The sequence below is a fragment of the Oryzomicrobium sp. genome, assembly GCF_021287045.1.
Classification (GTDB): domain Bacteria; phylum Pseudomonadota; class Gammaproteobacteria; order Burkholderiales; family Rhodocyclaceae; genus Oryzomicrobium.
The window spans coordinates 1-57,671 of record NZ_JAJTBG010000013.1; the positions used below are offsets into that span (position 1 = coordinate 1).

46 protein-coding genes and 1 pseudogene (1 of these 47 running past the window's edge) are annotated in these 57,671 nt (G+C 63.8%); 29 read left to right on the forward strand and 18 right to left on the reverse strand.

Annotated elements, in window-relative coordinates:
• Positions 1 to 17: 17 nt before the first annotated feature.
• From LWW89_RS14075 to LWW89_RS14115, 9 genes and pseudogenes are all read left to right on the forward strand, one after another.
• Complete coding sequence (locus tag LWW89_RS14075; RefSeq protein ID WP_293265211.1) at positions 18 to 3,455, forward strand: hemagglutinin repeat-containing protein; 3,438 nt, start codon at positions 18 to 20, stop codon at positions 3,453 to 3,455.
• Positions 3,452 to 4,309, forward strand: a complete 858-nt coding sequence (locus tag LWW89_RS14080; protein WP_293265212.1) for a hypothetical protein — start codon at positions 3,452 to 3,454, stop codon at positions 4,307 to 4,309. Before LWW89_RS14075 ends, LWW89_RS14080 begins: the two co-directional genes overlap by 4 nt.
• A gap of 142 nt (positions 4,310 to 4,451) precedes the next feature.
• A pseudogene (locus tag LWW89_RS14085) lies at positions 4,452 to 5,391 on the forward strand (IS481 family transposase).
• Positions 5,392 to 5,486: 95 nt separating this feature from the next.
• Entirely contained in the window at positions 5,487 to 5,942 is a 456-nt protein-coding gene (locus LWW89_RS14090) for a hypothetical protein (RefSeq protein ID WP_293265213.1), read from the forward strand.
• On the forward strand, positions 5,939 to 6,397 hold the full coding sequence (locus LWW89_RS14095; RefSeq protein ID WP_293265214.1) for a hypothetical protein: 459 nt from the start codon (positions 5,939 to 5,941) through the stop codon (positions 6,395 to 6,397). Before LWW89_RS14090 ends, LWW89_RS14095 begins: the two co-directional genes overlap by 4 nt.
• Before the next feature lie 18 nt (positions 6,398 to 6,415).
• Complete coding sequence (locus LWW89_RS14100) at positions 6,416 to 8,161, forward strand: hemagglutinin repeat-containing protein (RefSeq protein WP_293265388.1); 1,746 nt, start codon at positions 6,416 to 6,418, stop codon at positions 8,159 to 8,161.
• Between the two features lie 402 nt (positions 8,162 to 8,563).
• A complete protein-coding gene (locus LWW89_RS14105) occupies positions 8,564 to 13,075 on the forward strand; it encodes a hemagglutinin repeat-containing protein (protein WP_293265215.1) in 4,512 nt (1,503 codons plus the stop codon).
• Positions 13,072 to 13,419: a hypothetical protein gene (locus tag LWW89_RS14110; RefSeq protein WP_293265217.1), complete on the forward strand. Its 348-nt coding sequence runs from the start codon at positions 13,072 to 13,074 to the stop codon at positions 13,417 to 13,419. The genes LWW89_RS14105 and LWW89_RS14110 overlap by 4 nt, the downstream gene beginning before the upstream one ends.
• Before the next feature lie 284 nt (positions 13,420 to 13,703).
• Entirely contained in the window at positions 13,704 to 14,027 is a 324-nt protein-coding gene (locus LWW89_RS14115; protein ID WP_293265219.1) for a hemagglutinin repeat-containing protein, read from the forward strand.
• A 76-nt stretch (positions 14,028 to 14,103) separates the two neighbouring features.
• Here the strand turns inward: LWW89_RS14115 and LWW89_RS14120 are convergent, their stop codons facing one another.
• Together LWW89_RS14120 and LWW89_RS14125 are read right to left on the reverse strand one after the other, a co-directional pair.
• Positions 14,104 to 15,282 carry a DUF2863 family protein gene (locus LWW89_RS14120; RefSeq protein ID WP_293265221.1) on the reverse strand — a complete coding sequence of 393 codons (1,179 nt, stop codon included), beginning with the start codon at positions 15,280 to 15,282 and terminating at the stop codon, positions 14,104 to 14,106.
• A 172-nt stretch (positions 15,283 to 15,454) separates the two neighbouring features.
• Complete coding sequence (locus LWW89_RS14125; RefSeq protein WP_293265223.1) at positions 15,455 to 17,575, reverse strand: site-specific recombinase; 2,121 nt, start codon at positions 17,573 to 17,575, stop codon at positions 15,455 to 15,457.
• A gap of 91 nt (positions 17,576 to 17,666) precedes the next feature.
• Between LWW89_RS14125 and yaaA the strand changes: the two genes are divergently transcribed.
• From yaaA to LWW89_RS14140, 3 genes are all read left to right on the forward strand, one after another.
• Positions 17,667 to 18,449: a peroxide stress protein YaaA gene (yaaA, locus tag LWW89_RS14130; RefSeq protein ID WP_293265225.1), complete on the forward strand. Its 783-nt coding sequence runs from the start codon at positions 17,667 to 17,669 to the stop codon at positions 18,447 to 18,449.
• A 124-nt stretch (positions 18,450 to 18,573) separates the two neighbouring features.
• Positions 18,574 to 18,960: a VOC family protein gene (locus LWW89_RS14135; protein WP_293265227.1), complete on the forward strand. Its 387-nt coding sequence runs from the start codon at positions 18,574 to 18,576 to the stop codon at positions 18,958 to 18,960.
• A 60-nt stretch (positions 18,961 to 19,020) separates the two neighbouring features.
• On the forward strand, positions 19,021 to 19,398 hold the full coding sequence (locus LWW89_RS14140) for a VOC family protein (protein ID WP_293265229.1): 378 nt from the start codon (positions 19,021 to 19,023) through the stop codon (positions 19,396 to 19,398).
• A gap of 15 nt (positions 19,399 to 19,413) precedes the next feature.
• On the opposite strand, the gene LWW89_RS14145 is transcribed toward LWW89_RS14140, so the two are convergent.
• On the reverse strand, positions 19,414 to 20,433 hold the full coding sequence (locus LWW89_RS14145; protein ID WP_293265231.1) for a LysR family transcriptional regulator: 1,020 nt from the start codon (positions 20,431 to 20,433) through the stop codon (positions 19,414 to 19,416).
• 203 nt (positions 20,434 to 20,636) lie between these two features.
• On the opposite strand from LWW89_RS14145, the gene LWW89_RS14150 reads away from it, so the two are divergent.
• From LWW89_RS14150 to LWW89_RS14165, 4 genes are all read left to right on the forward strand, one after another.
• Positions 20,637 to 21,563 carry an alpha/beta hydrolase gene (locus LWW89_RS14150; protein WP_293265232.1) on the forward strand — a complete coding sequence of 309 codons (927 nt, stop codon included), beginning with the start codon at positions 20,637 to 20,639 and terminating at the stop codon, positions 21,561 to 21,563.
• 149 nt (positions 21,564 to 21,712) lie between these two features.
• Positions 21,713 to 22,957, forward strand: a complete 1,245-nt coding sequence (locus LWW89_RS14155) for an efflux RND transporter periplasmic adaptor subunit (protein ID WP_293265233.1) — start codon at positions 21,713 to 21,715, stop codon at positions 22,955 to 22,957.
• Between the two features lie 20 nt (positions 22,958 to 22,977).
• Positions 22,978 to 26,193: a multidrug efflux RND transporter permease subunit gene (locus LWW89_RS14160; RefSeq protein WP_293265234.1), complete on the forward strand. Its 3,216-nt coding sequence runs from the start codon at positions 22,978 to 22,980 to the stop codon at positions 26,191 to 26,193.
• 20 nt (positions 26,194 to 26,213) lie between these two features.
• Positions 26,214 to 27,797 (forward strand): efflux transporter outer membrane subunit, encoded by a 1,584-nt coding sequence (locus LWW89_RS14165; RefSeq protein WP_293265236.1) that lies wholly within the window; start codon positions 26,214 to 26,216, stop codon positions 27,795 to 27,797.
• A gap of 348 nt (positions 27,798 to 28,145) precedes the next feature.
• Here the strand turns inward: LWW89_RS14165 and LWW89_RS14170 are convergent, their stop codons facing one another.
• The 6 genes from LWW89_RS14170 to LWW89_RS14195 all read right to left on the reverse strand — a co-directional run bounded on the left by LWW89_RS14170 (position 28,146) and on the right by LWW89_RS14195 (position 33,017).
• On the reverse strand, positions 28,146 to 28,790 hold the full coding sequence (locus tag LWW89_RS14170; RefSeq protein ID WP_293265238.1) for a MarC family protein: 645 nt from the start codon (positions 28,788 to 28,790) through the stop codon (positions 28,146 to 28,148).
• 33 nt (positions 28,791 to 28,823) lie between these two features.
• A complete protein-coding gene (locus LWW89_RS14175) occupies positions 28,824 to 29,774 on the reverse strand; it encodes an SIR2 family protein (RefSeq protein ID WP_293265240.1) in 951 nt (316 codons plus the stop codon).
• Between the two features lie 63 nt (positions 29,775 to 29,837).
• Positions 29,838 to 30,287, reverse strand: a complete 450-nt coding sequence (locus tag LWW89_RS14180; protein ID WP_293265242.1) for a YchJ family metal-binding protein — start codon at positions 30,285 to 30,287, stop codon at positions 29,838 to 29,840.
• Between the two features lie 56 nt (positions 30,288 to 30,343).
• Entirely contained in the window at positions 30,344 to 30,922 is a 579-nt protein-coding gene (locus LWW89_RS14185) for a PIN domain-containing protein (protein ID WP_293265244.1), read from the reverse strand.
• Positions 30,919 to 32,088: an NAD(P)/FAD-dependent oxidoreductase gene (locus tag LWW89_RS14190; protein ID WP_293265246.1), complete on the reverse strand. Its 1,170-nt coding sequence runs from the start codon at positions 32,086 to 32,088 to the stop codon at positions 30,919 to 30,921. Before LWW89_RS14190 ends, LWW89_RS14185 begins: the two co-directional genes overlap by 4 nt.
• Before the next feature lie 107 nt (positions 32,089 to 32,195).
• Positions 32,196 to 33,017: a mechanosensitive ion channel family protein gene (locus LWW89_RS14195; protein WP_293265248.1), complete on the reverse strand. Its 822-nt coding sequence runs from the start codon at positions 33,015 to 33,017 to the stop codon at positions 32,196 to 32,198.
• A gap of 216 nt (positions 33,018 to 33,233) precedes the next feature.
• On the opposite strand from LWW89_RS14195, the gene LWW89_RS14200 reads away from it, so the two are divergent.
• The 5 genes from LWW89_RS14200 to LWW89_RS14220 all read left to right on the forward strand — a co-directional run bounded on the left by LWW89_RS14200 (position 33,234) and on the right by LWW89_RS14220 (position 37,592).
• Entirely contained in the window at positions 33,234 to 34,082 is an 849-nt protein-coding gene (locus tag LWW89_RS14200; protein WP_293265280.1) for a 3-hydroxybutyryl-CoA dehydrogenase, read from the forward strand.
• A 186-nt stretch (positions 34,083 to 34,268) separates the two neighbouring features.
• On the forward strand, positions 34,269 to 35,666 hold the full coding sequence (locus LWW89_RS14205; protein ID WP_293265282.1) for a saccharopine dehydrogenase NADP-binding domain-containing protein: 1,398 nt from the start codon (positions 34,269 to 34,271) through the stop codon (positions 35,664 to 35,666).
• Between the two features lie 9 nt (positions 35,667 to 35,675).
• Entirely contained in the window at positions 35,676 to 36,065 is a 390-nt protein-coding gene (locus LWW89_RS14210) for a hypothetical protein (RefSeq protein ID WP_293265284.1), read from the forward strand.
• A gap of 1 nt (position 36,066) precedes the next feature.
• On the forward strand, positions 36,067 to 37,206 hold the full coding sequence (locus LWW89_RS14215) for a glutathionylspermidine synthase family protein (RefSeq protein WP_293265286.1): 1,140 nt from the start codon (positions 36,067 to 36,069) through the stop codon (positions 37,204 to 37,206).
• An 8-nt stretch (positions 37,207 to 37,214) separates the two neighbouring features.
• Positions 37,215 to 37,592: a DUF350 domain-containing protein gene (locus LWW89_RS14220; protein WP_293265288.1), complete on the forward strand. Its 378-nt coding sequence runs from the start codon at positions 37,215 to 37,217 to the stop codon at positions 37,590 to 37,592.
• Positions 37,593 to 37,669: 77 nt separating this feature from the next.
• Here the strand turns inward: LWW89_RS14220 and thpR are convergent, their stop codons facing one another.
• Entirely contained in the window at positions 37,670 to 38,176 is a 507-nt protein-coding gene (gene thpR / locus LWW89_RS14225; RefSeq protein WP_293265290.1) for an RNA 2',3'-cyclic phosphodiesterase, read from the reverse strand.
• A 179-nt stretch (positions 38,177 to 38,355) separates the two neighbouring features.
• On the opposite strand from thpR, the gene LWW89_RS14230 reads away from it, so the two are divergent.
• Together LWW89_RS14230 and LWW89_RS14235 are read left to right on the forward strand one after the other, a co-directional pair.
• The gene (locus LWW89_RS14230; protein ID WP_293265292.1) at positions 38,356 to 39,138 is read left to right on the forward strand and encodes a slipin family protein; all 783 of its coding nucleotides are present in this window, start codon (positions 38,356 to 38,358) and stop codon (positions 39,136 to 39,138) included.
• Positions 39,139 to 39,151: 13 nt separating this feature from the next.
• Complete coding sequence (locus LWW89_RS14235; RefSeq protein ID WP_293265294.1) at positions 39,152 to 39,424, forward strand: type II toxin-antitoxin system HicA family toxin; 273 nt, start codon at positions 39,152 to 39,154, stop codon at positions 39,422 to 39,424.
• A gap of 24 nt (positions 39,425 to 39,448) precedes the next feature.
• Here LWW89_RS14235 and dinB read toward each other — a convergent pair whose 3' ends face one another.
• The 8 genes from dinB to LWW89_RS14275 all read right to left on the reverse strand — a co-directional run bounded on the left by dinB (position 39,449) and on the right by LWW89_RS14275 (position 50,079).
• On the reverse strand, positions 39,449 to 40,648 hold the full coding sequence (dinB, locus tag LWW89_RS14240; protein ID WP_293265296.1) for a DNA polymerase IV: 1,200 nt from the start codon (positions 40,646 to 40,648) through the stop codon (positions 39,449 to 39,451).
• A gap of 70 nt (positions 40,649 to 40,718) precedes the next feature.
• Positions 40,719 to 41,792, reverse strand: a complete 1,074-nt coding sequence (locus LWW89_RS14245; RefSeq protein ID WP_293265298.1) for an exonuclease domain-containing protein — start codon at positions 41,790 to 41,792, stop codon at positions 40,719 to 40,721.
• Between the two features lie 235 nt (positions 41,793 to 42,027).
• Positions 42,028 to 43,293 (reverse strand): uracil-xanthine permease family protein, encoded by a 1,266-nt coding sequence (locus LWW89_RS14250; protein WP_293265300.1) that lies wholly within the window; start codon positions 43,291 to 43,293, stop codon positions 42,028 to 42,030.
• Between the two features lie 510 nt (positions 43,294 to 43,803).
• The gene (locus LWW89_RS14255) at positions 43,804 to 45,114 is read right to left on the reverse strand and encodes a Dyp-type peroxidase (protein WP_293265302.1); all 1,311 of its coding nucleotides are present in this window, start codon (positions 45,112 to 45,114) and stop codon (positions 43,804 to 43,806) included.
• Positions 45,111 to 46,289 carry a hypothetical protein gene (locus tag LWW89_RS14260; RefSeq protein WP_293265304.1) on the reverse strand — a complete coding sequence of 393 codons (1,179 nt, stop codon included), beginning with the start codon at positions 46,287 to 46,289 and terminating at the stop codon, positions 45,111 to 45,113. The genes LWW89_RS14255 and LWW89_RS14260 overlap by 4 nt, the downstream gene beginning before the upstream one ends.
• Before the next feature lie 11 nt (positions 46,290 to 46,300).
• On the reverse strand, positions 46,301 to 47,605 hold the full coding sequence (locus tag LWW89_RS14265; protein ID WP_293265306.1) for a carbohydrate porin: 1,305 nt from the start codon (positions 47,603 to 47,605) through the stop codon (positions 46,301 to 46,303).
• Between the two features lie 714 nt (positions 47,606 to 48,319).
• The gene (ypfH, locus tag LWW89_RS14270) at positions 48,320 to 49,066 is read right to left on the reverse strand and encodes an esterase (RefSeq protein WP_293265308.1); all 747 of its coding nucleotides are present in this window, start codon (positions 49,064 to 49,066) and stop codon (positions 48,320 to 48,322) included.
• Positions 49,067 to 49,263: 197 nt separating this feature from the next.
• Positions 49,264 to 50,079, reverse strand: coding sequence for a class III extradiol ring-cleavage dioxygenase (locus LWW89_RS14275; RefSeq protein WP_293265310.1), 816 nt, complete (start codon positions 50,077 to 50,079; stop codon positions 49,264 to 49,266).
• Between the two features lie 158 nt (positions 50,080 to 50,237).
• On the opposite strand from LWW89_RS14275, the gene LWW89_RS14280 reads away from it, so the two are divergent.
• The 6 genes from LWW89_RS14280 to smc form a co-directional block, all read left to right on the forward strand.
• A complete protein-coding gene (locus tag LWW89_RS14280; protein WP_293265312.1) occupies positions 50,238 to 51,134 on the forward strand; it encodes a LysR family transcriptional regulator in 897 nt (298 codons plus the stop codon).
• 49 nt (positions 51,135 to 51,183) lie between these two features.
• Positions 51,184 to 52,647 (forward strand): methyltransferase domain-containing protein, encoded by a 1,464-nt coding sequence (locus LWW89_RS14285; RefSeq protein WP_293265314.1) that lies wholly within the window; start codon positions 51,184 to 51,186, stop codon positions 52,645 to 52,647.
• 44 nt (positions 52,648 to 52,691) lie between these two features.
• Complete coding sequence (locus tag LWW89_RS14290; protein WP_293265390.1) at positions 52,692 to 53,684, forward strand: tRNA-dihydrouridine synthase; 993 nt, start codon at positions 52,692 to 52,694, stop codon at positions 53,682 to 53,684.
• Positions 53,685 to 53,832: 148 nt separating this feature from the next.
• The gene (locus LWW89_RS14295) at positions 53,833 to 54,750 is read left to right on the forward strand and encodes a transporter (RefSeq protein ID WP_293265316.1); all 918 of its coding nucleotides are present in this window, start codon (positions 53,833 to 53,835) and stop codon (positions 54,748 to 54,750) included.
• 118 nt (positions 54,751 to 54,868) lie between these two features.
• Positions 54,869 to 55,411: a hydrolase gene (locus LWW89_RS14300; protein ID WP_293265317.1), complete on the forward strand. Its 543-nt coding sequence runs from the start codon at positions 54,869 to 54,871 to the stop codon at positions 55,409 to 55,411.
• A gap of 286 nt (positions 55,412 to 55,697) precedes the next feature.
• Positions 55,698 to 57,671, forward strand: the 5' portion of a protein-coding gene (gene smc / locus LWW89_RS14305; protein WP_293265319.1) for a chromosome segregation protein SMC. The gene runs 1,569 nt beyond the window's last position; 1,974 of the gene's 3,543 nt are visible here — the first part of the coding sequence; the start codon lies at positions 55,698 to 55,700; its stop codon lies beyond the right edge, outside the window.

The following is a 57,671-nucleotide window of genomic DNA, read 5'->3' on the forward strand; positions in this document are numbered from 1 at the left end:
GGGGGTCGAAGAAGACGGTGACCACCCGCGACAGCGTCAAGGACACCACGGCCATCGCCAGCACCTTTAGCGGCGACACCGTTCAACTCCAAAGCGGCCATGATCTGACAGTTACCGGCAGCAACGTGGTATCGACCAAGGGAACGGTGCTGCAAGCGGGCAACAATCTCACCATCGAAGCTGCCCGCGAAACCCACGAAGAAACCCACTTCCGCGAGGAAAAGCGCTCTGGATTCCTGACGGGCGGGGGCAGCATCACCATCGGTACCCAGCAAAAGAGCAGTGACGGGCGGATGCGGGAGAACACCAGTGCGGCGAGCACCGTTGGCTCGACGGAAGGCAGCGTGATCCTCAAGGCAGGCAGCGCTTATACCCAGGTGGGCAGCCACGTGCTTGCCCCGCAAGGCAACATTGCGATTTCTGCCGAGAAGGTAGACATCCTGGCGGCCGAGAACACCCTGTCGACGCGGCAGGAAGACAAGTTCAAGCAAGGGGGGCTGACGCTGGGCTTCACTACCCCAATCATTTCGGCGCTGGATACGGCGCAGCAGATGAAGAAGTCGAGTGGTCAGACAGGCGACAGCCGCATGAAAATTCTGGCAGGAGCCACCACGGCGCTTGCAGCCAAGAATGCGGTGGATGCCGTTGCGCAAGACCCGGCGGCCGGTGGCGGGGTTGGCATCTCGATCATGATCGGCGGCAGCCAGAACCAGTCGGTCGTCACTCGGGAAGTGAGCACGGCGGCCGGCTCCACGGTCACGGCGGGCGGCGACATCAGCATCGAAGCCAAGGGCGGCGGCAAGCAAAGCGACGTCACCATCGGCGGCAGCCAAGTCAAGGCCGGTGGCGATCTGAGCGTGACGGCGGACAACGACATCAACCTCCTGGCGGCACAGAACACCGACGACCTGCAGCGCAAGAGCAGCGGCCAAAGCGGTGGAGTCGGCGTCTCGATCACCTATGGTTCCAACGGTTTTGCCTTCGGCATCACCCTGAGCGCCAGCGGCAGCAAGGGCAAGGGCAAGGGCGAAGGCAAGGACGTCAGCTGGACCGAGACCCAACTCCAGGCCGGGCAAAAGCTCGCCCTCAACTCTGGGGCCGATACCAATCTCAAGGGAGCTATCGCCGAAGGTAAGCAGATCACCGCCCAGGTTGGCGGCGATCTGAACATCGAAAGCCTGCAAGACAGCAGCGAATTCCACAGCAAAGACCAATCGATCGGTGGCAGCGTCACCATCGGCTACGGCTTCTCGGCCTCGGTCAGCGCCTCGCAGCAAAAGCTCGACAGCACCTACAAGAGCGTGCAGGAACAAAGCGGGCTCAAGGCTGGCGATGACGGCTTCCAGGTCACGGTCAAAGGCAATACCGACCTCAAGGGCGCGGTCATCAGCAGTACCGACAAAGCGGTCGACGACGGCAAGAACAGCCTCACCACCGGCACCCTCACCAGTAGCGAACTGCAAAACAAGGCCGAGTACAAAGGCAGCAGTGTCGGCATCGGCCTGGGCTACACCAGCACCGACTACAGCATGGTCAAGGCTGACGGTAGCCGTGCCACCCCGGCCCCCAGCAGTGGCGTTGGCACCGACGCCAAGGGCCAAGCCCAGACCGGCAGCGCCCAGACCCCAGGCAGCAGCCTACCCAGCCTAAACGGCATGTCGGCCACCCCGCCGATCGCCCTCTCTGCCAAGGGCAGCGACAGCAGCACCACGCAAAGTGGCATCAGCGGCGGCGCCATCACGATCACGGACGACGCGGGGCAACAAGCCAAGACGGGCAAGAGCGGCGAAGAAACCATAGCCAGCCTGAACCGGGACGTTGCCACGGGCAAGGACACCGCCAACGCCCTCAAGCCCATCTTCAACGAACAGGAAATCCAGGCCGGCTTCCAGATCACGCAAAGCTTCATCCAGCAAATGGGCACCTTCCTCAACAACCGTGCCCGGGAAGCAGACGCTGCCAAAGCCGAACTCAAGAAAGAACAAGGCAAGCCTGCCGACCAGCAAGACCCGACCAAACTCGCCCAACTGCAAAAAGCCATCGACGACGCCGCTCAATGGGGGCCCGGTGGTACCTACCGGCAACTGGCCACCGCCCTGATGGCGGCGGCGGGTGGCAACGTCACGGGCAGCAGTGGACAATTTCTCCAGTCAGCGGCGGTGAACTACCTGCAAAGCCTAGGCGTCGAGCAAGTTAAGCGGATAGCCGACAGCCTGATGAAGGACGGCAAGCCTACGGCGGAAAGTGAAGCTACCCGAACGGCCCTGCAAGCCTTGGTCGGCTGCGCCGGTGCTGCGGCACAAAGCCAAAGCTGCGGCGCCGGGGCCAGTGGTGCGGCGGCTAGTGTCGTGCTTAACAACATGCTCGACGTGCTGACCGGCAAGGGGGCGGATACCCTCAGTGCCCAGGAGAAGGAAGCACGGAAGAATTTGGTGACGAGCGTGGTGGCGGGGATTGCGGCTGCAGCGGGAAGCGATAATGTGGCAACGGCTACCAATGCGGCGACAATTGAAGCTGAAAATAACGCACTCGTTAAAAAGGCGGACATTAAGGTCGCATTGTCAGCCCTGAAAGCGTGCCAGGGTAAAACTTCATGCATCAAAGAAAGCCTACAAGATTTTGATAAGAAAAACCGCCAGCAGTTGGCTGATTGCAAAATTCAAGGCAATTGCGACCGCCTGGTTCAGCAGTATAAAGATGGCATCGATGGGCTAATTGCGAATCGAAATATCATTGGCGAAAAAGAGTTCAAGGCAAGCCTTCAAGATAACTTGAAGGGCATGGCCGAGGCTGTTGCCAATGGGGTGGCTTTTGAGGCGAATCAGAAGCAATTTACCCAAGCTCTTATTGATCTTGCTCCATTGACAGGAACGGCTTCATCTTTCTATGAGCTAATCACCGGAAAGACCGTTGTTACAGAAGAGGATGCAAGCCGCTCTTTGGCGGCACTAGGGATTGTTTTAGGAGTTGCGCCTGGCGGCAAGGCTGCTTTGCATACCCTGGAAGGGGTTTTCGATGCCGGAAAAGTTGCGACTCAGTCTGCCAAAATGCTGGCAGAGAATCAGCTAAAAGGCGGAATATTCGAAAAATCTGTTCTAGATTATATTTCAACCACAAAAAACACCACTGGTTATACCGCAAATATTGCGGGGCGGGCTGTTACGGTAATACCTGATGCAGGCGGGGTTAGTGGTCGCATTCTTGAGATTAAAGATGTTGCATATCTTTCCAACAGCAATCAATTTAGAGCCTATGCTAAACTTGTAGGAGAGGGTGGAGAAGCTGCCACAGGCTCTCTAAAAGGTACGGCAATTCAATTTGAGGCGATAGATCTTGTTGTTTCTCCTGGGACAAAAATATCAAAGCCTTTGCAAATATTAATTGATAAGTCAGGGGGCTCTATACGGGAATTTGATCCTCTTGCTAAAACAATGAAAGTCTGGGAGGCAATGTGAAAAGCAGAATTCTAGAGTGCAGAGTTAATTCCTTGCTTGGTGTGATGTTAGATGATGCCGAATCTTTTACCAATGCATTTAAATGCATTTTGACAAACTTTCCAGAGGCCGCCCCGGAAAGATGGAATATTGTTGAGCCAATCAACAAACCGTTTGATATTCACGAAATTGAGAAGAAAGCGAGTTCTAGTAATTTTGATATGCTATGGAAAAGAATTTCTTACCCCAAAGGTTGGGGCAGTATTCAAAAAATAACTTACCCCAAAAAAGGAGCTCAACATGCTAGATTTGACTTTGAGCTAAAAATAAGGCGCGACCTAGAGAGTAAGCTTTGTTGTTTCTTGAAAAAAATAGCATCTAAATTTTCGACTGACTACATATCCATTAATTTTTCTCACCCTGAATATTGTAGATTTCAAAGACTAAGTGATGGAGAGTTTGTGCCAACATGGGTACTAAGAAAATGGCTGCCTGACATATTCTGGGGGCAAATATTTGGTCGGCCTTACATTGATCTTTTTGGAATGGAAAAACTACTCTCATGCCCAGCCTACAAAGTTGAGATGATTTCCGATGACTTGGTTTATATGCAGATAACAGAGTCAATTTTTGATGCTGCGGAAGATTATTCTTATTTTGATGCCAAGAGAAATGAAGCCAAGATGTTTTTGGATGACAATATATTTTTCGATCCTGAAAAATCCGTGGAATACGTGAGAAGACTTCAATCGCAAGGGCCAGAAATTTTTGAAGCCAACAAGATTTTTCCTGAGGATCATATATATAAAACCCCGGAATTCAAAATTGATAAACTCTCTCCAATTAATTGGTTTGGCGGAAAAATGTCGCAATAAAATGTTTTTTGAAACCAGAATAAAATTGTGATGTGAAACCAGCGATTATGGGTGGCGATAAATTTTGTGTCCTGGATGATTCCCTTATTTTCCGCTGGCGTGGTTTACTGCTGGCGCGGGACATTCTCCAGGAACTGAAGCAATGCAAGTGAGACTGCACAAGAACGCCACGACGACCCCGAAGACGCCAGAGCAGCGACCTGCCCATGACAGTCCTGGCCGAGCGCCTGGGCGTCGCGGTCGAGACCATTTGCCCGCTGGAAGCACCGGGATTCGGTCGAGGACCGCTCCCACACCCCCCATCGCCTGCAAACCACTCTCAGCACCGAGCAGGAAGCCCTCGTCCTCATCTTGAGGAAGAGCCTCGATCTGTCCCTGGACGACCTTCTTGCCGTCGTCCATGAGTTCATTCACCCCACGATCACCCGCTCCGCCTTGCATCGCATGCTCAAGCGGCATGGCGTCTCGAAGCGCGAGTCGGTCGAAACAGACAAGCCCAAGCCCTTCAAGGCCTACGTACTCGGCTTCGTTCATATCGATGTGAAGTACCTGCCGCAGATGGCGAACGAAGACCGGCGGCGCTACCTGTTCGTCGCCATCGACCGCGCCACCCGCTGGGTCTTCATCACCGTGTATGCCACCAAGACGGCGATCAACGCCAAGCGCTTTCTAGCGGCGCTGGCTAAGGCGGCGCCGTTCTACATCCGTACTCTCCTGACCGACAATGGCAAGGAATTCACCGACCGCTTCATCACCTCGGGCGAACGTATCCCGACGGGGAAACACGCCTTCGATCAACTCTGCGCTGAACTGGGCATTGAGCATCAACTGACCAAACCGAAGCACCCGCAAACCAACGGCATGGTCGAGCGCTTCATCGGTCGCATCGCTGACTTGCTGCGCACTCACCATTTCCGTTTGGGTGAGGAGCTGGAGACCACGCTCGCGCGCTATGCCAGCCTCTACTGCCGCAGAAAGCTTTGGGCCATATCAGTCCCGTCCAGGCCATGAAGAAATGGCAGCTCTCAAACCCGGACCTCTTTTATAAACAGGTCGTTAATCTTCCGGGACATGACAGCTAATCACCGGAAAGACCGTTATTACAGAAGAGGACGCAAGCCGCTCTTTGGCGGCACTAGGGATCGTTTTAGGAGTAGCGCCTGGCGGCAAGGCTGCTTTGCATACCCTGGAAGGGGTTTTTGACGCAGGGAAGGTCGCAGAAAGCATTTCTCCTGTAAAAGAATTAAAAGTGGCCTCTGATAAGGAGCTAAAATTAAGAGAGGTTGTTGGTGATGGCTTAGAGCATGACCATATTCCTTCTTTTGCTGCACTCCTCGCAGCAAAAGAGATGGAATTAGGCAGGCCTCTTACAAAAGCTGAGGAAAAGACTTTATATAAAAATGCGACCGCTATCGAGGTTCCTAAGGGTATTCATATAGAAAGCCCAATATATGGTGGAAAAAACAACATTAGCCAAGCTAGAATGGATGCTTTCGACTTATGTGGTGCTGTTTGTAGAGACACTACGGCGCTTCGAATCGATTTATTAAATCGAGGCTATGACGAAAAAATCGTCAACCAGGCTATTAAAGAAGTAATCGATAGAAACAAATTGATTGGAGTTATTAAATGAGCTTGGCGCTTTTTGATTTCATCCCAACCCTTGGGCACTATGAGGAGTCGAAGGAAGTTGCCACTATTTTCAATAAAATCGAGGGCGAGCCAATAGTTTCTCATGGCTCTGAAAATCTTCCTGCCGAACTTCGGACAAAATATTATCAATTCCTTTCTTCTGGAATTGAATTTGGGTTTCGCTCGAACAAACTAAATCATATTCATTTTTACCCAAGAGATCACGAAGGATATTGTTGTTACGATGGGTTGGTCGGTGGGTTTAAAGCCTGTGACATAGATGAAAAAAATTCAGACTTAATTTTTTCTGGAGAAAAAACCTCAGGCGGAGGATATGATGACAGTCTTTTAGGGTATATTTTTCGCTGGGTAAAATATAATTTTTATAATTACTCAATCAGAATTGAATTTGATAAGAATGGGCATGCGCGGCTAATTTCAATATTGAATAAATAAAACAATCTTCATTTCACCATCGGTGGCAGCCAAGTCAAGGCCGGTGGCGATCTGAGCGTGACGGCGGACAACGACATCAACCTCCTGGCGGCACAGAACACCGACGACCTGCAGCGCAAGAGCAGCGGCCAAAGCGGTGGAGTCGGCGTCTCGATCACCTATGGTTCCAACGGTTTTGCCTTCGGCATCACCCTGAGCGCCAGCGGCAGCAAGGGCAAGGGCAAGGGCGAAGGCAAGGACGTCAGCTGGACCGAGACCCAACTCCAGGCCGGGCAAAAGCTCGCCCTCAACTCTGGGGCCGATACCAATCTCAAGGGAGCTATCGCCGAAGGTAAGCAGATCACCGCCCAGGTTGGCGGCGATCTGAACATCGAAAGCCTGCAAGACAGCAGCGAATTCCACAGCAAAGACCAATCGATCGGTGGCAGCGTCACCATCGGCTACGGCTTCTCGGCCTCGGTCAGCGCCTCGCAGCAAAAGCTCGACAGCACCTACAAGAGCGTGCAGGAACAAAGCGGGCTCAAGGCTGGCGATGACGGCTTCCAGGTCACGGTCAAAGGCAATACCGACCTCAAGGGCGCGGTCATCAGCAGTACCGACAAAGCGGTCGACGACGGCAAGAACAGCTTCAGTACGGAAGGAACACTCACACTGTCGAATCTGGAAAACAGAGCCGATTACGATGGCAAGGCTACTGGCGTCAATTTGGGCGCTGGTATGAAGCTCGATGGATCGCAAGCAGCAATGGGAAGTGGTGCTGGTGTGGGCAAAGAAAGTGGGAGCGCAGCCAGTACAACAGAGTCGGGTATCAGTGGCCTTGCTGGCAACACGACAATCAGAACTGGAGACAGTGCTAACGGCATCACCAAGATTTTTGACGCACAAAAAGTGCAGGAAAGCTTGGATGCCCAGGTCAAGATTACCCAGGCATTTGGGGAAAAAGCAGGGAAAGTTGTTGCTGACTATGCCAAAGAGCAGCGGTCAGCGTTGTATGCACAGCTTAAAAATGCCACTAGTGATGAAGATATTTCCTCTATCAAAGGAAAAATTCAGGAAATTAATAATGAAGAGCGTGTTTTAAACGTGCTCATTGGAGCAGTTAGCGGTATGGGTGGAAATATTCTGCTCAAAGAGAGTCTGTCCTTAGGGGCGGAGAAGATGAGAGAAATTACTATTGAAAATTCAAGTCTATTCAAAGGTGTTTCTGATGGGAAAACGGTGCTGAATAATGTGTCCGGAGTGAGCGAAGGTGTTCGTGGAGATGGAACAAAGGGCGGTGGAACGCGAGTTGATCTAGATAATATATGTGGTGTGGATAATTTTAGGTGTGTAACAACTATTGATAGTAATGGAAATCGAATTCTTGATCTAAAAGATGGGATGGTTCAGTGGGATTCAGATGCTGCAAAAGGTATGACACTAGCTGAGTTTTTAAACTCTCAGGAGGGACAAAAAGCAGCAGGAGCAACGGGGGGTATTCAAGGATGGAAGGGAACGTTGTTTGGAGTGCCTTATGCTGCTGGGAGTTGGCAGGATAAGCTGATAGAAGCATTTGGAGGGACGCATGATTATATCGGGGGGCAGGTTACTGGGCTATACGATGAACAAGGGAATACTAAGCGTGGTATGAGTGATACTGAACGATTTATTCGTGATCGTGTATCTGAAGCTGCAATTTTGCCATCAGCACCATTTGCAATGGCCGAATTGTTACCTCCTGAAGTCTGGAAAGGAATTTCGATCCTGTTAGGGGGCGCAAGATGAGGCGATGGGTTTCAGTGATCACCTATTTTTCCGCATGCATAGTACAGTCAGGGTGCTTGTGTATAGGATGTTTCGTTCCACAGTTGCCACCGCCGCCAAAGCCATTGATAGAAGATTGGGTTAAGCGTGATTTTTCGGTAGAACAGCGTTTGGGTGATTGGAAAAATTGTGGAGGTTATAAGGATGGGAATTTTTCGATTGATCCGGGAAATAAAATTGAAGGTGAGAATAGTGAGCAGGCTTACAGTAGGCAGCATGCTAATTTGCAGCGCTGCTTAATTGAAAAAGGCTATCGCTATATTGGCCATTGTGAAAGGGGAATGAAGGAAATGCCTGCGTGTGGGGCTCCCTAATGAGGTTACGGCGAAAAGCTTCACCAAGTTTCACCAACTCATTCCCGGGGTGGCCCTTACCGAAGCCCTGATTGCCCAGTTGACCAGCGACATCGTCTGGCTGGTCGAGAAGGACGTCACCCTGCCCGACGGCACCCATACCCGTGCCCTGGTGCCCCAGGTCTACGTGCGGGTCCAACCCGGCGACATCGACGGCAACGGCGCCTTGCTGGCCGGCAGCAACGTTGATCTCAACATCGGCAGCAAATTCACGAACAGCGGCACCATCGCCGGGCGCAACGTGGTTTCCCTGACTGCCGACACCATCAATAACCTGGGCGGGCGCATCGCCGGCAACAACGTCGCGCTGACCGCCAGAACCGATCTCAACAATCTGGGCGGCCTGCTCCAGGGCGGCGACAGCCTGATGCTTTCCGCCGGTCGGGACATCAACGTGGCCTCCACCACCCACACCAGCCAGAGCGGTCAGGGTGATCGCACCAATGTGGACCGGGTTGCCGGCCTCTACGTGAGCAACCCCAAGGCGGTCCTGCTCGCCAGTGCGGGGCGCGACGTCAACCTGCTGGGCGCCCAGATCGTCAACGAAGGCGCAGGGGGCACCACGGCCATTGCCGCCACCAACAACCTCAACCTGGGCACCGTGGGCGAAAGCTACCGGCAGGACCTCATCTTCGACAGCCGCAATACCCGCAAGGAAAGCAGCCGTCAGGAAGTGGGCACCATCATCCAGACCAGCGGCGACATCCAGCTTCTGGCCGGGCAGGACATCACGGCCCGCGCCGCCCAGGTCGCCAGCGACAAGGGCGCCATGCTCGCCAGCGCCGGGCGCGACGTCGCGATCACCGCCGGCGAAGCCGGCTACAGCCTCGACTCGAGCAGCTACAGCAAGAGCACGGGTAGCTGGGGGTCGAAGAAGACGGTGACCACCCGCGACAGCGTCAAGGACACCACGGCCATTGCCAGCAGCTTCAGCGGCGACACCGTTTTCATCCAGGCCGGGCAAGACATCACGGTCAAAGGCAGCAACGTTGCCGCCGTCAATGCGGCCACGCTCATCGCCGGGCGTGACCTGGCGCTCGAAACCGCGACTGAGACCCATGCGGAAAGCCATTTCCGGGAGGAGAAGAACTCCGGTCTGTCGTTCAGCGTCACGGATGGCCTCAGCTATGGCAAGAGCGCACAGAACCAGAATCTGAATGGACAAGGCAGCACCCAGGTGGGCAGTACGCTCAGTGGGGCAAACGTATCCACCGCAAGCGGCCGCGACACGCGCATCGTCGCCAGCAACGTGCTGGCCGACCAGAACATCGACATCGCCGCTGGGCGCAACATCGATATTTTGGCTGCCGCCAATACCAATACGACGAAAAGCGAAGCCCACAGCAGTTCAGCCAGCCTCGGCCTGGCGACCGGCCTGTCGGCCAACTTCACCATCCTGAGCCTGGGCAGCGGCGCCGAGAACGGCAAAGGCACCGTCGTGACCCAAAGCACCAGCCTTCTCTCGGCTAATGGCGGAAGCCTTACGCTGAATGCGGGACTGGACAGCCAATATCAGGGAATGGGCCAAGGCAACATCACCACCCAGGGCGCCGATCTGATCGCCAAGGATAAAATTACCCTCAGCGGCAACGCGATCGATCTGCAAGCCATCGCCAATACCACCGCCGCCCGGAGCCATTCCGAAAGCAAGAACTTCACCGTTGGCGCCCGGCCTGCGGGGGTTGTGGGAAGTCTGATCAGCCAGATCTCTGACCGCGTCACTGCTGTCAGCAAGGGCACCGGCAACAGCCGTCTCGACAACGCCATGGCCCTCAAGGCGGGTTACGACACCTACAAGCTCTTCAATGCCGGCGAGGCCGCCAGCGCCGCCGCCCAGACCGGGGCCGATGCGGTGCAGAGCGCCGGCAGCGGCGCCAGCTTCGGCGTCTCCGTCACCATCGGCAGCAGCAGCTCCCAGAGCAACAGCCAGAGCGCCAGCAGCCAAGTGCTTGGAACCAACCTTCAGGGCAAGGACATCGCCCTAACCGCCCGGGAGACCGACATCCATCTCCAGGCGGCCAAATTGCAGGCGGAGAACGTCAGCCTGGACGCCGCCCGTGACGTGCTGCTGGAAGCGGGGGCCAATACCAGCAGCCTCCACACGGACAACTCCTCCTCCAGCGCCAGCGTCGGCGTCACCATCGGCATCGGGCAACAAAGCGGCATCAGCATCCAGCTCGGCATACAAAACGCCAAGGGCAAAGCCAACGGCAGCGAGACCGTCTACGACAACACCCTCATCACCGCCACCGACACGCTCAAGATCAAGAGCGGCAACGACACGACCCTGAAGGGCGCGCAACTGGCGGCCAACCACGTGACGCTGGACGTTGGCAGAAACCTCACCATCGAAACGCTGCAAGACCGCAGCCAGTACGAGTCCGAGCAAACAAGCGGCGGCTTTGGCGTCAGCCTGTGCATCCCCCCCTTCTGCTACGGCACCAGCTCCGCCAGCGTCAATGCGAGCGACCAAAGCATCAAGCACAACTACCAAAGCGCGGTGGGGCAAAGCGGCATCGCGGCCGGCGATGGCGGCTTCGACATCAAGGTCGGGCAACAGACCGACCTGGTCGGCGCCGCGATCACCAGCACCGCCGACGCCGCCAAGAACCACCTGACCACCGGCAGCCTCACCAGCCGCGACCTCACCAACACCCAGCACACCGAGGGCAGCAGCAGCAGCATTGCCCTGACCGGCAGTTTCGGCATCGGCAACCAGCCCGACCTCAAGGTCGCCAGCGCCTTCACCCAGGGCGCCAACAACATCGCCCCCAACGTCCTTGGCAACAAAGCGCTGAACGAAGGCATGCCCAAGAGCGGCAGCGAGCAAAGCCAGACCCAGAGCGTGATCAGCCCGGCGCAGATCCAGATCACCGGCAGCGGCGACGCCGCACGGGACGCCCAAAGCCAAGCCACGGCCGACACGCTCACCCAACGGGACCCCAAGACCGCCAACCAGGCGCTGACCAACACGCTGACGCTGCAACAAGTCGCGGAACTGGAAAAGGCGCTCAAGACCGCCCGGCAGAACGACGAAGCCGCGCGCCTGCTGGCGCAGACCGGGCAGGAACTGGCCAACACCATCGGCACGGTGGCCGGAAAGAAATTCGATGAACTGAACAAGGAAGCGATGGCAGCCCGCATTGCCGGCCAAACCGAGAAAGCGGACGCACTCGCAGCCGAAGCCGCGAAATGGGACGAAGGCGGTGCCTACCGTGTAGGACTGCATGCGCTCGCGGGAGCGCTGACGGGCGGGGGAATCGAGGGGGCCTTAGGCGCAGGCGCTGTCGCAAAAGCCGCCCCGCTACTCAATGATCTTCAGGGCAGTATCACCAAGACGCTGAAAGACGGCGGAGCCAGCGACGCCCTGGCCAATTTTGTCGGACAACTAGTCTCTGGTGGCGCGGCGGCTGGGGTGGGGGCGCTGGCTTCTGGTGGAAATGTCGCCGGGGCATCCACGGGGCTCAATGTGGATGTTAATAATCGGCAGTTGCATCTGAGTGAAGCACAACTCATCAAGCGATTGGCCAAGGGCGATCCGAAGAAAGAAGCCAGACTGACGGCGGCGGCATGTGCAATGGTGCGTTGTGCTGACGGCATACCTATTACCGATCCAAGCTATGGCTATTTGAAAAGTTTGCAGGATGCCGGCGGCATGATGTTCGCTGAGCAGGTAATTCTGAATGGTCAGCGGGGAGTGGCTGGAGAGGTCTTGTTCGAATACAGCAAGTGGGATAAAGCCGGGGATCTCTGGTCGCAAAACAAGATGGGGAGCCGCTTCGTTGGTGCCGGACAAGGCTTATTTGGGGTTTTGGGGGTTGCCGGTAGTACAGCAATATGCACTACTGGTTTGGGATGTGCAGCGGGGCTTGTCACCGGTACGATCAGCGCCGACTATGCGCAGGCAGGCATAAAACAGGCGTGGACTGGCGATGCTGCAACGACCTACGGCGAGCAGGTACTGAAATCTTTCGGACTGAGTCCCGAGGCTGCTGCTTATACTTATGCTGCACTTGGAGTACTTCCGTCAGGCTTGCCTGCATTAGGGCAGATGTTCGCGAAAGTTGCTCCGCAAATCGACGCATTAGCGCTGAATGCAGGAGCTAAATTAGGGCAGAACGTTGATGACTTTGCTAGCAGTCTGGCAGCACAGTCAACTCGCACAGCAGGAAACGGTAATCGTGTCGTGCTGGGAAAATGGGAAGGAAATTATTCTGGTTATGTTGGTGATGCAAAGCTAAATGGTGGTGTCTGGTATCAAACAGACCCCGGGGTTTGGGAGAAAATGACAGTAGGACTTACGCAACAGGAGTCACAGGCTTTGGCTTGGAAAGTAAATGAGGCATTTTTAAAGCAGCAACTTCAAAGTGGTGTGCGATCAATAGAGTTTGTTGGTGCTACTCCTGAAGCTGTTATTTTAACAAGGCCTGACTCTTTTTCCGCAAGAGAGGTATTGTTTTTGACAGAAAATGCGGGGAAGTTTGGATATGTTAGAACTGCGTCTGGTTGGATAAAGAAATGAAGTGTAAAGAATTGATTGCGATAGTAAATTCTAATTTGGGTCAAGTTTTTGAAAAAAATAACTTGAATTTGGCTGGGGAGGCATTTGATCCTGAGCGTCATTATTCTGCGGTGACTTGGAAAAATGATAATTTTATACTGGAGATTTATTCAGACCCGATGGGTGGTGAGATTAATTGCCGAATTAAGGATGTCTCTCAAAAAATAGATGAAGGGTGGAGGTATATCTATGAGGTTGTTCCTTCGACAATAGAGGAGCTTCAAATTGCCTATACCACGATGCGTTCTGAAAATGAGCAGCTAAATAGTATTATTGTAAAATTAAGGAAGTTTTTAGAAAAATAAAATTTTAGGCACTATGGGTGAGGTTTGTAATTAATTTCGTTTTGCTGATGGGTATTTTGTGGGGTGTAGGTTTCTTGTGGTGTGCGGACCGGTGAGATAAGTGACACCTATCTCACCGGTCCGTACACTTGTGGGATTAAAATAGATATGCAGATTTACATGTTGTCACAGAATTGGAGGAGGTCTCTTCTTTCATGGTGGGTAATTGATGATGGTTTTTTTGAACGATATTTCTTGTTGTAATTAAGCTTGTGTTTGGAATAGAGGGCTTGCTCTAGTGGAGAGTGAGTTTTGTAAAATGCTGGATCAAGATCAAGAGCGGCAACGACACGACCCTGAAGGGCGCGCAACTGGCGGCCAACCACGTGACGCTGGACGTTGGCAGAAACCTCACCATCGAAACGCTGCAAGACCGCAGCCAGTACGAGTCCGAGCAAACAAGCGGCGGCTTTGGCGTCAGCCTGTGCATCCCCCCCTTCTGCTACGGCACCAGCTCCGCCAGCGTCAATGCGAGCGACCAAAGCATCAAGCACAACTACCAAAGCGCGGTGGGCCAAAGTGGCATTGAAGCCGGCGATGGCGGCTGCGATATCAAGGTCGGACTGTGAAAAGCCTTGAAAAGAAAAACCCCGCTGTGCAACGTGCAACAGCGGGGTTTTTCTTTGGCGAACGAGATCGCAGGCGTCAGTGCAGCATCCCGCCTGCCGCGCCGTGGGCCGGTTGTTCCGGCATTTCAGCGTGGAGCAGTTCGCCTTCTTTGTTGGGATACAGGGGGCTGCCGCAGTCGTCGCAGAACTCCAGGGGGAAGCGGTGATCGTGGATGGTCACGTCCTGGAAGCCGGCTTCGGCGAGGATGGCTTCGATTTCCGGCACCACTTCGGCGTTGTCGTCCTCGGTGCCGAGCAGGGGCCAGACCACGCCGTAGTAGATGTCGTCCGAATCCCGGGGGCCGATGCCGATGCGGTATTCCTCCAGGCGCTGGTCGTGGAAGGGGCCGATCACCGCCTTCATGGCCGCCGGCTCCAGGTTTACCGTGGTCTGTAGGAAGGCGATGGCGGCGCGCAGGGAATAGGGGCGCGAAGCCTGGTCGGTCTGGCGGCAGGCGGCGTGGTAGGCGTCCGGCAGCTGCGGCTGGAAGGCACAGCCGGGCAGCAGAGCTTCCACCGTGGGGCCGGCCTGGGCGATCCATTGGGCAAGGGCCTTGTCCTTGTCGCCGTCGGGCTCGTTCCAGCGGAACAGGGCTTCGCCCTGGGGCACGGCCACCGCCGCCAGCAGGTAGCGGGTGTCGGAGAGGAAACGGTTGGTTTCCGGCAAGTCCTTGGCGTTGAGCTTGAAGTCGCGGCCGGTGAGGGCGCGCACGCCCAGTTCGCAGGTGATCTGGAAGGTTTCACAGAAGCTGCGCGGCAGCTGGTCCGGCGAGAAGAGGAAGTTGGCCAGGGCCACCTTGGCGTTCTTGGCCAGCACGTGGCCCGCCAGTTGTGCCTTGAGGGCGCCCAGGGTCTCCGCGGAGAGGGGCGCGGCGGGGATCGAGAAGCGGGACCAGGCCAGCACCGGGCAGGCCACCAGCAGCACGTCCCAGACCTTGCCGTCGTGGTTGAGCCGGGTGCTCTCGGCCCGGGATTCGACCATGTCGGCCAGTTCGTCGTGGGCCGGGCCGTCGGCCTCGAACAGCTGGTCCAGGGCGGCGGTCAGGTCGGCCTCGTTGTCGTCGCGCAGCAGTTCGTCCACCGCGCTGGCGAGGCGGGGTTCCCAGTAGGCGTCTTCCAGCTTGCCGCCGGAGCGGGACAGGCCGGTCGAGAGCCAGACAAGCTGGGCGGCTTCCCGGGGGAGGTGGGAGCGGGCGGAGGAACGGGGTTTTCTCATGGCGGAAGCACTTAATGGCGCGGCCCGGAGGGTGTCCGGGCCGTGTGTAATGTAGCGGTCATCGATTCTACCAGACCCGGGGCCTTTCCCCCGCCGGGGGGGGCGGGAGGGCGGCCCGGCAGCGGGGCCGGGCAGTGGGGCCGGGCAGTGGGGCCGGGCAGTGGGGGCAAAATCAGGCTTGCGATTCCCGCGGGCGCTCCGGTTCTCCATCCCTCGGAGCGTCGGGTGCGGCCTCGGCCAGCACCGGCTCCACCGCCGGCGCGGGATCGGGCAGGGCCGGGCGGGGCGGGAGGAAGAATTCCCGTGGATGGCTCCACAGCCGGCGCAGCACGCTGCGGCCGAGCTGGCGGCCCTGGGCGAAGGTGACGCCCCGGGCGCGCAGGGCGACGAACAGGGCCAGGGTGAAGCTCACCAGCAGGTTGGTCAGGCCGATCAGGGCCACCCCCAGCACCGCCGGCAGCCAGATACCCAGCGGCACGCCAAAGTCCAGGGCCACCGTGGCGAAGCCCAGGTTGGCCGACGAGAAGGCGATGTGGCGGATGTCGATGGGCAGGCCGAACAGCACGCCGATGGCCCACACGCCGCCAAGCATGAAGCCGAAGAAGAAGTTGCCGGCCAGGGCCCCCAGGTTGTTTTCCACGTAGCGGGCCACCCGGCGCATGCGCGCCTCGCCGAACAGGGTCTGGGGCCACTTCAGGCGCAGGATGCGCTCCGGGATGCGGTTGTAGGCGCACAGGTTGTCGTAGTAGCCGGCGAGCAGGCCGGAGAGAAACAGGCAGACGCCGGCGATGGCGGCGTAGATGATCGCGCCGCTGTGCCAGGGATGGACCTCTTCGAGCATGTGCAGGGCCTTTTCCGGCCCGACGAAGTGTTCTCCGGCCACGCCGCGGACGAGCAGGGCCAGGATGAAGGCGGTGGGGATCGCCAGGCCCACGTTGCCGATGATGGCGGCGATCTGGCTGCGGATGGTGCGGGCGATCAGGGTGGCCAGGTTCTCCAGGTCGCGCACCTTGCCGCTGGCCTCGCCGATGGAGGCGGCGATGGCGTTGGCGGTCATGGCCGGCTGCTTGGTGGCCACGGTGAAGTGCAGCATGTGGATCAGCACGAAGCCCAGGCCGTAGTTGAGGCAGAAGGACAGGGCCTCGTTGAGTGGGGCGAAGTGCTGCTTTGACAGGATCACCTTCAAAGCCGCCATGAAGGCGACGATGAAGCCTGCCCCCAGGGCCGAGCGCAGCAGCGAGAAATACTCGGGCCGGCTCTCGGTGATGTAGTGCTCGCCGGTGTGGCCGGCGTTTTCGGTGACGCGCAGGGCCAGCAGTTCCACGTTCTGGCGCAGGTAGTGGCGCAGGTTGTTCTTGCGGCACTCGGCCCGGATCAGGGCCACCATCAGCACGGCGATGCGCGGCAGCAGGTGGGGCAACTGGCTGGCGGTGTCCTTGTCGTCGTGCAGGCCGGAGAGGATGTCCACCAGGGTTTCGGTGCGGCGCAGGTTCTGCTTGAGGCGTTGCAGCTGGAAGGTCAGGGATAGGCTGGTGCCGGCCCGGGCCGCCCGGCTGCGGATGCGCTCGGCCACGTCGCGGCACTGGCCGAGCAGCACCAGAAGATGTTTTTCGTCGAGCTTGTCGTTGCTCGGATCGGCCCACCAGGCCTCGTACTTGTCCAGGTAGGCGAGCATTTCCACGTTCTGGGCCAAAAACGGCGAGGCGAACTTCTCCAGGGCTGGTTCCAGGCGCAGCACCTCCGGCTCCAGGCCGATGGCGGAGATGCGGTAGGACAGCACCCGCAGGGCTTCCAGCACCTGGGCTAGGGGATGGGGGGGAGGGCCGTCCCGGCCTTCGTCCAGTTCGTCGAAGCGCAGGGCGTGGAGCAGGTCGGTCCAGGTGTCCAGCCCCACCTCCTGCACCCACAGCTGGTCGCTGGCCTTGTGGAAGAGGGTGGCCACCACGTCGCGCAGGGTGGATAGATCCACCACGTCGGGCAGGATGGTGCGGGACAGGCGCCGGCTTGACTCGGTGAAGAAGCCGGTGTTGGGGAAGACCCCGGTGTCCACGTACAGGGACACCTGGCGGCGCTCGGTCATCAGGCCCCACAGGGCCTGGCGCAGGGCGGCGCGCTGTTCGGGATGCTGGCCAAGCTGAAAGCACAGGGCCTGGATGGCCTGGCGGGCGGCTTCGCCGTCGTGGGCACGCCTGGGGCGGATGTGCTCGACCAGTTCGGTAAGCAGTTCCACCGGGTCGTTGCCGTTCTCGACGAGGGGGATGAGGCGTTGCAGCAGATCTTCCATGACATTCATGGTCTTGTTCTTTTCCCGTGGCGAATTTGTCGAATGTATGTGCTTTTTACCGTGCCATAATTTTTCGACGTTTTTTGTAAAGGATTGTGCCGTGCATTTCGTGATTTCGCCCGCCAAGAGCCTGGATTTCGAGACTCCCGCCCCGATCGAAACGGCCAGCGAGCCACGCTTCCTCGACCGTTCCGCGGCCCTCATCGAGACCCTGCGCCCCCTGTCGCCGGCGGCCCTGGCCAAGCTGATGGACATTTCCGATCCGCTGGCCGTGCTCAACGTCACCCGCTACGCCGACTGGCGCCCCGAACACGCGCCGGGCAACGCCAAGCAGGCGGTGCTGGCCTTCAACGGCGACGTCTACGAAGGGCTGGACGCCGCCAGCCTGTCGGCCGCCGACCTGGCCTACGCCCAGGACCACCTGCGCATTCTTTCCGGCCTCTACGGCGTGCTGCGCCCCCTCGACCTGATCCACCCCTACCGGCTGGAAATGGGCACCAAGCTGGCCAACCCGGGGGGCAAGGACCTCTACGCCTTCTGGGGCGAAACCCTGACCGACAGCCTCAACGCCGAACTGGCCCAGGCCCCGGCCGGCAGCGCCGCCCTGGTGAACCTGGCCTCCGAAGAGTACTTCAAGGCGGTCAAGCCCAAGAAGCTGGCGGCGCCGGTGATCGATTGCGTGTTCGAGGACTGGAAGGGCGGCAAGTATAAGATCATCAGCTTTTATGCCAAGCGCGCCCGGGGACTGATGGCCCGCTACGCCATCACCAACCGCATCGACCGGCCCGAGGGCCTGAAGGGCTTCGACCTGGAAGGCTACGGCTTCGATGCCGATGCCTCCGAGGCCCGCCGCCTGGTCTTCCGCCGCCGGCTGGAAGGCTGACCCCTGGCCCGTGCCGGGGCGGCGTTCGCCGTCCTGGCGACATCCCGCCGACGTGCTAGGGTAAAACCTGGCGTTGGCCACGGCCCGGCGGGCCGGCCGGCGCAACACGAACAAGGAGCTTCCCATGATCGATCACACCGGCCTGGTCGTCAGCGACTTCGCCAAGAGCAAGGCTTTCTATACCCAGGCCCTGGGCGCCATCGGCTACGGCCTGCTCATGGAGCTTCCCGCCTCGGTCACCGGCAACGCCGACGTGGCGGGCTTCGGCGAGCCGCCCAAGCCCGATTTCTGGATCAGCCGGGGCACCCCGAACCAGCCGTCCATCCACGTGGCCTTCCGCGTCGCCAGCCGCGCCCAGGTGGATGCCTTCCACGCCGCGGCCCTGGCCGCCGGCGGGCGGGACAACGGGGCCCCGGGGCTGCGCCTCCACTACCATCCCAACTACTACGGCGCCTTCGTCCTCGATCCGGACGGGCACAACATCGAAGCGGTGTGCCACGAGCCGGAGTGAGCAGGAGCCTGCTCTCCGGCACGGCGGCATGAAGGTTCTCCCTCTGCGCAAGGAATCCCCATGGGCAATCCAGTCGGCTGGTTCGAGATCTACGTGCAGGACATGGCCCGGGCCAAGGCCTTTTACGAAACCGTTTTCGACGTCCAACTGACCAAGCTGGCGGACACCGAGTTCGAGATGTACACCTTCACCATGACCCAAGAAGGCTACGGCGCCTCCGGCGCCCTGATCCGCATTCCCGGTTATCCGCCGGCCGGGGCCGTGGCCAACAGCGTGCTGGTCTATTTCCACTGCGCCGATTGCGCCGTGGAGGCCGGCCGGGTGGCGGCGGCGGGCGGGCGCATCGAAACGCCCAAGAAGGCCATCGGGCCCTACGGCTTCATCGCCCTGGCAGTGGATAGCGAAGGCAACACCATCGGCCTGCACTCCATGCAATAAGCCCGGTGGGCCGGGTCAGAAGATGCACTCGGCCCGGTTGTGCTGCTCGATCACCGTGCGCAGGGTATGGGGCTCGGGTGTGCTGGGCGAGACGAAGGTGCACACCTTCGGGTCGTACTCCTCGTCCCGGCCGCTTAACAGCGGACAGCTGGAGAACAGTTCCGCCACCCAGTCCACGAAGGCCCGCACCTTGGGCGACAGGTGCCGGTTTTGCAGGTACACCACCGAGATCGGCATGGGGCTTGGCTTCCACTCGGGCAGCACCTCCACCAGTTCCCCCGACTCCAGGTAGGGCAGGACCATGAAACGGGCCGGCTGGATCAGGCCGAAGCCCTTCAGCGCGCAGGCCACGTAGGCCTCGGAATCGTTCACCGAGATGCGGCCGTGCACCTTCACCTCGGTGCTCTTGCCCTCCACCACGTAGTCCCAGTCGATGGTCCGTCCGGTACGGGTCGAGAAGTAATGCACCGCCTGATGGTCCTGCAATTCCTCCAGGGTTCTGGGGGTGCCGAAGCGTTCCAGGTAGGACGGTGCGGCGCAGGTGACGCTCTGGAAACTGCCGATGCGCCGCGCCACCAGGGACGAATCCTGCAACTCGCCGACCCGGATCACGCAATCCACCTGCTCCTGCACCAGATCCACCGGCCGGTCGCCCATGCCCAGGGCGATCTCGATCTCCGGGTGGCGGCTGTGGAACTCGCACAGGCGCGGAATCAGGATCAGCCTGCCGATGGAGGGGGGCACGTCCAGGCGCAGCCGGCCCCGGGGCACCCGGGCCACGTCCCGGAAGGCGGCCTCGGTTTCCTCGACTTCGGTCAGGATGCGGGCGCAGCGCTCGTAATAGGCCGCCCCGTCCGGGGTCAGGCTGACCTTGCGGGTGGTGCGATTGAGCAGGCGCACCTGGAGCATGGCTTCCAGGTTCTGGATGGTGGTGGTTACCGTGGCCCGGGGCAGGCCCAGGCTTTCGGCGGCGCGGGTGAAGCTGCTGGTGTCCACCACCCGGGTGAAGACCTGCATGGCTTGAAAACGGTCCATCGGGGTGTCCTTGCGTGATCCGGCCCGGCAGGTGGGCGGGGGAGGGGAATGCTGAATCCCGGAATTCTTGGAATTGGATTGTTCGGTATTGCCGAATAGTGTTGTCGTGAATTGTATGTTTATCCAATCCACTTTAACACCGAGAATGCGCCCATTCCAACATTCCAAACAACTGGCCGGATCGTCCCGGCCGGCTTTGCCCCATGGACCCCCTTCTTGCTTCGGCGCTGGTTGAAAACGCGATGAACGGCAGCGCCGCCACCGGCGCCGCTGCACCGCCGGCTGGCGTTGCCGAAGCTTCGGCCCCCTTGCAGGTGGATGCGCTTCGCATCGACGGCCATGCCGCCACCATGCCGCTGCGCCTCTACCACCCGGCGGGAGCCAGCGGCCTGCCGGTGGTGCTGTACTTCCACGGCGGCGGCTTCGTTTCCGGCAGCATCGACGACGCCGACGGGGCGGCCCGCTACCTGGCCCGGGCGGTGCCGGCCCTGGTGGTGGCGGTGGGTTACTCCCTGGCGCCGGACTGGCCGTTTCCCGCCGCGCCGGAGGATGCCCACGCCGCCGCCTGCTGGGCGGCGGCCCAGGTCCACCGCTACGGCGGCGACGCCGGCCGGCTGGCCGTTGCCGGCGACGACGCCGGGGGCAACCTGGCCGCCTGCCTGGCCCTGATGGCCCGGGACCGGCACGGCCCGGCGATTGCCGCCCAGGTGTTGGTGGGGCCCATGCTCGACCCGAGCATGACCCTGCTGGGGGATGCGGTCCGGCTCAATTCCGACCTGGACGAGGCCACCTGCGCCGACTGCTACCGCCAGTACCTGCCCCACACCCAACAGCGCCTGCACCCCTACGCCTCACCCCTGGAATCGCGCCGCCTGGGCGGCCTGCCGCCGGCCCTGATCGCCACCGCCGAGTGCGACGTGCTGCACAAGGAGGCGGAAAAATACGCCGCCGCCCTGATCGCCGTCGGGGTGCCGATCCAGGTGTCGCGCTACGGCCGCGTGCAGCACGGCCACCTGCGCGACCACCAGCCCACCCTGGCGGAAGCCGCCGACTTTCTGCGCCGCCACCTGGCGTCCGGCCCCCGTGGCGCCGCGCCGCCGCCCTCCTGTTGTCCCGAACGCAGCGCTTGACCTTGCCGCCGTGGCAAGGCCGACGCTGTTGCGGCTGACCGTTCACTGTCCCTGACCACTCCCGTTTTTCCTCTCCCGGCTCCGCCTTGCGCGGCCCGGGCCGGCCCCTGTCATCCCTGAAATCCCTGAATTTTCGTATGGAGCCTGCCATGACCCGACGCTTCTCCCTCACCGCCACCCGCCTGGCGGTGGCCGCCGCCCTTACCGGCACCGCCGCCCTGGGCGGCCTGGCCTTGTTCTACGCCCACCCCGGCACGGCGGTGGCTGCCTCGGCCCCGCCGCCGCCGGCGGTGGACGTGGCCGAGGTGGCCAAACGTTCGGTCACCGACTGGCAAGCCTATTCCGGCCGCCTGGAAGCGGTGGACCGGGTCGAGGTCCGCCCCCAGGTGTCCGGCACCGTCACCGCCGTCCATTTCAAGGACGGCAGCCTGGTCAAGAAGGGCGACGTGCTGTTCACCATCGACCCGCGCCCCTACGCCGCCGAAGTGGCCCGGAGCCAGGCCCAGCTCGCCGCCGCCGAGGCCAGGGTGGCCTATACCGGCGCCGACGTGGCCCGGGGCGAGCGGTTGCTGGCCGACAACGCCATCGCCCGGCGCGACTTCGAAGAAAAGCAGAACGCCGACCGGGAGGCCCGGGCCAACCTGCAAGCGGCCAAGGCGGCCCTCAAGGTGGCCGAGCTCAACCTCGAATACACCCGCATCACCGCGCCGATCGCCGGGCGCATGTCCCGGGCCGAGGTGACCGTGGGCAACGTGGTGGCCCCGGGCACGGCCAACGCACCCCTTACCACCCTGATGTCGGCCAACCAGATGTACGCCGCCTTCGACGTGGACGAGCAGAGCTACCTCAAGTACGTGGCCGCCGCCCGGGGCGCCGCCGGCAGCGCCCTGCCGGTGTTCCTCGGCCTGGCGGACGAAGACGGCTATGGGCGTCCGGGGCGTATCGCCTCGGTGGACAACCGGCTTGACACCACCTCGGGAACGATCCGGGTGCGCGCCCTGTTCGACAACGCCGACGGCCGCCTGCTGCCCGGCCTCTATGCCCGGGTGCGCCTGGGCGGCGGCCAGCCCCGGGAGGCCCTGCTGATCGACGAAAAGGCGGTGGGCACCGACCAGGACAAGCGTTTCGTACTGGTGGTGGGCGAGGGCAACCGCACCGCCTACCGGCAAGTGCGCCTCGGCGCCGTCCAGGACGGCCTGCGGGTGGTGGAAGCCGGCCTCAAGCAGGGGGAGCGCATCGTGGTCAACGGCTTGCAGCGGGTGCGCCCCGGTGATGCGGTGACGCCCCAGGCGGTGGCCATGGGCGGCGACAAGGCGGGAACCGGCGCCAAGGCCGATGCCGCCGCCAAAACGGCCCAGGCCGTCGCCCCGGCGGCCGGCGAGAACAACACCTGATCCCTTGCGGGGGGAGTGCCATGAACATATCCAAATTCTTCATCGACCGGCCCATCTTCGCCGGCGTGCTGTCGGTCCTGATCCTGCTGGCCGGGGTGCTGGCGGTGTTCCAGCTGCCCATTTCCGAATACCCGGAAGTGGTGCCGCCCTCGGTGGTGGTGCGCGCCCAGTACCCGGGCGCCAACCCCAAGGTGATCGCCGAGACCGTCGCTGCGCCCCTGGAGGAATCCATCAACGGCGTGGAAAACATGCTGTACATGCAGTCCCAGGCCAACAGCGACGGCAACCTGACGGTGACCGTGTACTTCAAGCTTGGCATTGACCCGGACAAGGCCCAGCAACTGGTGCAGAACCGGGTCTCCCAGGCCCTGCCGCGGCTGCCCGAGGACGTGCAACGCCTCGGCGTGACCACGGTGAAAAGCTCGCCGACCCTGACCCTGGTGGTGCACCTCATCTCGCCGGACGACCGCTACGACGCCACCTACCTGCGCAACTACGCGGTGCTCAACATCAAGGACCGCCTGGCCCGGCTCAACGGGGTGGGGGAGGTCTCGATCTGGGGCGCCGGCAACTACGCCATGCGGGTCTGGCTCGATCCCCAGAAGGTGGCCCAGCGCGGGCTGACCGCCAGCGAGGTGGTGCGCGCCATCCGCGAGCAGAACGTGCAGGTGGCCGCCGGGGTGATCGGCGCTTCGCCCACGGTGGGCGACGTGCCCCTGCAATTCTCGGTGAACGCCCAGGGCCGCTTGCAGACGGAGGAAGAGTTCCGCGACATCGTGCTCAAGACCGCCCCCGACGGCGGCGTCACCCGCCTGGCCGACGTGGCCCGGGTGCAGCTGGACGCGGCGGAATACGGCCTGCGCTCCCTGCTCAACAACAAGCCGGCCATCGGCATGGGCATCATGCAGTCCCCCGGCGCCAACGCCCTGGATGTGTCGTCCCAGGTGCGCGAGGCCATGGCCGACCTGGCCAAGGACTTCCCCGCCTCGGTGGAATACCGCATCGAGTACGACCCCACCCAGTTCGTCCGGGCCAGCATCAAGGCGGTGGTGCACACCCTGCTGGAAGCCATCGCCCTGGTGGTGCTGGTGGTGATCGTCTTTTTGCAGACCTGGCGCGCCTCGATCATTCCGCTGCTGGCGGTGCCGGTGTCCATCGTCGGCACCTTCTCTCTGATGCTTGGCTTCGGCTATTCGATCAACGCCCTGTCCCTGTTCGGCATGGTCCTGGCCATCGGCATCGTCGTCGATGACGCCATCGTCGTGGTGGAGAACGTGGAGCGCAACATCGAGGCCGGGCTGACGCCTCGGGAGGCCACCTACCGGGCCATGCGCGAGGTCTCTGGCCCCATCATCGCCATCGCCCTGACCCTGGTGGCGGTGTTCGTGCCCCTGGCCTTCATGACCGGCCTCACCGGCCAGTTCTACAAGCAGTTCGCCATGACCATCGCCATTTCCACGGTGATCTCGGCGTTCAACTCCCTGACCCTGTCGCCCGCCCTGGCGGCCATGCTGCTCAAGGGCCACGGCAGCGAGCCGGACTGGCTGACGCGGCAGATGAACCGCTACCTGGGCCGCTTCTTTGCCGCCTTCAACCGTTTCTTCGGCCGGGCGTCGGACAAGTACGGCCGGGGCGTCACCGGTGTCATTTCGCGCAAGGCCTCGGCCATGGGCGTCTATGCGGTACTGCTGGGCCTCACCGTGGGTATTTCCTATCTGGTGCCCGGAGGCTTCGTGCCGGCCCAGGACAAGCAGTACCTGATCGGCTTCGCCCAGTTGCCCAACGGCGCCTCCCTGGACCGCACCGAGGCGGTGATCCGCCAGATGGGCGAGATCGCCCTGGCCCAGCCCGGGGTGCAGAGCGCCATTGCCTTCCCTGGCCTGTCCATCAACGGCTTCACCAACAGCTCCAGCGCCGGCATCGTCTTCGCCACCCTCAAGCCCTTCGACGAGCGGCGCGGCAAGAACTTGTCGGCGGATGCCATCGCCGGGGCCCTCAACCAGAAGTACAGCGCCCTGCAAGAGGCCTTCGTGGCGGTCTTTCCGCCGCCGCCGGTGATGGGCCTGGGCACCCTGGGCGGCTTCAAGCTGCAGATCGAGGACCGGGGCGCCCTGGGCTATGCCGAGCTGGACAAGGCGGCCAAGGCCTTCATGGCAGGAGCGGCCAAGGCGCCGGAGCTGGGTCCCATGTTCTCCAGCTACCAGATCAACGTGCCGCAGCTGGACGTGGACCTGGACCGGGTCAAGGCCAAGCAGCAGGGCGTCTCCGTCACCGACGTGTTCGACACCATGCAGATCTACCTGGGCTCGCTGTACGTGAACGACTTCAACCGCTTCGGCCGCGTCTACCAGGTGCGGGCCCAGGCCGATGCGCCGTTCCGTGCCCGGCCCGAGGACATCCTGCAACTCAAGACCCGCAACCGGGACGGGGAGATGGTGCCCCTGTCGTCCCTGGTCAAGGTCAAGCCCGGCTTCGGCCCGGAAATGGTGGTGCGCTACAACGGTTTCACCGCCGCCGACATCAACGGCGGCCCGGCCCCCGGCTTCTCTTCGGCCCAGGCCGAGGCGGCGGCGGAGCGGGTGGCGGCGGAAACCCTACCCCGGGGCGTCAAGTTCGAATGGACCGACCTGACCTACCAGAAGATTCTGGCGGGCAACGCCGGCATCTGGGTCTTTCCCATTAGCCTGCTGCTGGTGTTCCTGGTGCTGGCCGCCCAGTACGAGAGCCTGACCCTGCCCCTGGCGGTGATCATGATCGTGCCCATGAGCATCCTGGCGGCCCTCACCGGTGTCTGGCTCACCGGCGGCGACAACAACATCTTTACTCAAATCGGCTTGATGGTGCTGGTGGGGCTGGCCTGCAAGAACGCCATCCTCATCGTCGAGTTCGCCCGGGAGCTGGAGATGCAGGGCAGTACGCCGATCCGGGCCGCCATCGACGCCAGCCGGCTGCGCCTGCGCCCGATCCTGATGACCTCCATCGCCTTCGTCATGGGCGTGGTGCCCCTGGTTACCTCCAGCGGCGCCGGTTCCGAGATGCGCCATGCCATGGGCGTGGCCGTGTTCTTCGGCATGCTCGGCGTCACCTTCTTCGGCCTCTTCCTCACCCCGGCCTTCTACGTGCTGCTGCGCACCCTGGATAAGCGCCACAAGCTTCATTCCGCCGCGCCCCACGAAGCGCCGCTCACCGCCCACTCGGCCCATGTGCCCCAGGCGGCCCACGACGCGAGCCACTGAACGGAACAGGACCCTTCATCATGACCCAACGTTTCAACTCCTCCCGGGGGCTGCCGCTGCTGCTCGCCAGCCTGCTGGTCCTGGCCGGCTGCTCCCTGGCCCCGACCTATGAGCGCCCCCTGCTCGACACCCCGGCGGCCTTCAAGGAGGCCGCCGCCGGCGATAGCCAATGGAAGCCCGCCCAGCCCGCCGAGGCTCAGCCCCGGGGCGACTGGTGGACGATCTTCGCCGACGACACCCTCAACGCCCTGGAGAACCAGGCCCTGGCCGCCAACCAGGACCTGAAGGCGGCCGCTGCCCGCCTCGCCCAGGCCCGGGCCCTGGAGCAGAACGCCCGCTCCGGCCTGTTCCCCCAGGTCGGTGTCGGCTTCGGGCCGACGCGCCAGCGCCCGTCCCCCGCGTCCCAAGGGCTGGCGGCGGATGCAGACACCACGCCCACCACCCTATGGCGCGCCCAGGGCACCGTGGCCTACGAGGCCGACCTGTTCGGCCGGGTGCGCTCCGGGGCGGATGCCGCCGGGGCCGACGCCCTGCAACAGCGGGCCCTGTTCCAATCGGTGCTGCTGGCCTTGCAGGCGGACGTGGCCCAGGCCTACTTTCTCGTCCGCGAGCTGGACGCCACGGCCGCCCTCTACCGCGAAACGGTGGAACTGCGCGGCCAGACCCTGCGCCTCTTTCAGCGCCGTTTCGACGAAGGCGACATCAGCGAGCTGGACCTGGCCCGGGCGAGAACCGAGCTGGCGGCGGCCCAGTCCGAAGCCCTCGGCGTGGCACGCCAGCGCGCCGTGGCCGAGCACGCCCTGGCGATTCTGCTGGGGCAGGCGCCTGCCGCCTTTTCACTGCCGCCCCAGCCCCTGGCGCGCCTGACCGTGCGCATCCCCGCCGGCCTGCCCTCGGCACTTTTGGAGCGACGCCCGGACATCGCCGCCGCCGAATACGCCATGGCCGCCGCCAACGCCCGCATCGGCGCGGCCCGGGCCGCCTACTTCCCCCGCCTCAACCTGACCGGCGCCTTCGGCTACGAATCCGCCGACCTGGGCGACCTGTTCAAGTGGAGCAGCCGCAGCTTCCTGCTCGGCCCCCTGGTGGGCACGGCGCTCAGCCTGCCGCTGCTGGACGGCGGCGCCCGCCGCGCCGGGGTGGATTTCGCCAACGCCAAGCACGAGGAAGAGGTGGCCAACTACCGCCAGGCGGTGCTCAAAGCCTTCAAGGAGGTGGAAGACAACCTGGCCGGCCTGCGCCTGCTCGATGCCCAGAACCAGGCCCAGGACGAAGCGGTGAGCGCCTCGCGCCGCGCCGCCCGGCTCTCCCACATCCAGTACCGGGAAGGCTCGGTGAGCTACCTCAGCGTGATCGACGCCGACCGTAGCGTGCTGCAACAGCAGCGCGTCGCCGTCAGTCTGGACGGGGAGCGCGCCCGGGCCACCGTGGGGTTGATCCGGGCGCTGGGCGGGAGCTGGGGCGAGGCCCCGGCGCCGGCGGCCGGAGCGAGCGATCCGGCGGCCCCGGCTGCGGGCCAAGCCGCGGCGGCGACCGGTTCGGCGCCTTCCGCCGCGACCCCGGCTGGCGCGACCGCCGGCCCCATGGCTACAGCCGCGAAGTAGGGCGGCGAAGTAAGGGCGAGGCGAGCCCTTGGCCGGCGCCCGCCATTGACCTGCCGGCACCGCCTCCGCTGCCGGGACGGTGCCGCCCTTGCCGCCGGATGGGAATCAAACCTCCTGTCCGGCGGTTTTTTTATGCATGCCACGGAAAGGCGCGTGGATAAAGGCGCTTGGCGATGTCTATCTGGAACCCCGCGCCCCTATTGGCGTTGCGCGATTCCTGCCTGGAGATCGGCCACTGGCGCGGGGAAGCGGGGAGGGGATATGCAGCGCGCGATTCAGGTCAGCCGCAATTCCACTGAGTGGAGGTTGCCCACGGCAGCGGCAAACTGCGCAAATAAAGCGCCTGGCCTAACCGGGAATCAGCACCGGGAACAGGCTGCGCAGCCCGGTGGCCATCATCTCCACCGCCATGGTGGCGAGGATGAAGCCGCCCACCCGGGCCACCAGGTCCAGGGTCGCCTGGCGGATTTGCCGCTCGGCCCGACAGGCCAGGTGAAAGCTCACCCAGCACGACAAGCCCACCATGACGATGGGCAGGATCACGTGGATCAGGTCCACGTAGCTGTGCCAGGCGCTGTTGGCCATCACGTAGCTGAACGCCGCTGGCCCGGCCAGCAAGGGCACCGCCAGGGGAATGATCGACGCCTTGCCGCGAGGCACCGCCGGCGCCCCGTCCGCCGCCGGGGGCGAGCCCTTGAAGCTGGTTTCCTTGCCCAACACCATGGCGATCGCCAGCAGCAGCACGATGATCCCGCCCCCCACCTGCATCGCCCCCAAGGACACCCCGAGCAGCCCCAGCAGCGGCATGCCGAGAAAGGTGGCCACCAGCAGCGCCACCGTCACGCTCACCCCGATGGTCCGGGCAAAGCGCACCTTGCCCGGAGCGTCCAGCCCCTCGGCGGAGGCCAGGAACACCGGAATCATCGTCACCGGCCCGACCAGGGCGAACAGGGTGACGGCTTTTTTGAGGGTTAAGGCGGCGATGAGGAGCATGGGGGGAGGTTATGGTGCTATTCAATAAAATTCCTAAAGCCTTTCCAGGAAGGTTGAAAGGTTTTCATCTTTAGGTTGTATCCATGTGTGTGTTGAGCAAATGCCGTCATTTAAGAGGGTGTTTGTTGGGTTGTAAAGAAAAACCTCGTCAAAGATTTTATCTTTTATCCCGTTTTTTATTTTTGAAATAATATGTTCATCTTCTTGCCTAAAACCAAATCCAATAATTGCCAGGGTGTTCTTTTGAATGCTGTCTCTTTTTTCTGAAATGGCTCGAAGTCGGTTGTTGTAAAAGCGTAACGACTCATGGCCTGCAATTAACCCCATCTTTACTTCTTGGTCGCCTACAACCAAGACGGGCCAACGGTAGGGAGGATTGTTGTAGTTGGTTTTTTTGAAAGGTTTGTATCGTAGGTCGCCATGTAGGTGGTGTATTTTTATTTTGGCCGCCGCGTCGGTGTTGAGTGAACCGTTGCCTCGCCAAAAATCTGTTATGTAGTCCCTGCGGGAATAGCCCTGTCCATATAAAATGTGGTCGAATATGGCATCAAAATTTGTTGTAAAATAATTAATTGACTCGTATTTTTTAATTATGCCGTCAATGCATGGGTTGAAGTGGTTTACAACCTCAAGCATTTGGCTGAGAGATATTGTTAGCTGTCTTTCAATCTGGTCCAGTGCGTCAGCAATTGAATCTTGGAGTGCTGACTGTTGGAATAAATCTGAAAAGGCATCCTCGTTCACTTGGAAACGTTTGAGGTCTTCTTTTGTTTTTTCAATGGCGAGGTTAATTGTAAGCAAGCCGCCCAAAATGTAGTCAAAAGACTCGGGGCTAAACAAGTTTTTTATTTCTGAGTTAATTCGTGAGTATACGTTGGTGCTAATTTTTTGGTAGGTGAAGTTAAGCAATTCATCCGCAAAATGACAAGACTGTGAAATTGCCATATTGAGGCCGGCACCCCCAATGATTGTGAGTTGGCGCATGACGGTTCTTTCCTGGGATTTTAGGGTGGGTAATTCCTCAAATAATACAACAATGGAATTTTTTTAGAAGGGTTGGGTTGTAACTTCGATTACATAAAACCACCGCCCATCCTCCCGCACGAACCGGCTCGTCTCCACCAGCCGGTGCGCCCGTCCCCCCACCTTGTAGCGGGCGACGAAAGCCACTTCGGCTTTATCGCCATCGGGGCTATGACGCTTGACCTCCAGCCCCAGCCATTGGGCCGGGGGCTCGTCGGCCAGGCCCAGGGCGGCGGGGCGGGTGGTGGGGTGCCAGGTGGCGAGCAGGTAGGGTTCCAGGCCCAGAACGTAAGCGCTGTAGCGGGAGCGCATCAGGGCTTCGGCGGTGGGGGCGGGGGGCGCCTCGGCGAAGGGTTCGGCGTGGTAGGGGGCGCAGCAGGCGGCGTAGGGGCGGCCGGTGCCGCAGGGGCAGGGGCCTTGGGGCTGTTGCGGGGTGCCGTGGGAGGCGAGTTTGTCGGGCTTGGTGCGGGTCATGAGGCTGAATCTAGGGCTTGATTGAGGGCCGGTTTGGGGCCGATGTGTGGCTGGATTTACGGATTCGGCGTCGCAAGCAGCGTGGTTTGATCCGCCAAGTGCTCGCCCGCCAGCAAGGCAGCCAGTTCTTCCGGCAGGAGCACCCGGTAGGGCAGGGGATTGAGGCGGCGGCGGTTGAGGCGCAGCACTTCCTTGTCCCGGCTGACCAGCCACAGGGCGCTGGCCCGGGCGGCCAGTTCGACGAACTTCTGGTCATCCTTGTCGCGGCAGCGGGGCAGGCCGCTGGCGGTATCCGGATCGGCCGGGGCGATCAGCTCCACCCGGGCGGCATAGGCGGCGTGGAATTCGGCTTGCTCGTCGGCGGCCAGGGCGAATTCGGGGTAGGCGAGCACCCGGGCCAACTCGTCCAGGGTGGTGGCGTCGGCGCAGGGGCGCAGGGCTCCGCTGTCGATGGCTTCGGCCAGGGGGGCGATGGACGGCCCCCGGGGCGGCTTGTTCTGGGCCAGGGCCCGGGGGCGGTAATAGAAGAGGTCGAGCACCGCGTTGGTGTCGAGCACGACCCGGCGCGGCGGGGCATCTGCCCGGGGGCCATGGGGTGCCGGGGTGCTTGCTGGATTCTGCATCGTGCCGCTCATTGCGTGGCTCCGGCCGGGGCCATGCCCTGCTCCAGCCCCAGCCGTTCACAGGCCAGTTCGGCCAGGGCCAGGCAGGAGGTGAGGCCAGGCGATTCGATGCCGTAGAGGTGGAGCAGTCCGGGGATGCCGTGGGTTTCCGGCCCTTGCAGGCAGAAGTCGGCGGCGGGCTGGCCCGGGCCGCTGATCTTGGGGCGCACGCCGGAATAGGCTGGGGCCAGGGCGTGGTCGGGCAGGTCCGGCCAGTAGCGGCGCACCTCGCCGTAGAAGCGCTCGGCCCGGGCTGGATCGACCCGGTAGTCGAAAGTGGCCGGATCGGCCGCCACGCCTTGGTCGGGCAGCCATTCCACGTCCGGGCCGAAGCGGGCCTGGTCGCCCAGGTCCAGGGTCAGGTGCACCCCCAGGCCGCCGGGTTCGGGCACCGGATAGATCAGCCGGGAGAAAGGCGCCCGGCCCGACAGGCTGTAGTAGTTGCCCTTGGCGAAATGCACCGGGGGCAGGTGCTCGGCGCCATAGCCGGCGAGGCGGGAGGCGACCCGGGGCGCGTACAGGCCGGCGGCGTTGATGACCAGGCGCGGGGCCAGTTCCATGGCGTCGCCGCCCTGGCCCACGGTGAGACGTAGGCCGTCGGTGCCGACACGGCCCTCGATCACCGGGCTGCCCAGGGCCAGGCTGGCGCCGTGGCGTTCGGCGTCGCCGAGCAGGGCCAGCATCAGGCCGTGGCTGTCGATGATGCCGGTGGAGGGGGAGAGCAGGGCGCCGTGGCAGTGCAGCGCCGGTTCCAGGGCTTGGACCTCGGCGGCGGTGAGTTGGCGCAGGTCGGTGACGCCGTTGGCCTCGGCCTTGGCGCCGATGGCTTCCAGTTCTCCCACCTGGGCGGCGCTGGTGGCCACGATCAGCTTGCCGCTGCGCTGGTGTGCCACGCCGTAGTCGGCGCAGAAGCGGTAGAGCAGTTGCCGGCCGGCGACGCACAGGCGGGCCTTGAGGGAGCCGGCCGGGTAGTAGAGCCCGGCGTGGATGACTTCGCTGTTGCGGCTGGAGGTTTCCTGGCCGATGGCCGTATGGGCCTCGACCACCACCGTTTCGATGCCGCGCTGGGCCAGGGCCCGGGCACAGGCCAGGCCGACCACGCCGGCCCCGATGACTACCGCGCCGACTGATTCGGCCATGTCACATCCTCGTTACGACAAAACCTTGCCATTGTACGAGGCCGTCGGGCGGTGGCGGCCCTGCCGATGACGGGATGGGCAGGGCCGGCGGCTGCCGGGTTAAGGCATCAGGGGGCCGGCTGCTGCATTACCACCACCTGGGCCGGCATGGGGGCGGGGAAGCCGGCGGCGGTGAGGGCTTCGCGGATCGCCCGGTTGCCGTCGAAATAGACCTGCCAGTAATTGTCGTTGTGGCAGTAGGGGCGCACCGCCAGCACCGGCCCGACCAGGTTGAAGTCGAGGATTTCCACTTCCGGCGGCGGGTCGGCCAGCACGTTGTCCACCGCCAGCAGTTTTTCCCGCAGCAGCACCATGGCCGCCGCGTGGTCGGCGCTGCCGGCCAGCTGGCACTTGAGGTCGACCCGGCGGTAGGGGTTGGCGGTGAAGTTCTGGATGGTGTTGCCGAAGATCCGGCCGTTGCCCACCAGGGTCATCACGTTATCCGGGGTGTTGATGGTGGTGGCGAACAGGCCGATTTCCTTGACCCTGCCGGTGACGCCGCCGGCACTGATGAAGTCGCCGACCTTGAAGGGTCGCAGCACGACGAGAAAGATGCCCGCCGCCAGGTTGCCGAGCAGCCCGCCCCAGGCGGCGCCGATGGCCACGCCGATGCCGGCCACCAAGGCGGCGAAGGTGGTGGTCTGGACCCCGAAATAGCCGAGGATGGCGACGATCAGAATGATGTTCAGGGTGACCGCAACGAAGCTGCCGACGTAGCGCACCAGGGTCGGATCGACCTTCTGCCGGGCCATGGCCTGTTGCAGCAGGCGTTCCGCCAGGCCGATCAGCCAGCGGCCGACGACCCAGAAGAGGATGGCGCCGATGACCTTGATGCCGATGTCGGTGGCGTAGGTCATGATCAGTTGGCGGTAACTGTCGAGATTTTCCATGGCGGTCTTCCGAGCGGGGTTGGGGGGAATTGGCGCGCTGCAATGACGAACGTATAACGATCCAGCCTAGACGGGAAATGTGGCAATTGCACGCACGGCGGTGGGGGGTAGGGCAGGTTGGCGGGGAGTCCCGACGGCGGTATGATGCAGCGCTCCCATACGTCTGCGTATGGAACCACGCACTCCGCTGCACCACTGACTACAAGGAGAGTAGGGATGTCCCAGCAAAAAATCGGCGTCGTCGGCGCCGGCACCATGGGTAACGGCATCGCCCAGGCCTTCGCCGTGGCCGGCTTCGAGGTGATCCTCACCGATATCGCCCAGCCCGCCCTTGACCGCGCCGTGGCCACCATTTCCGGCAGCCTGGACCGGCTGATCAAGAAGGAAAAGATGACCGAGGCGCAGAAGGCCGCCGCCCTGGCCAAGATTTCCACCGCCACCGACACTCAGGCCCTGGCCGTCGCCGACCTGGTGATCGAGGCCGCCACCGAGAACCTGGAACTGAAGACCAAGATCTTCAAGCAGCTCGACGGCCTGATGAAGGCGGACGCCATCCTGGCTTCCAACACTTCCTCCATCTCCATCACCAAGCTCGCCGCCGCCACCGGCCGCGCCGACCGGGTGATCGGCATGCACTTCTTCAACCCGGTGCCGATGATGGCCCTGGTCGAAGTGATCCGCGGCCTGCAGACCTCGGACGCCACCTACGCCACCGTGGAAGCCATCTCCAAGGCCGTGGGCAAGACCCCGGTGCAGGTCAAGAACAGCCCGGGCTTCGTGGTCAACCGCTTGCTCTGCCCGATGATCAACGAAGCCATCTTCGCCCTGGGCGAAGGCCTGGCCGAAGCCGCCGCCATCGACGAAGCGATGAAGCTCGGCTGCAACCATCCCATCGGCCCCCTGGCCCTGTGCGACATGATCGGCCTGGACGTGGAACTGGCGGTGATGCAGGTGCTGTTCGAAGGCACCAAGGACCCGAAGTACCGTCCGGCTCCTCTGCTGGTGGAAATGGTCGAAGCCGGCTACCTGGGCCGCAAGACCGGCAAGGGCTTCTTCACCTACTGATCCCGGGCGCGCGGTGTGCATGGCGCACCGCACATCGGGAACAAGCAGGAACAAGCAAAAAGGCAGGGCGGGATTTTTCCCGCCCTGCCTTTTTTGTTGCACGCGCCGCCGGCGGAATGCTCCCGGATTGTTACAATGTCATATCTAGGGGGCGAGAAGGCAGGGAGAACCTGCCCGGATTCCAACGTGACGACACAAACCAATCAAGCGCTTCATGCGTTCAGCGGCAGCTATGCGGGAACGATCCTGTTCGTCGGCTTCGGCAGCGTCGGCCAGGCGCTGCTGCCGCTGCTGTTCCGCCATTTTGACCTGTCGCCCAGGCAGATCCGCATCGTCACCGCCGACGAACGGGGGATGGATGTCGCCACCCTGTTCAACGTGGCCTTCACGGTCCAGCCCCTCACTCCGGAAAACCACCGGGAGGTCCTGGGGCGGCTCCTGCCCCGGGGCGGGATTCTCATCAACGTCTCGGTCGATGTCGCCTCCCTGAGTCTGATCGACTGGTGCCAGGACCACGGCGTGCGCTATCTGGACACCTGCATCGAGCCTTGGGTGGGGGGCTACACCGATCCGGCCCTGCCCGTGGAGCACACCACCAACTGGTGGCTGCGGGAGCAGGTCCTCGCCCGCCGCGGCCCGGGCCGGCCCACCGCCGTGGTGGCCCACGGCGCCAATCCCGGGCTCATCAGCCATTTCGTCAAGGCGGGGCTCGAACGGCTCGCCGGGCTGCGCGGCGTGGCGTTTGCGGCGTCGGCCGGCAACCATGCCGAGATGGCCCGGGACCTGGGCGTCCGGGTCGTCCAGATCGCCGAGCGTGACACCCAGCACGGCGGTCCGCCGTTGCCCCCGGGCGGCTTCGCCAACACCTGGTCGGCCGACGGGCTGATGGCCGAGGCCTTCCAGCGGGCCGAACTGGGCTGGGGCAGCCACGAAGGCGCCCTGCCGGCCGGCGCGACCCCGCTCGGCAGCGGCGGGCGCAGCCTGTACCTGCTCGAGCCGGGCGTGCGGACCCGAGTCCGCTCCTGGGTGCCATCGGCCGGGGAGCAGAGCGCCTACCTGCTGACCCACCATGAATCCCTGTCCATCGCCGACCTGCTGACCGTCGCGGACGGCGCGGAAGCCCCGGCCTACCGGCCCACGGTGTATTACGCCTACCGGCCCTGCCCGGCGGCGGAAGCCTCCCTGGAGGACTGGGCCGCTTCCGGCTTTGCCGAACTCGGTTACAAGTTCCTGCTGCGCAACGACCTGAGCGACGGCGGCGACGAGCTGGGCGCCCTGTTCGTCTTCGACGGCGGGGCCTACTGGTACGGCTCCACCCTGGCGCTGGAAGAGGCGCGCCACCTGGCCCCGTGCAACAACGCCACCACCTTGCAGGTGGCGGCCCCCCTGCTGGCCGCCGTGGCCTGGCTGGTGGAGCACCCGGACGAGGGCGTGGTCGAGGCCGAATCCCTGGACCACGAATTCGTGCTGGACATCGCCCGGCCCTACTTGGGGCGGATCGAGGGCATCCTGTCCGCCTGGAATCCGAAAGGCGCAGGCAGGGCGGGCGGCTTGCAGTTTTCCGACTTTATCGCCGCGTCCTGAGGAGGGACGATGAAACGTTCGCAACAGGTTTCGCTGGTGGTGCTGGGAACGATGGGGTTCGCCCTGTTCCACGGCTGCGACGACGATCCCAAGCAGGAAGTCATGGAGCCCCGCTACGCCAGCGCCGAGGATTGTCAGCGGGATTGGGGCGAGGACCCGCGCAACTGCACCCGCAACAGCGGCGGTTCAGGCGGCGGTGGCTACGTGGGGCCGCGCTACTACTGGGACCGCAGCCAGGGCACCCCGGTGGCGGTGGAGCCGGACGGGCGCCAGCGCGTCCTGACCAATACCCGGATCACTTCGGACCTGGCGCCGCCCTCGGCTCGCAGCGTCACCACTTCCTGGGTTTCCCGGGGCGGCTTCGGCGGTACCGGCGTGCGCATGTCGGGAGGCAGCTGAGGTGCGCCGCCTGGCCATCGCCCCGCGCCCCGACTTCCAGGCCCGGCTGGAGGCGGTCGGCCTCTCCTTCCACAGCTGGGACGATTATTGGCGCGAAGACGTCTGCTACGCCTTCAGCGCCGCACAGATCGACCACCTGGAAGCGGTGACCCTCGAACTGCACCGCATGTGCGTCGAGGCGGCCCGCTTCATCGTCGCCCGAGAACGCTTCGCCGACCTGGGTATTCCCGAGCCGTTCTGGGGCCCGATCGCCGAATCCCTGGCCCGGGACGACTTCTCGCTCTACGGCCGTTTCGACCTGGCCTACGACGGCCAGTCGGAACCCCGGTTGCTCGAATACAACGCCGACACCCCCACCTCGCTGCTGGAATCGGCGGTGGCCCAGTGGTACTGGCTGGAAGACCTGCGGGCCGGCGGACAGCCCCATCTCGACCAGTTCAATTCCCTGCACGAGCGGCTGGTGGAACAGTGGCGCCGCCTCGGCCGCCAGGGGGTGGAACGGGTCCATTTCACCTCGATGGCGGACAACGAGGAAGACTGGGTCTGCACCGCCTACCTGGCCGACACCGCCTTGCAGGCCGGGCTCCAGGCACCCCACCTGTACATCGGCGAACTGGGCTGGAGCGGCGCCAGCGGCGATTTCGTCGATCTGGACAACGCCCCGGTCGCGGCCCTGTTCAAGCTCTACCCCTGGGAGTGGCTGATGCGCGAGCCCTTCGGCTGCCACATCCCCGGCTCGGCCACCCGCTTCATCGAGCCGCTGTGGAAGTCCCTGCTCGCCTGCAAGGGGCTGTTGCCCATCCTCTGGGAGCTGTTTCCCGGCCATCCCAACCTGCTGCCGGCTTTTTTCGAAGCTGACCGGGGCCGCCTCGATTCCTACGCCCGAAAGCCTCTGTATTCCCGGGAGGGCGCCAATGTGGCCCTGTACGAGGGCGGGCGGCTGGTCGGCGAGGACGGCGGCCCCTACGGACAGGAAGGCTTCATCTACCAGGCGCTGCACCGGTTGCCCCGCTTCGGCGACCGCTACCCGGTGATCGGCGCCTGGGTCGTCGGCGACGAACCGGCGGGCATCTGCCTGCGCGAGGACGTTTCGCCGATCACCACCAACATGAGCAACTTCGTGCCCCATTACTTCGAATGAGGACCGCCATGGCCCCCGTGATCGCTTTTCTCCAGTACTTCTCCGCCGCCGTGGTCTTGCTGCTCGCCTTCGCGGCCCTCTACGTCAAGGTCACGCCCTACGACGATTTCGCCCTGATCCGGGAGAACAACAGCGCGGCCGCCATTTCCCTGGGCGGGGCCATGCTGGGCTTCACCTTCCCCCTCATGGCGGCCATCTACTACACCCACGACCTAGTGGAAATGCTCAAGTGGGCGGCCATCACCGGCGCCGTCCAACTGGTCATCTTCGCCGCCATGCGCCGCTACGCCCGGCGGATCGAGGAAGGCTGCACGGCCCCGGCGATCCTCATGGCCTGCGCCGCCGTCGCCATCGGTCTGCTCAACGGGGTGTGCATCAGCTACTGACGCTGCCTTCGCACCACCCCAAGCCAACAGAACAGGCAGCCGGGAGCGATCCCGCGCTGCCTTTTTTCATCTGGGGCTCAGGCGGTGGCCGGGTAGCGTTCCAGCACCGTGTAGGGTGATTCCTGGCCCGGGCGGCTTTCCACCAGCACGTAGTCGCGGACCTGCCAGCGCAGGGGCAGGGGCGGAACGGCCGGTACCAACCTGCCGGCCCGGCGGGCCAGGGTGACGTGGGGGTGGAAGTCGGCGCTGTCGGTGGGCAGGCCCAGGTCGGCCAGGCGCTTTCCCAGGGCGGCGTGAAGGTCCGCCATGCCCGGCGCCATCGCGTCCGTGGCGAGCACGGCAATGCCGTGACGCCAAAGGTCCGTCCGCTCCAGCCCGAAGGCGAAGGGGGCGAAGGGGATTTTCAGGCCATGGCGGATTTCCGCCAGGCGCGAACGCGGCACGTGGCCGATGTAGTGCAGGGTCAGGTGCAGGGTGTCGGGCCGCATCAGCCGGGTGCCGGCCGCCGCGCTCCAGGCGTCCCGCTGCCGCACCAGGGCCCGGCGCACGCCCGCATCGGGCCACAGGGCGAGGAACAGCCGCACCTCCTCGCCGGCGGCGGGGGGATGTGCAGGTGGCCGAGGAGGCGGAAGAGGGAGCGTGCTCACTCTGCCAGTGTAGCGCCGCCAGCCCCCGAAACGCCCCGGGACAACGCCGGCCGGGAACTGCCGCGCCCGCGCCATGGCCCAAGCAACAGGGACGGTTTGGCGCGAAGGAGAGTCTCATGCCCTGGGAATCTGGAATATCCGGCGGTGTCTTTGGCGGCTACGGCATCGTCGTGGTGCTGCTCGTGCTGTTGGCGTTTGCGTCGATCCGCATCTTCCGCGAGTACGAGCGGGGCGTGGTGTTCACCCTGGGCCGTTTCTGGAAGGTGAAGGGGCCGGGGCTGGTGATCATCGTCCCGGCCATCCAGCAGGTGGTGCGGGTCGATCTGCGCACTATCGTGCTGGAGGTACCGACCCAGGACGTGATCTCCCGGGACAACGTGTCGGTCAAGGTCAGCGCCGTGGTCTATCTACGCGTGGTCGACTCGGCCAAGGCCATCATCCAGGTGGAGGATTACCTCAACGCCACCAGCCAGCTGGCCCAGACCATGCTGCGCTCGGTGCTCGGCAAGCACCAACTGGACGACATGCTGGCGGAGCGGGAGCGGCTCAACCTGGACATCCAGCAGGCCCTGGACGCCCAAACCGATACCTGGGGCATCAAGGTGTCCAACGTGGAGATCAAACAGGTGGACCTGACCGAATCCATGATCCGGGCCATCGCCCGCCAGGCCGAGGCGGAGCGGGAGCGGCGCGCCAAGGTGATCCACGCCGAGGGCGAGTTGCAGGCCGCCGAAAAGCTCTTCCAGGCCGCCCAGATCCTGTCCCAGCAGCCCCAGGCGATCCAGCTGCGTTACCTGGAAACCCTCACCGTGATCGGCGCCGACAAGAACACCACGGTGATCTTTCCCCTGCCGATGGACCTGGTGAGCGCCTTTCTCGACCGGGTACGCCAGCCCTGAACCGGAGCGAGCCATGAGCCACAAGCACCTGACCCTGCTGCGCGCCGTATTCAAGGACCCGCCCAGCGCCAACATCCATTGGCGCGAGGTGGAATCCCTGCTGCACAACCTGGGCGCCACCATCGAACCCAGCCACGGCGCCCGCTTCAAGGTGGTCCTCAACCACCAGGAAGGCTTCATCCACCACCCCCACAACAGCTCCACCTGCACCCGGCAGGACATCAAGCAGCTGCGCGAACTGCTCACCCAGGCGGGGGTGAGCCTGGCGGCCTACGAAGAAGGTTGAGGCTGGCCCTGCACCGAGCGCCAGTCAGCGTCCATCGGGGGCGAACAGCTCGCCCTGGCGCTGCGGACGGGTGAGGGTTGCCTTGGCGTCGTCCAGCTCGGCCAGAGGCGTCAGGGTGCCAACCCGCACGCCCAGCAGGCGCAGGCGCTGGTCCAGGGGTACCCGTTTCAGGCATTCCCCCGCCGCTCGGCGGATGGTGGCGGCGTCGGCCACCGGCAGGGGCAGGGTCGCGTCCCGGGTGACGGTGTGGAAGTCGGCGTAGCGCAGCTTGATGCCGATGGTGCGTCCGGCGTAGCCCTTGCGCTTGAGGTCGGCGGCCACCTTCTCGCACAGGTCGGTGAAGATTTCGCTCAAGGCGGCCCGGTCCTGGCGCGGGTGCAAATCCCGGGCGAAGGTGGTTTCGCGGCTGATGGAACGGGGTTCCGGGTTGAGGGACAGTTCCCGGTCGTCGATGCCGTGGGCGGCTGCGTGGAGCCAGGCCCCGTAGCTGCGGCCGAACTGGGCGACGAGAAAGTCTTCCGCCGTGGCCGCCAGTTCGCCGATGGTGTGGATGCCCAGGCCGGCGAGCTTTTCCGTGGCCTTGGGGCCGATGCCGTTCACCTTCTTCACCGGCAGGGGCCAGATGCGGGTGGGGATATCCTCCGGGCCGAGCAGGGTCAGGCCGTTCGGCTTGTCCAGGTCCGAGCAGATCTTGGCCAGCAGCTTGTTGGGGGTGACGCCGATGGAGCAGGTGAGGCCGGTGGCAGCGAACACGGCGTCCTTGATGCGCCGGGCCAGGGCCTCGGTCTCCCCCGGCACGTCGGTGAGGTCGATGTAAATCTCGTCCACGCCCCGGTCCTCGATGCAGGGGGCGATTTCGGCCACCGCCGCCTTGAAGCGCCGTGAGGCGTTGCGGTAGGCCTCGAAGTCCGCCGGCAGCAGGATGGCGTCCGGCGCCAGCTGGGCCGACTTCATCAGCCCCATGGCGGAAAACACCCCCAGGGCCCGGGCTTCGTAGGTGGAGGTGGTGACCACCCCACGGCCCACGTAGTCGCGCAGCCGGGCGTAGCGCCGGGTGCCGTCGGGCTGCGTCACCGGCGCGTCCACGCTGCGCCCACCCACCACCACCGGCTGGCCGCGCAGGTCCGGGTAGCGCAGCAATTCCACGGAGGCGAAGAACGCATCCATGTCCAGATGGGCAATGCGGCGGTGAGCGGAGAGGGAAGCGGGGTGGGGACTGCTCATGACGGCGTGGAGCGGTGCAGAACGGTGGCAAGGACGCCAGAAGGGACGGTGCCGGGGCGTTCCTTGAGGCTCAGTTCCGGGTCAGGCGCAGCACCCGGACCCGGGGCTTGGCCAAGTGTTTGACCAGCAGGGTGTAGGTGTGGCCGTCGAAGGGCGGCCGCTCGGCGGCCAGCAGGGGCGGCACTGCCGCCTCGCCGTCGGCGGTGCCCAGGTAGCGCCAGTCGTCCAGCAGGTGCAGGCCGGCGCCCTCGCGGACGGCGATCGGCCCGCCGTAGGGCCAGGGGGCCAGTTGCGCCCGGCTCAGGGCGACCTTTGGCTGGCGGTTGTGGCGGGGGCGGAGCCGCCGCACCAGATCGGCCTCGGCGAGCTGGGTGCCCAGTTCGCCGCCGGTTTCGATCCAGTCGATGCGCCGCACCTGTTCGGCCAGGGCCGCCTCCCGAGGGGAGGGCCGGGCCTTGCCGAAGTGGGCCAGCACCCGCCGGCGCAGGCCGCTGCTCTTACCCACGTAGAGGGCTTGATCGTCCTCGCCGTAGAAGAGATAGACCCCGGGGCCCTCGGGGATTTCTTCCGCCAGATTCGGGTCCAGTTGCGGTGGCAGTTTGGGTTGAGCGGTGAGGGCGGCCACCTCGGCGTCGATCCTCGCCTCGCTCAGTTCGGCCCTGGCCTTCTGCCAGAAGTGCCAGATCACCCGGGCATCGTCCAGGGCGCGGTGGCGGGCGGCCACCGTCAGGCCGTGGCGGGCGATCAGGGCGTCCAGTCCGTGGCGCGGCTCTTCCGGGTAGAGCCGGCGCGACAGGCGCACGGTGCATAGCACCGTCGCCTTGAGGTCGATGCCCAGGCGCTTGAATTCGCTCTTGAGAAAGCCGTGGTCGAAGCGGGCGTTGTGGGCGATGAACAGCCGGCCGGCGAGCCGTTCCTGCACCGCATCGGCCACTTCGGCGAAGACCGGGGCGCCGGCCACCATGGCGTCGTCGATGCCGGTGAGCTTCTGGATGAAGGGGGGAATGGGGGTCTGGGGATTGACCAGGGTGCTCCATTCGGCCACCCCGCCGGCGTCCACGGTGACGATGCCGATTTCGGTGATGCGATCCAGGGCGGCGGTGCCGCCGGTGGTTTCCAGGTCGATGAAGGCGAGGGGTTGCACGGTGTGTAGGTGAAAGGCGCCCGGCTGCGGCCGGGGCGTAATCAAGATTGACTGTATATAAAAACAGTATGTGGCGTATTGCCTAGTTCGGCAAGGGGGAGGGGCTGTTCTCCGGCCGGGGAGCCGGAGCGGAGTCTCCTGTAAACGGACGCGGCGCCGGGGAGTCCGGCGCCGCGTTGCGAGCAGAGCGAATGGGTCGAATGGGGCGGGTGGGTCGATTGTCGCGGCAGACGGGTCAGACCAGGTTGTCCACCGCCGCCGTGTCCGGTTCCCCGGCCGTGCGGGGTGCGGCGGGCAGGATCAGGTTGAGCAGCACCGCCAGCACGCCGCACAGGCTGATGCCCTGGAGGCTGAAATTGCCGATCGAAACGCCCAGGCCGCCGATGCCGGTGACCAGGGTGACCGAGATGATGCACAGGTTGCGCGGGTTCATCAGATCCACCTTGGCGTCCATCAGGGTCTTGAGGCCGATGCCGGCGATGGAGCCGAACAGCAGCACCATGATGCCGCCCATCACCGGCATGGGGATGGTCTGGAGCAGGGCGCCGAACTTGCCGACGAAGGCCATGACGATGGCGAAGCCGGCGGCCCAGGTCATCACCACCGGGTTGAAGTTGCGGGTCAGCATCACCGCCCCGGTCACCTCGCCGTAGGTGGTCACCGGCGGGCCGCCGAACAGGCCCACCACGTTCACCGCCAGGCCGTCGCCGAGCAGGGTGCGGTGCAGGCCGGGTTCCGCGGTGAAGTCCTTGCCCACCACCGAGCCGATGGCCAGCACGCCGCCGACGTGCTCGACGATGGGGGCGATGGCCACCGGGATCATGAACAGGATTGCCGCCAGATTGAATTCCGGCGTGCCGAACTGGGGTACCGCCAGCCAGGCGGCGTCGCTCACCTTGGCAAAATCGACGATGCCCGCCGCCAGGGAGGCCCCGTAGCCCACGGCCACGCCGACCAGGATCGGCACCAGCTTGAGCAGCCCCTTGGCGCGGATGGCGGTGAGCATGGTGGCCGCCAGGGAAATGGCGGCAATGGCGATGGCCGTGCCGTAGGGCACCACCTGCTGGTCGCCGGCCTTGCCGCTGGCCATGTTCACCGCCACCTGGGCCAGGCCCAGGCCGATCACCATCACCACCGGGCCGATCACCACCGGCGGCAGCAGGCGGTGGATGAGGCCCACGCCGCGCCACTTCACCAGGGCGGCGGCCACGTAGTAGAAGAACGAAGCGCAGGCCAGGGCGCCCAGGGTGGCGGGCATGCCCCAGGTTTGCACCGAATAGATCACCGGGGCGATGAAGGCGAAGGACGAGCCCAGGTAGATGGGCACCCGGCGCTTGGTGCACACCTGAAAAATCAGGGTACCGACCCCGGCGCCGAGCAGCGCCAGGCTGGGGTTGAGGCCGGTGAGCAGGGGCACCAGCACGGTGGCGCCGAAGGCGACAAAGAGAATCTGGGCGCCGGACAGGGCGATGCGCCAGGTGGGGTCCCGATGGGTGGTCATGGGCGAGGGTGTCCGTCGGAGCGGTTGGAACGGGTGGGGCCGGCGCGGCGTGGGCCCGGCGTGGGTTCGGCATGAGCCGATGCAACGGGGGCCATGCCGCGCGGGAGGATACGGCCTTGCGCGGGCCGCGTCCATGGCGCCGGGCAAGGCCGGGCGCCCTGCGCCCGTCACCGGGGGGAGGTGTTTGCGGCGTCAGCGGTTTTCCACGGTTTTTGTGGACGTCCCTGTGGATAAATCCAAAAAACCTTTCCGCATCAGGAGGATGACGCGCTGCCGCAAAAATGGGCATGGCCGAAGGTCCGCGCCAGTATTGGCTTTCCGAGGTGTGCCCGTGGAGACCCGCGCCAGTATTGACGCTACAGGCAGCCCATCTGGAGATCGGCCAGGGGCGCGGGGTTTGGGGCAGCCCCGACGGAACAGCCTCTTCCCATGGATGGTGCCGGGGTCATGGGAATGAGCCCCGGCCCGTGGTTGGTCCCGGCCGGGAGCCAACCACGGGGAGGGGACGGATCAGGCCTCGAACAAGCTTTGCCCGATGAACTCGCCGGGACCGGCGCCCGGCGGGCAGGCGAACAGGCCGCTGCCCGTATGGGTGGTGAACTGGTTGAGCATGTCGATCTGGGCCATCTTGGTGTACAGCTTGATGAAGCCGGTGCGCGGGTCCTTCTGGTAGCACTGGAACAGCAGGCCGGCGTCGAAGGTCACCAGCTGGCGCCAGGGCGGCCAGCGCTCGGCGATCTTGGCGATCCCGTTGTCGTAGTTGAACGCCCGGCGCAGGATCTGGGCGCCGTCGTTGTTTTCGGGCGCCGCCATGGCGGCGTGGGAGTTTTCGGCCACCACCGGATTGCCGTCCTTGTCGGTGCGCTCCAGGTCCAGCGGGTCGAATTCGCCGCGCTTGCCGATGGGGGCGCCGGAGGCCTTGTGCCGGCCCACCGATTCCTCCTGGAAGGCGACCTTCATTTCGTCCCAGTGCTCCAGGGAAATGCGGATCGGGCGGATCACCATGTAGCTGCCGTTGCGCAGCCAGGCGGGCCCTTCTTCCCGAACCCAGACGAATTGGTCCATGGCCTTGGCCTGGTGGGTGGGCACGTTCATGGTGCCGTCCAGGAAACCCATCTGGTTGCGGCCGGTTTCCCCGGGCTTGAAGCCGCCGGTGAAGCCCATCTGGGCCCAGCGCATCACCGCCGTGCCGCGGGCCAGCATGGCCAGGCGGCGCACCGCGTATTCGACCACCTGGGGATCGTCGGCGCAGGCCTGGACCGACAGGTCGCCCCCGGTGCGGTCCGGTGCCAGCTGGTCCCCGACGAAGCGGGGCAGGTCCACCAGGGCCTCGGGGCGGTGCTTGGCCAGGCCGAAGGGGTTCTGGCCGTCTTTTTCGAACAGGGTGGCGCCGAAGCCGAAGGTTACGGTCAGGCGCGACACCGGCAGGCCGACGGCGGCACCGGATTCCTCGCTGGGCTGGCCGGGGTCGGCCTTGGGGTCGAAGCGGGCCGGGCCCGCCGTCATCTGGGCGGCGGCCTTGGTCCAGTCCTGCAACAGCTTGACCAGCGCATCGCGGCTGTCCGTCACCAGGTCGAAGGCGATGAAGTAGGTGTGCCGCTGGATGGGCGTGGCGATGCCGGCCTGGTGCGTGCCCCGGAAAGGCTCCACCAGGGGGGCGGCCGGGGGCGCCGTCGTGGCCTTGGCGGTGCCGGCCAGCACCTGGGGGGCGAAAGGCGCCGCCGCCGCGGCCGCCGCCGCGCCGGCCAGGAAGTGGCGCCGGCGGGGATCGGGCTGGCGGTCGATTTGCTGGGCGGATTGTTGGGCGGGTGTGGAAGTCATTGCGTGGCCAGCCTCAGGGAATTGATGTCGTCCTCGACGTAGTAGAAGCCCTTGCCGTCCGGGGTGAGGGCAATGCCGAACAGGTTGCCGTTGCCCGGGGGCGACTGGGCCTGGTTGGTGTTGAGCCAGTGGGCGTAGATTTGCTTGCCGGCGACGGGGTCGATTTCCACCGCCTGGCCGTTCTTGCCGTTGCACACGATCAGGTGGCCCTGGGGCGTCATGACCATGGCCAGGGGCCAGGCGAGCAGGCCTTCCCTGGTGATCACCCGCCCCTTGCCGGCGCTGCCGGTGCGGGTGCTGGCCTCGGGAATGGCGGTGATTTCGTTGTCCAGGCCGTCGGTCACGTAGAGGGTATCGTCCGGACCCAGGGCCAGGCCGGTGGGACCGAACAGGAAGTTGTCCCGGTCGGCGCGCTGGGCGAAGCCGTCGCCGATTACCGTCTGGCTGTCCAGCACGGGGGGCTTGCCCTCCGGAATGGTCAGTTCCAGGCGCAGGACGGTGGCCTTGTGGATGATCACCGGGTACTTGGTGTCCGGATCGATCACGTCGGGGCCCTGGAGGCCGAAGCCGGCCATGCTGATGAACAGGGTGGCCTTGTCGCCCCGGTCCACCGTCACCATGTTGCCCCAGGGGCCGTTGATGGTGGGGCCCGCCCAGGTGGCGACGTGTTTGCCGTTGGGGTCGAAGACCAGCAGGCAGCCGTCGCCCTTGGTCTTGGTGGTGCCGTCGGTGCTCGGGGTGCTGCCGACGATGACCCAGCCGCTCTTGAGCATGGTCATGGCCGTGGTGAGGCCGACGCCCCCCGGACAATCCTTGAGCTTTTGCGGCACCTGGGCGAACTGTTTGGTTTCCTTGGTGCCGGGACGGTAGCGGACGATGGTGGTGCCGGTGCCCTGAAGGTTGGAGATGTTGTTGAAGTTGTCGATCAGCACATCATCCTTCTCGATGACGCCGGCCGAGACGGGGGCGACCACTACCGCGTAGGGGTTGAGATCCCCGTTTTCGGCGGCCGTGGAGGTGAGGAACTTGTGCTTGTGGATGGTTTCGAGCAACCCCTTGGGCTCGGCCAGGGCGGGGGCGGCCAGACAGGCGCTAAGGCCGAGGAAGAGGGCGGCCCGGGCCAGGGCGGCGCCCAGGCGTCCCAACGGTGCCGGATGGTTGGAGGTGGTTTTCATGGCGGTGGCTGTCAGAAGGAAATATTGGTGCGCATGCCCAGGACGAGCTCGTTCTTGATCCGCTTGCTCGGATCGTCGGGGTTGGGCACCCCGGCCCCCGGGTTGAACACGTACTGGATATCCGGCTGCAACTGGATCCAGGGCTTCAGCTGGTACTGGTAGGTGAGTTCGACGAAGGTCTCGCTGCTGCGCGTCGGCCCGGCCGGGGCGTTGCCGAAGGCGATGTTGTCCCGGTCGAGCTGGGCGGCGGCCTTGCTGACGTGGGCATAACCCACCCCGACGCCGAAGGTGTCGGCGGTCCGGTAGCGGAAGGGGCTATGGAACACCAGGCCGGCGTTCAGGCTGAAATCAATGAGGTTGCGGTCTTTGAGCGGCGTGCCCATGACGCGCCCGAACAGGGCCATCGTCCGGTTGGGGTCGGTGCCGTCGCGCCAGATCAGCTGGTCGGCCACCGCATAGACGGCATAGTTGCCCCGGTGCTCCCGGGCGTTGCCGTCGCTGTTGGGATCGGCCAGGGACAATCCGCTCTGGTCGATCCGCTGGTCGGTAAAGGTCTTGGTGTTGTACCAGGCGCCGATCCGGTAGGTCCAACCCAGGGGCTGGGCGTTGCCGGGTTCGACCATGGAGCCGAGGGACGGGTACGAAAACTGGAATTCGGCGATCGCCAGCCGCCCGTCGCCCCAAGGGAAACCCAGGCCGTGGCGGTTTTGCACTTGCGGATCGGTGCCGTTGTCGCGCTTCACCGGATTGCCGTTGAAGTAGCCGGCGAGAAACGTGACCCCATTGACGGGGCGGGCGCTGATGCGGGCCCCCAGGGCGGAAAGAGGATAGGCCGGGCCGCCGCTCGGCATGTTGGCCGAAGGCAGCATGGGCCAGCCGAACATGGTGTTTACGAAGTACAGGGCGTTGGTGCTGACCATGAATTCCTGGTCCAGGCTCTGCTGGCCGATCTTCACGTCCAGCCGGTCCTCTTCGAGGAATTTCTGGTCGTACCACAGTTCCCACAGCCGGGTCGCCCGGTTCGCCTCGATGCCGCTGGCGGTCTGCAAGGTCTGCAGGTTATCGGCGCTGAGGTTGCGGCCATGGATGTTGAGCAGGCTCATGTTGACCAGGCCGCCGTAATGGCCGAAGGCCCGCTGGGTATCCATCTGCAGCAGGACCTGGGTGAGGCCGTCGTACTCGAAGCCTTTCTTCGTCCCGCCCGAGACGTTGCCCAGATATTCGCTCGTCTCCTGAATGGCCAGGGAAATACCGCGGCGGCTCAGTTCGGTGCGCAGCCCCCACAGGTCGCCGAGGAGGGCGCTGCTGCGATTCACCCCGCTCAAAAAACCGAATAGGCCGCCGCTCGATGCCTGGTTTTCCTCACTGCTGGCGGGGATCGAGATGGGCGGCGGAGCCGCCTGGGCGGATTGCCCCCCGGTCAGCAACGCACCGCCCAGCAGGGCGAGAGCGGCGCCGCGTCGATAGCGTTGGGAATCGGCTCTTTTCTTCTTCAGGGAAGAGCGAGCGGCTGCGCTTCCCCCGTGACAATTTTCTAGGTTCATGGATTATTGATTGATGCCTGCTTACAAAGCCAACCACAGTTCTGCCTGTGGTTTCCCGTTGCCAGCGCGGAGCACTAGCAACGAGAATTGCTAATAGAAATAATTTGCATTAACTAAATGCTACGCCTACCTGCCTGACCGCATCCTGAGGGGGATGCCCCTTTTCACGAAGGTGCCAGGATGATCTTGGTGAGACTGGTGTGAACGGGCTGCCGGGATCGGTTGGCAAGCCGGGGGGGCGTGATCCGATTGAGGATCGCGTATAGCCGCCGGAACCGGGGGATGATTCCGAAAAGAACTGGCGTGAACGGGCTTTGATTGGGAAAACGCCCATTCGCCGTGACAGTCGGTGCCGTCATGGCGAATGGGCGTTGTGTGGCTTCCCCGTGTAGCCGTTTCAGGTGCGAATTTCACCTGCCACGGGAGTTGCAAGGGGCCGGCCCTGTCGCGGTAGTGCGGTGGTGGCCCCGAGGGGATTGAACTGCGTCAGTGCGTGCGGCTCTCGGCGGCCTCGGCTTCGCGGACGGCCTGCTCCCAGACCTTACGCGGGATGAAGGTTTGCAACCGCTCCAGGGCCTTGCGCATCAGGGCTTCGGGAATCTCGTGGCCGATCTTGGGCAGCACGTCGGCGGTCACGTCGCCACCCAGGGCCACCAGGTGCTCGCCGGCGTCCACGCTGTGGCGGGCCGGCACCACTGGGTCGGCCATGCCGTGGAAGAGGTGAATCACCGTGTCGGTGGGCGGCTCCTCGGGCAGGGTGGCGTAGCGGCCGGAGAAGGCCAGCACCCGGCCGGCCAGCTCGTGGCCGAGCAGGCCGTGGGCGGCCTGGGCCGCCTCCAGGGCCAGGATGGCACCTTGGGAGAAGCCCACCAGGCAGACCCGCTGGGGCGCCAGGTTGAAGGTAGCCCGGGTGGCCTCGATCTCGGCGATCAGGCGCGGCACCACGGCGGCGATGCGCTCGGGCCGATTGGTCTCGGTGATGTCCTGGAGCGAGAACCACTGGCGGCCGAAAGGCGCCTGGTCGAAGGGCTCGAAGCCCTCGGCGAGCAGGTGGGCGGCCTGGGGGTAGTAGTGGCCGATGGCCTGAGCCAGGGGCTCCAGGTCGTCGCCCCGGGCACCCACGCCGTGCAGATAGATGAACAGCAGCTCCGGCGTGCCGCTTTCCGGCAGCAGGAGGGTGCCGGTGAGCTGGGGAGCGCCGCCGGCGTTGGGAGTGGTCGGGGTGGTCATCATGTTCCTTTCGGCCGCAGCGCTCGGCGCTGCGGGGGTAATCATCGTTTCCGTTGCTTGCCGCGCGGGAGAAGGGGCGACCTGTGCCGCCAGGGTGTCGACTGTTGGAGCACCGGCAGCGGCAATAAATCCGCCGCCGGCGTTCATGGGCAACGCGGCCCTTGCAACGCCCTGGGCCATTTCGGGCCTGGCGGCCGGCCTCAGTGGAAGGCGTAGGCGTCCATGGCCAGGATGCCGTGGGTCACGCTGCGGTGCAGCCGCTCGGCCCGGGGGGCGCCATTATCGCCGCTGGCAGGGCCAAGTGCAGCGCCATAGGCGGCAAACAGCGGGATGAAGTGCTCCGGCGTCGGATGGGCGCGGCGGGCGTAGGGTGTGGCGTTGCGCCAGTCGAGCAGGGCCGCCGTATCGCCGGCGGCCAGGGTGGCGGCCAGCCATTCGGCAAAGCCGTCCACGTAGGCGCCTTCCGGAGTGCCCGCCAGAGGGCGGCCCAGGTCGCGCAGGTTGTGGGTGACGCTGCCGGACGCCAGCACCAGCACCCCTTCGTCGCGCAGCGGGGCCAGGGCTCGGCCCAACTCCAGGTGAGCGGCCTCGTCCAGGTGGGCCGATAGGGAAACGGGCACCACCGGGATGTCGGCCTCCGGGTACATCAGGGCCAGGGGCACCCAGGCGCCGTGGTCCAGGCCCGGGGCGTCGGCCAGGGCGTGGGGGATGCCGGCCGCTTCCAGCCGACCGGCCACGTCCCGGGCCAGGGCCGGGGAGCCGGCCGCGTCGTAGCGGCGCCGGTACAGCTCGTCGGGAAAGCCCCAGAAGTCGTGGATGGTCTCCAGCCGTTCGGCGCTGCCGACCACCGTCAGCCGGGCCATGTCGTGGGCCGACACGGCGACCACGGCGCGGGGACGGCCGTAGGTGCGGTCGATGTGCTGGCCCAGGCCGGCGAGGAAATCCCGGGCCGGCACATCTTCGATGAGCAGGCTGGGGGCGCCGTGGGAGACGAACAGGGAGGGCAGGGCGGTCATGGCAAAACTCCGGTAGTACGCGGCATGGACATCGCCCGGACAGGGCGATGATGGTCCATCGCAGGCCCTTATTGTTCCAGTTGCCAATCGGCGGATAAAGATGGCTTTTTTGGATTTTTCGTTTCTAAAATAGAAACAATTGAACGCCAGGAACCCCCATGGATACCTTGCAGTGCATGAGCGTCTTCGCCAAGGTGGCGGAGCTGGGCAGCTTCGCCGCCGCCGCCGAGCGCCTCGGCGTGGCCCGCTCGGTGGTGTCGAAACAGGTGGTGGCCCTGGAAGAGCGTCTCGGCGTGCGCCTGATCAACCGCACCACCCGCACCCTGCACCTAACCGAGGCCGGCACCGCCTACCTGGAGCGCTGCAACGGCATCCTGGCGGAAGTGGACAGCTTGGAAGCCTCCCTGGGCGCCCTTGCCGAATCGCCCCGGGGGCTGTTGCGGGTGAACGCGCCGGTGTCCTTCGCCATTTCGCACCTGGGCGGCGTGCTGGCCGGCTACCGGCGTCTCTACCCGGAGGTAGGGGTGGAACTGGCGGTGAACGATCGGCAGGTGGACATTGTGGAAGAGGGTTACGACCTGGCCCTGCGCATCGCCCGCAAGCTCGAATCGTCCCTGGTGGGCCGGCGTCTGGCCACGGCCCGCATGGTGCTGTGCGCAGCACCCGGCTACCTGGCCCGGCGCGGCACTCCGGCCCGCCTGGAGGAGCTGGCCGGCCACGACTGCATCGGCTACACCTACTGGGGTAGCGGCGACGACTGGCAACTGGACGGCCCGGACGGCCGGCCCGCCACAGTGCGGGTCAAGCCCATGCTGCGGGTGAACAACGGCGACGTGATCCGGGCCGCCGCCCTGGAAGGGGAAGGCGTGATCTTCCAGCCCTCGTTCCTGGTGGGGGACGACCTGCGCACCGGCCGGCTCGTCGAGCTGTTGCCGGACCACCGGCCCATGGAAATCGGCATCTACGCGGTGTATCCCCATCGCAAGTACCTTTCGGCCAAGGTGCGGACTTTTGTGGATTTTTTGGCTGCTAGATTTTCAACATGCAAAATTTAAATGATAGAGTGCCAGGTTGTTGGCTTTGTGATTTTATCGACAATTGGGGGTGGTTGTGAAAATTCGAAAGATTCACCTTGTAATAATTCAACCCCTTGGTTATGCACACTCACTTGGTTTTATTGATCAGGCACGTTTTTTCCGCTATCAATTTCGCCGCCTTGGTTATGAAGTAACCATAGGGAAAAATCGCCCTCGGTTTGATGCTGTGAATTTCATATTTGGGGCGCATCTTCTTTTTGATTCTGGCTTGCTTGACCGCTACAAGTGTGTAATTGTCAATCTTGAACAGCTTGGATTAGGTGGTGCCCAAGTTTCCGAGTCATATCTTAATATGCTGAAGAGTTTTTCAGTTGTTGATTATGACTATGAAAACACTGTGGTGTATTCTGACGAGGGGCGGGGTGGTGTTCCAATTATTTCATTTGCTCACGCTCCTTATCTAGATAGAGGGGAAAGCGCTTTGGCTAGCCGCCCTGTCGACATTCTTTTCTTTGGTAGCATGAATGATCGAAGAAAGGAAATGATTGAGAAGGTTGAGAGTTCTGGCTTCAAGGTTAGCTTTCTCGATTTTGGTGTTTATGGCCCGGAACGGGATATTCATATTGGTAGTGCAAAAGCCGTTTTTAATTGCCATTTTTACGATTTGGCACGATTTGAACAGGCGCGAGTTTTTCAATGCTTATCTCTTGGAACCCCGGTGATTAGTGAGTGTTCCGGGCTTTCAAAGCCGCCAGCTCAGTTCAAGGAAAGCGTTTTTTGGGTTTCTTCAGAAGATATTACAAGATTTTTTCGAGAGTATTTTAATACGCCGGAATTTTTTTCGTCGGCGGAAGAGAAGTTAGAAGGTTTCAAGAAGGTTGATGTATTGGATGAGTTTTCAAATGCATTGACTTGCCTGGAGGGCGTGTTTTCGCAAAAAAATGGTGAAGGGTTTTGGATGCCTACGGAATTGCATATAGGATCCGGTAAGGATTATATGCTGGGGTGGCTTAATGTTGATATTTTGGAAACGGCGCAACCCGATTTGCTTTTGGATCTTTCCAAAAATGTTGATTTTCCAGTTCGAGCAGTGAGCCCAATAGTTGGATCTGTTGAGTTAGGAGGAGGGCAGCTTGATGTAATTTATGCCAACAATGTTTTGGAGCATGTCCCCGACCTTTCTCGGCTAATGGAAAATTGTTTATTTTTGCTGAAGGATGGCGGCAAGATGGTCATTGAGGTTCCCTATGAACATGCCCCGACAGCTTGGCAAGACCCCACCCACGTGAGAGCCTTGAACGAAAACTCGTGGATTTATTACACTGATTGGTTTTGGTACCTTGGTTGGTTTGAGAACCGGTTTTTGCTCGAGCATTTTGCATTTCTTGATGCGCAGCTTAAAGAGTGTTCCCACGATTTGGCGCATTTTATGCAAGTTAGGTTTGTTAAAATCAAAACAAGTGTTGCAGAGAAAATGGTGGCGCGTTCGATGAGGCCGGATTTTGGAGGCATTCCAAATGATCTGGTTTAAGCAATAAGGCATAAGCGATTTTGTATGGCTTTTCTAAAGTGAATATGTGTGCCCTGGAGGCAGGCCAGCTCCTGCTGGCTCCCATGGAGGGGCTGGCCGATTACGTGCTGCGCGACGTGCTGACCCGCATCGGCGGCTACGACGCCTCGGTGTCCGAGTTCGTCCGGGTCTCGGGCTCCCTATTGCCCACCCGCACCTATATGCGCCTGTGCCCGGAGGTCGCCAACGGCGCCCACACTCCGGCCGGCACCCCGGTGGTGGTGCAGTTGCTCGGCAGCGACCCGGAATGGCTGGGGCGCAACGCCGCCAAACTGAGTGCCATGGCGCCCCACGGCATCGACCTCAACTTCGGCTGCCCGGCCAAGACGGTGAACCGCCACGGCGGCGGCGCCATGCTGCTGGCCGATCCGGAACTGCTCAACCGCATCCTGCGCACGGTACGTGCCGCCGTACCGGCGCACATTCCGGTCACCGCCAAGATGCGCCTGGGCATCAGCGACACCTCCCGGGCCCTCGATTGCGCCCAGTCCCTGGCCGAGGGCGGTGCCGGCCGGCTGGTGGTCCATGCCCGCACCAAGGACGAGGGCTACCGCCCGCCGGCCCATTGGGAATGGATCGCCCGTATCCGCGAGGCGGTGCCGGTGCCGGTGGTGGCCAACGGCGAGGTGTGGAGCGTGGCCGATTGGGCCCGCTGCCGCGATGCGAGCGGCTGCCCCGACGTGATGATCGGCCGGGGCGCCGTGGCCGACCCCTTCCTCGTCCGGCGCATCCGCGGCGAGCACGACCCGGTGCCGGGACCTGCCGACTGGCAGGCCGTGCTGCCGATGCTGCTGGCCTACTGGGAGGCCGTGCACCACCGGGTGCTGCCGATCCACGCTCCGGGCCGGCTCAAGGTCTGGCTCAACCTGCTGCGCCGCACCTGGCCCGAGGCCGCCGAGTTGTACGCCCGCATCCGGCCGATCAACGACCCGGCGCGGATCGCCCAACTACTTCACGAACTGGTCGCCGAAGCCGCCCGCCGCGGACGGGAGTCGTGACACAATCCCGCCTCGCCGGATGTGCGGAGACATGCACGGCGGCATAGAGCGGTATAGACACACCACAACAACAAGGGGGGAGGCGTCCGGCACGGCTGCCGGGCTGCCGCCACGGCCAAGCTCCCCCAGGTGAGAGGAGCAATAAACCATGATCTGGCGCGAACACCGTTCCCGACCAACCCACCCCGCAGTCCTGCACGGCATCGCCGCCCTGATCGCCCTGGGGGGCGCAGGCGGGGCTTCGGCGGCATTGAACGACGTCTTTCCCACCGACTACGTGCCCATGGCCCCTGGCACCACGGTACTGGTCAGCTACCTCTACGACCGGCAGGTGAAAGGCCCCTACGTAGGCGGGGAGAAGACCCAGAACTGGAAAGGGAACGCCACCATCGGCGCCCTGCGGGCCAGCTACTTCGGCGACGTGCTCGGGGTGCGCACCGCCGGCACCCTGACCATGACCTATGCCGATCAGCACCTGGACGGTACCGGCATCCCGAACAGCATCAACAAAGCCTCCAGCGGCTGGTACGACGCCCGCCTGGGGCTGACGGGCTGGGCGATCAACGATCCGGAGCGGCGCCACTACCTGGCGGTCAACCTGACGGCCATGGTGCCCACCGGAGAATACCAGCGCCAGAATCTGCAGAACGTCGGCGAGAACCGGCACCGGGAAGCCCTGTCCCTGGCCTGGATTCGCGGGCTGGGAACGAACTGGACCGCCGAGGCCATCGGCGAACTGACCTGGTACGGCGACAACAGCGCCTACTTCCCCGGCGCCCGCACCCGCCAGCAGGCCCGCAGCGAGGCACTCACCACCTACCTGCGCTACCGCTGGGACAACGGCTTCCAGGCCTTTGCCGGCTACCAGTGGAACACCGGGGGCGAATCCCGCATCAACAGGGTGGACCAGCACGATTCCCCGCGCAGCCAGCGGGCCTACCTGGGGCTCCTTTATCCGGTGGCCAAGAACCACGTGCTCAGCCTGCGGCTGGGCAAGGATGTGCAGGTGGAAAACGGCTTCGCCATCGACCGGGAAGCGACCCTGCGCTGGCTGGTCTATTTCTGATTTTCTGATCCGGAAACGGCCCGCCCGCCAGGGCGGATCGGCTATGCTTGGTGGGCGCGGCAGTACGGCAACGTGCCGCCGCGACGCACAACCATAAATAACGATCCGGAGACAACTCATGCTCATGCGTGCGCCCCAGTCCGTCCTCCTGGTGGTGGACATCCAGGAACGCCTGGCCCCCGCCATCCACGACAGCGACGCCGTCATCGCCAACACCGCCTGGCTGCTCCAGGTAGCCGCCAAGGTCGGCGTGCCGGTGCTGGCCACCGAGCAGTACCCGGCCGGTCTGGGAGTCACGGTGCCCGCCCTGCGCGGCCTGATTCCTGCCGAAGCAATTGCCGAGAAGACTCATTTTTCCGCCGTGGCCGAAGGCAACCTGTTCGACCTGCCCGGCGGCGAGCGGCGCCAGTACGTGGTGACCGGCACCGAGACCCACGTCTGCGTGTTGCAGACGGTCATGGACCTGCTCGCCGGAGGCCGCCAGGTGTTCGTGGTGGCCGAGGCGGTGGGGTCGCGCAAGCCCGCCGACAAGGAACTGGCCCTGGAGCGGATGCGGGCCGCCGGGGCGCGCATCGTCTCCCGGGAGATGGTGGCCTTCGAGTGGCTGCACCGGGCCGGCACCGACCTGTTCCGCGCCGTCAGCCGCGATTTCATCCGGTAGCCGGACGGCGGCGGGGCCCGCTCCCGGCCCCGCCCGGGACGGGGCTTTCGGGCCGGCGGGGGGGCAATGGTATTATGGCGGCTCTTTGCGGCTTCCCCGGCCCCGGACGGTTTTTCCCGCGTTTTGCTCCCTTCCATGAAGATGGAATGAGTGCTGCGTAAAACCGGCGGTCTGCCGGCCAGCCCCGGAGGCGCCCGTTTTGCCGCCCTGCGGCGGCCGGTCCTCCGCCGGCCCCGATCCATCCCGGTGGCCGGACCCTTCCTGCACCTGCCGCCCACCGGATTACATGCGTCTCACCAAGCTCAAAGTCGCCGGCTTCAAATCGTTCTGCGATCCCACCATCGTGGAGTTGCCCGGGCAGCTCGTCGGTGTGGTGGGGCCCAACGGTTGCGGCAAGTCCAATGTGATGGACGCGGTGCGCTGGGTGCTGGGCGAAACCCGGGCCTCCGAGCTGCGCGGCGAGTCGATGCAGGACGTGATCTTCAACGGGTCGAGCAACCGCAAGCCCGTCTCCCGGGCCTCGGTGGAACTGGTCTTCGACAACTCCCTGGGCCGTGCCGCCGGCCAGTGGAGCCAGTACGCCGAACTGGCGGTGAAACGGGTGCTCACCCGCAACGGCCAGTCCGACTACTTCATCAACAACCTCAAGGTCCGCCGCAAGGACATCACCGACCTGTTCCTCGGCACCGGCCTGGGACCCCGGGCCTACGCGATCATCGGCCAGGGCATGATCTCCCGCATCATCGAGGCCAAGCCCGAGGAAATGCGGGTCTTCCTCGAAGAGGCCGCCGGCGTCACCAAGTACAAGGAACGGCGCAAGGAAACCGAGGGGCGCATCGAGGACACCCGGGAAAACCTGACCCGGGTGGATGACATCCGCCAGGAACTGGGCGGGCAGATGGAAAAGCTCGAGGCCCAGGCCGAGGTGGCGCGCCGCTACCACGACATCAACTCCGAACTGACCACCAAGCAGCAGTTGCTCTGGTTCATCCGCCGCAACGAGGCGCGCCAGGAACAGCAACGCCTGGCCGTGGAAGTGGAGCGGGCCGCAGTGGACCTGGAGGCCCAGACCGCCACTCTGCGCGAGCTGGAAACCCGCCTCGAAACGGCCCGGGAAACCCACTACACCGCCAGCGACGGTGTCCACCAGGCCCAGAGCGGCCTGTATTCCGCCAACGCCGAGGTCACCCGGCTGGAAGCGGAAATCCGCCACCAGGGCCAGTCCCGCCAGCAGCTCGAAGCCCGGCTGGCCCAACTGAGCGGCGAGTTCGCCCACTGGAAGAGCCAGGCGGAAAAGTACGAAGAGGACGGCCTGCGCTGGCAGGAGCTGTCCGACCTGGCCGACATGCGCGTCGAGCAGGCGGCCATGAAGCTGGAGATGCAGCAGGAGCGCCTGCCCCAGGCCGAGGAATTGCAAGGCATCGCCCAGGACGAGGTGAACCGGGAGCGGGGCCGCATCGCCCAGGTCGAGCAGAAGATTCAGGTGGAGCAGGCCCACCGGGGTAACGCCCAGCGCGCCCTGCAAGGCTTCGTGCAGCGCCGCGAGCGCCTCGCCCAGGAACGGGACAGCCTGGCCGACCCGGATACGGTTGAACTGGAGGACAAGCAGGAAGAGTTGGCCATGCTGCGCGAGGAACTGGCGATGCGCCAGGAGACCGTGGCCGACCTGCAGCAGCGTCTGCCGGAACTCGATTCCCAGCGCCGCCACGTCCAGGCCGAGGTGCAGAACGCCTTGCGCGACGTGGCCGCCGTCCAGGCCCGGGTCGGTGCCCTGGAAACCCTGCAAAAGCGCGTCCAGGGCAACAGCAAGCTGATCGAATGGCTGCGCCGCCACGGCCTGGAAGGGCGCACCCCGTTATGGAAGCGCCTGCACGTCGAGGCCGGCTGGGAAGACGCGGTGGAAGCGGTGCTGCGCGAACGGCTCAACGCCTTGACCTTGTCCCTGGAGGCGGGGGAGGGCGGCCGCCTGCCGGCCTGGACCGCCGACGGCACCCCGGGGGGCAAGCTCACCCTGCTCATCCCCGATGCAGTGCCGGCTACCGTGCCCGCCGACAGCCTGGCCGCCAAGGTACGCTGCGAGGATGGCGCCTTGGCGCCCATCGTCGCCGACTGGCTGGCGGCGATCACCACCGCCGACACCCTGGAAGCCGCCCTGCAACGTCGTCCCCAGCTGGCCCCCGGCATTACCGTGGTGGTGCCCCAGGGCCACCTGGTCACCCGGGGCAGCGTCACTCTCTTTGCCCCGGACAACGCCGAGCAC

Excerpts from the sequence above, each read along its gene's own strand:
- LWW89_RS14095 (WP_293265214.1), top strand. The coding sequence starts at position 5,939 with ATGAGCTTGGCGCTTTTTGATTTCATCCCAACCCTTGGGCACTATGAG.
- LWW89_RS14110 (WP_293265217.1), top strand. The coding sequence starts at position 13,072 with ATGAAGTGTAAAGAATTGATTGCGATAGTAAATTCTAATTTGGGTCAA.
- LWW89_RS14120 (WP_293265221.1), bottom strand. The coding sequence starts at position 15,282 with ATGAGAAAACCCCGTTCCTCCGCCCGCTCCCACCTCCCCCGGGAAGCC.
- LWW89_RS14125 (WP_293265223.1), bottom strand. The coding sequence starts at position 17,575 with ATGAATGTCATGGAAGATCTGCTGCAACGCCTCATCCCCCTCGTCGAG.
- LWW89_RS14135 (WP_293265227.1), top strand. The coding sequence starts at position 18,574 with ATGATCGATCACACCGGCCTGGTCGTCAGCGACTTCGCCAAGAGCAAG.
- LWW89_RS14140 (WP_293265229.1), top strand. The coding sequence starts at position 19,021 with ATGGGCAATCCAGTCGGCTGGTTCGAGATCTACGTGCAGGACATGGCC.
- LWW89_RS14145 (WP_293265231.1), bottom strand. The coding sequence starts at position 20,433 with ATGGACCGTTTTCAAGCCATGCAGGTCTTCACCCGGGTGGTGGACACC.
- LWW89_RS14150 (WP_293265232.1), top strand. The coding sequence starts at position 20,637 with ATGGACCCCCTTCTTGCTTCGGCGCTGGTTGAAAACGCGATGAACGGC.
- LWW89_RS14155 (WP_293265233.1), top strand. The coding sequence starts at position 21,713 with ATGACCCGACGCTTCTCCCTCACCGCCACCCGCCTGGCGGTGGCCGCC.
- LWW89_RS14160 (WP_293265234.1), top strand. The coding sequence starts at position 22,978 with ATGAACATATCCAAATTCTTCATCGACCGGCCCATCTTCGCCGGCGTG.
- LWW89_RS14165 (WP_293265236.1), top strand. The coding sequence starts at position 26,214 with ATGACCCAACGTTTCAACTCCTCCCGGGGGCTGCCGCTGCTGCTCGCC.
- LWW89_RS14170 (WP_293265238.1), bottom strand. The coding sequence starts at position 28,790 with ATGCTCCTCATCGCCGCCTTAACCCTCAAAAAAGCCGTCACCCTGTTC.
- LWW89_RS14175 (WP_293265240.1), bottom strand. The coding sequence starts at position 29,774 with ATGCGCCAACTCACAATCATTGGGGGTGCCGGCCTCAATATGGCAATT.
- LWW89_RS14180 (WP_293265242.1), bottom strand. The coding sequence starts at position 30,287 with ATGACCCGCACCAAGCCCGACAAACTCGCCTCCCACGGCACCCCGCAA.
- LWW89_RS14185 (WP_293265244.1), bottom strand. The coding sequence starts at position 30,922 with ATGAGCGGCACGATGCAGAATCCAGCAAGCACCCCGGCACCCCATGGC.
- LWW89_RS14190 (WP_293265246.1), bottom strand. The coding sequence starts at position 32,088 with ATGGCCGAATCAGTCGGCGCGGTAGTCATCGGGGCCGGCGTGGTCGGC.
- LWW89_RS14195 (WP_293265248.1), bottom strand. The coding sequence starts at position 33,017 with ATGGAAAATCTCGACAGTTACCGCCAACTGATCATGACCTACGCCACC.
- LWW89_RS14200 (WP_293265280.1), top strand. The coding sequence starts at position 33,234 with ATGTCCCAGCAAAAAATCGGCGTCGTCGGCGCCGGCACCATGGGTAAC.
- LWW89_RS14210 (WP_293265284.1), top strand. The coding sequence starts at position 35,676 with ATGAAACGTTCGCAACAGGTTTCGCTGGTGGTGCTGGGAACGATGGGG.
- LWW89_RS14220 (WP_293265288.1), top strand. The coding sequence starts at position 37,215 with ATGGCCCCCGTGATCGCTTTTCTCCAGTACTTCTCCGCCGCCGTGGTC.
- LWW89_RS14230 (WP_293265292.1), top strand. The coding sequence starts at position 38,356 with ATGCCCTGGGAATCTGGAATATCCGGCGGTGTCTTTGGCGGCTACGGC.
- LWW89_RS14235 (WP_293265294.1), top strand. The coding sequence starts at position 39,152 with ATGAGCCACAAGCACCTGACCCTGCTGCGCGCCGTATTCAAGGACCCG.
- dinB (WP_293265296.1), bottom strand. The coding sequence starts at position 40,648 with ATGAGCAGTCCCCACCCCGCTTCCCTCTCCGCTCACCGCCGCATTGCC.
- LWW89_RS14250 (WP_293265300.1), bottom strand. The coding sequence starts at position 43,293 with ATGACCACCCATCGGGACCCCACCTGGCGCATCGCCCTGTCCGGCGCC.
- LWW89_RS14255 (WP_293265302.1), bottom strand. The coding sequence starts at position 45,114 with ATGACTTCCACACCCGCCCAACAATCCGCCCAGCAAATCGACCGCCAG.
- LWW89_RS14260 (WP_293265304.1), bottom strand. The coding sequence starts at position 46,289 with ATGAAAACCACCTCCAACCATCCGGCACCGTTGGGACGCCTGGGCGCC.
- ypfH (WP_293265308.1), bottom strand. The coding sequence starts at position 49,066 with ATGATGACCACCCCGACCACTCCCAACGCCGGCGGCGCTCCCCAGCTC.
- LWW89_RS14275 (WP_293265310.1), bottom strand. The coding sequence starts at position 50,079 with ATGACCGCCCTGCCCTCCCTGTTCGTCTCCCACGGCGCCCCCAGCCTG.
- LWW89_RS14280 (WP_293265312.1), top strand. The coding sequence starts at position 50,238 with ATGGATACCTTGCAGTGCATGAGCGTCTTCGCCAAGGTGGCGGAGCTG.
- LWW89_RS14290 (WP_293265390.1), top strand. The coding sequence starts at position 52,692 with ATGTGTGCCCTGGAGGCAGGCCAGCTCCTGCTGGCTCCCATGGAGGGG.
- LWW89_RS14295 (WP_293265316.1), top strand. The coding sequence starts at position 53,833 with ATGATCTGGCGCGAACACCGTTCCCGACCAACCCACCCCGCAGTCCTG.
- LWW89_RS14300 (WP_293265317.1), top strand. The coding sequence starts at position 54,869 with ATGCTCATGCGTGCGCCCCAGTCCGTCCTCCTGGTGGTGGACATCCAG.